64 protein-coding genes (2 of these 64 running past the window's edge) are annotated in these 57122 nt (G+C 36.7%); 51 read left to right on the forward strand and 13 right to left on the reverse strand.

From position 1 onward, the window contains the following. Together MHI57_RS20535 and MHI57_RS20540 are read left to right on the forward strand one after the other, a co-directional pair. Nucleotides 1-904, forward strand: partial view of an acyl-CoA thioesterase/bile acid-CoA:amino acid N-acyltransferase family protein gene (locus tag MHI57_RS20535; protein ID WP_340978104.1) — the 3' portion only. Its footprint begins 350 nt before the window's first position; 904 of the gene's 1254 nt are visible here — the last part of the coding sequence; the start codon falls outside the window, past its left edge; its stop codon occupies nucleotides 902-904. A gap of 150 nt (nucleotides 905-1054) precedes the next feature. Then, nucleotides 1055-1465 (forward strand): hypothetical protein, encoded by a 411-nt coding sequence (locus MHI57_RS20540; RefSeq protein ID WP_307317231.1) that lies wholly within the window; start codon nucleotides 1055-1057, stop codon nucleotides 1463-1465. Between the two features lie 102 nt (nucleotides 1466-1567). Here MHI57_RS20540 and MHI57_RS20545 read toward each other — a convergent pair whose 3' ends face one another. Beyond that, nucleotides 1568-2383 carry an STAS domain-containing protein gene (locus MHI57_RS20545; RefSeq protein WP_340978105.1) on the reverse strand — a complete coding sequence of 272 codons (816 nt, stop codon included), beginning with the start codon at nucleotides 2381-2383 and terminating at the stop codon, nucleotides 1568-1570. Nucleotides 2384-2553: 170 nt separating this feature from the next. Here MHI57_RS20545 and MHI57_RS20550 point away from each other — a divergent pair, with 170 nt between their 5' ends. Both MHI57_RS20550 and MHI57_RS20555 read left to right on the forward strand, forming a co-directional pair. After that, nucleotides 2554-2874 (forward strand): hypothetical protein, encoded by a 321-nt coding sequence (locus MHI57_RS20550; RefSeq protein ID WP_095370371.1) that lies wholly within the window; start codon nucleotides 2554-2556, stop codon nucleotides 2872-2874. Beyond that, nucleotides 2861-3499 carry an O-methyltransferase gene (locus MHI57_RS20555; protein ID WP_322909945.1) on the forward strand — a complete coding sequence of 213 codons (639 nt, stop codon included), beginning with the start codon at nucleotides 2861-2863 and terminating at the stop codon, nucleotides 3497-3499. Before MHI57_RS20550 ends, MHI57_RS20555 begins: the two co-directional genes overlap by 14 nt. A gap of 61 nt (nucleotides 3500-3560) precedes the next feature. Here the strand turns inward: MHI57_RS20555 and MHI57_RS20560 are convergent, their stop codons facing one another. After that, nucleotides 3561-3941, reverse strand: a complete 381-nt coding sequence (locus tag MHI57_RS20560) for a hypothetical protein (protein ID WP_095370369.1) — start codon at nucleotides 3939-3941, stop codon at nucleotides 3561-3563. A 251-nt stretch (nucleotides 3942-4192) separates the two neighbouring features. Here MHI57_RS20560 and MHI57_RS20565 point away from each other — a divergent pair, with 251 nt between their 5' ends. The 11 genes from MHI57_RS20565 (at nucleotide 4193) to MHI57_RS20615 (ending at nucleotide 11864) form a co-directional block, all read left to right on the forward strand. Continuing rightward, a complete protein-coding gene (locus tag MHI57_RS20565; protein ID WP_340978107.1) occupies nucleotides 4193-4756 on the forward strand; it encodes a DNA-3-methyladenine glycosylase I in 564 nt (187 codons plus the stop codon). A gap of 691 nt (nucleotides 4757-5447) precedes the next feature. Next, a complete protein-coding gene (locus MHI57_RS20570; RefSeq protein ID WP_340978108.1) occupies nucleotides 5448-6332 on the forward strand; it encodes an AraC family transcriptional regulator in 885 nt (294 codons plus the stop codon). Nucleotides 6333-6757: 425 nt separating this feature from the next. Next, nucleotides 6758-7381 carry a M15 family metallopeptidase gene (locus MHI57_RS20575; protein WP_322909947.1) on the forward strand — a complete coding sequence of 208 codons (624 nt, stop codon included), beginning with the start codon at nucleotides 6758-6760 and terminating at the stop codon, nucleotides 7379-7381. A 74-nt stretch (nucleotides 7382-7455) separates the two neighbouring features. Then, nucleotides 7456-7713 carry a metal-sensitive transcriptional regulator gene (locus MHI57_RS20580; RefSeq protein ID WP_095370364.1) on the forward strand — a complete coding sequence of 86 codons (258 nt, stop codon included), beginning with the start codon at nucleotides 7456-7458 and terminating at the stop codon, nucleotides 7711-7713. 78 nt (nucleotides 7714-7791) lie between these two features. Continuing rightward, entirely contained in the window at nucleotides 7792-8019 is a 228-nt protein-coding gene (locus MHI57_RS20585; protein ID WP_095370363.1) for a sulfurtransferase TusA family protein, read from the forward strand. Between the two features lie 13 nt (nucleotides 8020-8032). Then, complete coding sequence (locus MHI57_RS20590) at nucleotides 8033-8512, forward strand: DsrE/DsrF/DrsH-like family protein (protein ID WP_095370362.1); 480 nt, start codon at nucleotides 8033-8035, stop codon at nucleotides 8510-8512. A gap of 18 nt (nucleotides 8513-8530) precedes the next feature. Next, nucleotides 8531-8887, forward strand: coding sequence for a rhodanese-like domain-containing protein (locus MHI57_RS20595; protein ID WP_095370361.1), 357 nt, complete (start codon nucleotides 8531-8533; stop codon nucleotides 8885-8887). A 15-nt stretch (nucleotides 8888-8902) separates the two neighbouring features. Next, a complete protein-coding gene (locus MHI57_RS20600; RefSeq protein ID WP_328199645.1) occupies nucleotides 8903-9199 on the forward strand; it encodes a rhodanese-like domain-containing protein in 297 nt (98 codons plus the stop codon). 52 nt (nucleotides 9200-9251) lie between these two features. Beyond that, the gene (locus MHI57_RS20605) at nucleotides 9252-9821 is read left to right on the forward strand and encodes a sulfurtransferase TusA family protein (RefSeq protein WP_095370359.1); all 570 of its coding nucleotides are present in this window, start codon (nucleotides 9252-9254) and stop codon (nucleotides 9819-9821) included. Between the two features lie 70 nt (nucleotides 9822-9891). Further along, nucleotides 9892-11019, forward strand: coding sequence for an MBL fold metallo-hydrolase (locus MHI57_RS20610; protein WP_095370358.1), 1128 nt, complete (start codon nucleotides 9892-9894; stop codon nucleotides 11017-11019). A 68-nt stretch (nucleotides 11020-11087) separates the two neighbouring features. Beyond that, nucleotides 11088-11864 carry a sulfite exporter TauE/SafE family protein gene (locus tag MHI57_RS20615; protein ID WP_095370357.1) on the forward strand — a complete coding sequence of 259 codons (777 nt, stop codon included), beginning with the start codon at nucleotides 11088-11090 and terminating at the stop codon, nucleotides 11862-11864. Nucleotides 11865-12292: 428 nt separating this feature from the next. On the opposite strand, the gene MHI57_RS20620 is transcribed toward MHI57_RS20615, so the two are convergent. Further along, nucleotides 12293-13180 carry a carbohydrate kinase family protein gene (locus MHI57_RS20620; RefSeq protein WP_340978109.1) on the reverse strand — a complete coding sequence of 296 codons (888 nt, stop codon included), beginning with the start codon at nucleotides 13178-13180 and terminating at the stop codon, nucleotides 12293-12295. Between the two features lie 309 nt (nucleotides 13181-13489). Between MHI57_RS20620 and MHI57_RS20625 the strand changes: the two genes are divergently transcribed. The 5 genes from MHI57_RS20625 (at nucleotide 13490) to MHI57_RS20645 (ending at nucleotide 18522) form a co-directional block, all read left to right on the forward strand. Continuing rightward, complete coding sequence (locus MHI57_RS20625; protein ID WP_328199646.1) at nucleotides 13490-14584, forward strand: iron-containing alcohol dehydrogenase family protein; 1095 nt, start codon at nucleotides 13490-13492, stop codon at nucleotides 14582-14584. A gap of 29 nt (nucleotides 14585-14613) precedes the next feature. Then, nucleotides 14614-15603: an ABC transporter substrate-binding protein gene (locus tag MHI57_RS20630; RefSeq protein ID WP_095370354.1), complete on the forward strand. Its 990-nt coding sequence runs from the start codon at nucleotides 14614-14616 to the stop codon at nucleotides 15601-15603. Nucleotides 15604-15714: 111 nt separating this feature from the next. Further along, nucleotides 15715-16512 carry an ABC transporter permease gene (locus MHI57_RS20635; RefSeq protein ID WP_328199647.1) on the forward strand — a complete coding sequence of 266 codons (798 nt, stop codon included), beginning with the start codon at nucleotides 15715-15717 and terminating at the stop codon, nucleotides 16510-16512. A gap of 1 nt (nucleotide 16513) precedes the next feature. After that, nucleotides 16514-17290 (forward strand): ABC transporter ATP-binding protein, encoded by a 777-nt coding sequence (locus tag MHI57_RS20640; protein WP_095370352.1) that lies wholly within the window; start codon nucleotides 16514-16516, stop codon nucleotides 17288-17290. Between the two features lie 35 nt (nucleotides 17291-17325). Continuing rightward, nucleotides 17326-18522, forward strand: a complete 1197-nt coding sequence (locus MHI57_RS20645; RefSeq protein ID WP_095370351.1) for an aminotransferase-like domain-containing protein — start codon at nucleotides 17326-17328, stop codon at nucleotides 18520-18522. Nucleotides 18523-18584: 62 nt separating this feature from the next. Here MHI57_RS20645 and MHI57_RS20650 read toward each other — a convergent pair whose 3' ends face one another. Beyond that, nucleotides 18585-19604, reverse strand: a complete 1020-nt coding sequence (locus tag MHI57_RS20650) for a beta-carotene 15,15'-monooxygenase (RefSeq protein ID WP_340978110.1) — start codon at nucleotides 19602-19604, stop codon at nucleotides 18585-18587. 403 nt (nucleotides 19605-20007) lie between these two features. Here MHI57_RS20650 and MHI57_RS20655 point away from each other — a divergent pair, with 403 nt between their 5' ends. The 15 genes from MHI57_RS20655 to MHI57_RS20720 all read left to right on the forward strand — a co-directional run bounded on the left by MHI57_RS20655 (nucleotide 20008) and on the right by MHI57_RS20720 (nucleotide 34805). Then, nucleotides 20008-20886 (forward strand): helix-turn-helix domain-containing protein, encoded by an 879-nt coding sequence (locus MHI57_RS20655; protein ID WP_307317190.1) that lies wholly within the window; start codon nucleotides 20008-20010, stop codon nucleotides 20884-20886. 103 nt (nucleotides 20887-20989) lie between these two features. Further along, nucleotides 20990-21175, forward strand: a complete 186-nt coding sequence (locus MHI57_RS25095; RefSeq protein WP_218971972.1) for a cysteine-rich CWC family protein — start codon at nucleotides 20990-20992, stop codon at nucleotides 21173-21175. Between the two features lie 81 nt (nucleotides 21176-21256). Then, nucleotides 21257-21799: a signal peptidase I gene (lepB, locus tag MHI57_RS20660; RefSeq protein ID WP_095370347.1), complete on the forward strand. Its 543-nt coding sequence runs from the start codon at nucleotides 21257-21259 to the stop codon at nucleotides 21797-21799. Nucleotides 21800-21944: 145 nt separating this feature from the next. Continuing rightward, complete coding sequence (locus MHI57_RS20665; RefSeq protein WP_095370346.1) at nucleotides 21945-22928, forward strand: LacI family DNA-binding transcriptional regulator; 984 nt, start codon at nucleotides 21945-21947, stop codon at nucleotides 22926-22928. Between the two features lie 209 nt (nucleotides 22929-23137). Beyond that, nucleotides 23138-24421, forward strand: coding sequence for a histidinol dehydrogenase (gene hisD, locus MHI57_RS20670; RefSeq protein ID WP_307317310.1), 1284 nt, complete (start codon nucleotides 23138-23140; stop codon nucleotides 24419-24421). A 37-nt stretch (nucleotides 24422-24458) separates the two neighbouring features. After that, a complete protein-coding gene (locus MHI57_RS20675; protein ID WP_340978111.1) occupies nucleotides 24459-25778 on the forward strand; it encodes a GntP family permease in 1320 nt (439 codons plus the stop codon). A 39-nt stretch (nucleotides 25779-25817) separates the two neighbouring features. After that, nucleotides 25818-26078, forward strand: a complete 261-nt coding sequence (locus tag MHI57_RS20680) for a YciI family protein (RefSeq protein ID WP_095370344.1) — start codon at nucleotides 25818-25820, stop codon at nucleotides 26076-26078. A gap of 340 nt (nucleotides 26079-26418) precedes the next feature. Further along, nucleotides 26419-27504: an ABC transporter ATP-binding protein gene (locus MHI57_RS20685; RefSeq protein WP_095370343.1), complete on the forward strand. Its 1086-nt coding sequence runs from the start codon at nucleotides 26419-26421 to the stop codon at nucleotides 27502-27504. 19 nt (nucleotides 27505-27523) lie between these two features. Next, complete coding sequence (locus tag MHI57_RS20690) at nucleotides 27524-28435, forward strand: carbohydrate ABC transporter permease (RefSeq protein ID WP_328199651.1); 912 nt, start codon at nucleotides 27524-27526, stop codon at nucleotides 28433-28435. Continuing rightward, the gene (locus MHI57_RS20695) at nucleotides 28432-29244 is read left to right on the forward strand and encodes a carbohydrate ABC transporter permease (protein WP_340978112.1); all 813 of its coding nucleotides are present in this window, start codon (nucleotides 28432-28434) and stop codon (nucleotides 29242-29244) included. Before MHI57_RS20690 ends, MHI57_RS20695 begins: the two co-directional genes overlap by 4 nt. Nucleotides 29245-29266: 22 nt before the next feature. Next, nucleotides 29267-30592 carry an ABC transporter substrate-binding protein gene (locus MHI57_RS20700; protein ID WP_095373522.1) on the forward strand — a complete coding sequence of 442 codons (1326 nt, stop codon included), beginning with the start codon at nucleotides 29267-29269 and terminating at the stop codon, nucleotides 30590-30592. A 4-nt stretch (nucleotides 30593-30596) separates the two neighbouring features. Next, nucleotides 30597-31316 (forward strand): glycerophosphodiester phosphodiesterase, encoded by a 720-nt coding sequence (locus MHI57_RS20705; protein WP_340978113.1) that lies wholly within the window; start codon nucleotides 30597-30599, stop codon nucleotides 31314-31316. A gap of 219 nt (nucleotides 31317-31535) precedes the next feature. Then, nucleotides 31536-32453 (forward strand): phosphotransferase, encoded by a 918-nt coding sequence (locus MHI57_RS20710; protein WP_095370339.1) that lies wholly within the window; start codon nucleotides 31536-31538, stop codon nucleotides 32451-32453. A 142-nt stretch (nucleotides 32454-32595) separates the two neighbouring features. Continuing rightward, complete coding sequence (locus tag MHI57_RS20715) at nucleotides 32596-33861, forward strand: dicarboxylate/amino acid:cation symporter (protein WP_340978114.1); 1266 nt, start codon at nucleotides 32596-32598, stop codon at nucleotides 33859-33861. A 116-nt stretch (nucleotides 33862-33977) separates the two neighbouring features. Beyond that, nucleotides 33978-34805, forward strand: a complete 828-nt coding sequence (locus MHI57_RS20720; protein ID WP_095370337.1) for an STAS domain-containing protein — start codon at nucleotides 33978-33980, stop codon at nucleotides 34803-34805. 185 nt (nucleotides 34806-34990) lie between these two features. On the opposite strand, the gene MHI57_RS25100 is transcribed toward MHI57_RS20720, so the two are convergent. Then, nucleotides 34991-35158 carry a ZinT/AdcA family metal-binding protein gene (locus MHI57_RS25100; RefSeq protein WP_095370336.1) on the reverse strand — a complete coding sequence of 56 codons (168 nt, stop codon included), beginning with the start codon at nucleotides 35156-35158 and terminating at the stop codon, nucleotides 34991-34993. A 240-nt stretch (nucleotides 35159-35398) separates the two neighbouring features. Between MHI57_RS25100 and MHI57_RS20725 the strand changes: the two genes are divergently transcribed. From MHI57_RS20725 to MHI57_RS20745, 5 genes are all read left to right on the forward strand, one after another. Then, a complete protein-coding gene (locus tag MHI57_RS20725; protein ID WP_370873367.1) occupies nucleotides 35399-35935 on the forward strand; it encodes a class D sortase in 537 nt (178 codons plus the stop codon). A 140-nt stretch (nucleotides 35936-36075) separates the two neighbouring features. Next, nucleotides 36076-36999 carry a ketopantoate reductase family protein gene (locus MHI57_RS20730; protein WP_095370334.1) on the forward strand — a complete coding sequence of 308 codons (924 nt, stop codon included), beginning with the start codon at nucleotides 36076-36078 and terminating at the stop codon, nucleotides 36997-36999. A 61-nt stretch (nucleotides 37000-37060) separates the two neighbouring features. Further along, a complete protein-coding gene (locus MHI57_RS20735) occupies nucleotides 37061-38503 on the forward strand; it encodes a PAS domain S-box protein (RefSeq protein ID WP_340978115.1) in 1443 nt (480 codons plus the stop codon). 298 nt (nucleotides 38504-38801) lie between these two features. Further along, the gene (locus tag MHI57_RS20740; protein WP_095370332.1) at nucleotides 38802-39458 is read left to right on the forward strand and encodes a 5-bromo-4-chloroindolyl phosphate hydrolysis family protein; all 657 of its coding nucleotides are present in this window, start codon (nucleotides 38802-38804) and stop codon (nucleotides 39456-39458) included. Then, nucleotides 39455-40636: a toxic anion resistance protein gene (locus MHI57_RS20745; protein ID WP_095370331.1), complete on the forward strand. Its 1182-nt coding sequence runs from the start codon at nucleotides 39455-39457 to the stop codon at nucleotides 40634-40636. Before MHI57_RS20740 ends, MHI57_RS20745 begins: the two co-directional genes overlap by 4 nt. A gap of 162 nt (nucleotides 40637-40798) precedes the next feature. Here MHI57_RS20745 and MHI57_RS20750 read toward each other — a convergent pair whose 3' ends face one another. Then, complete coding sequence (locus tag MHI57_RS20750) at nucleotides 40799-42451, reverse strand: PAS domain S-box protein (RefSeq protein WP_307317169.1); 1653 nt, start codon at nucleotides 42449-42451, stop codon at nucleotides 40799-40801. Between the two features lie 174 nt (nucleotides 42452-42625). Between MHI57_RS20750 and MHI57_RS20755 the strand changes: the two genes are divergently transcribed. The 5 genes from MHI57_RS20755 to MHI57_RS20775 all read left to right on the forward strand — a co-directional run bounded on the left by MHI57_RS20755 (nucleotide 42626) and on the right by MHI57_RS20775 (nucleotide 46852). Continuing rightward, nucleotides 42626-42859: an excisionase family DNA-binding protein gene (locus MHI57_RS20755; RefSeq protein ID WP_095370329.1), complete on the forward strand. Its 234-nt coding sequence runs from the start codon at nucleotides 42626-42628 to the stop codon at nucleotides 42857-42859. Nucleotides 42860-42878: 19 nt separating this feature from the next. Then, nucleotides 42879-43325, forward strand: coding sequence for a GNAT family N-acetyltransferase (locus MHI57_RS20760; protein WP_307317167.1), 447 nt, complete (start codon nucleotides 42879-42881; stop codon nucleotides 43323-43325). Nucleotides 43326-43410: 85 nt separating this feature from the next. After that, entirely contained in the window at nucleotides 43411-43971 is a 561-nt protein-coding gene (locus tag MHI57_RS20765; protein ID WP_307317165.1) for an NAD(P)/FAD-dependent oxidoreductase, read from the forward strand. Nucleotides 43972-44375: 404 nt separating this feature from the next. Beyond that, nucleotides 44376-45773: a M20/M25/M40 family metallo-hydrolase gene (locus tag MHI57_RS20770; RefSeq protein WP_340978116.1), complete on the forward strand. Its 1398-nt coding sequence runs from the start codon at nucleotides 44376-44378 to the stop codon at nucleotides 45771-45773. Nucleotides 45774-45907: 134 nt separating this feature from the next. Then, nucleotides 45908-46852 carry a DMT family transporter gene (locus MHI57_RS20775; RefSeq protein ID WP_340978118.1) on the forward strand — a complete coding sequence of 315 codons (945 nt, stop codon included), beginning with the start codon at nucleotides 45908-45910 and terminating at the stop codon, nucleotides 46850-46852. Between the two features lie 94 nt (nucleotides 46853-46946). Here MHI57_RS20775 and MHI57_RS20780 read toward each other — a convergent pair whose 3' ends face one another. Next, on the reverse strand, nucleotides 46947-47906 hold the full coding sequence (locus MHI57_RS20780) for a D-2-hydroxyacid dehydrogenase (protein WP_340978119.1): 960 nt from the start codon (nucleotides 47904-47906) through the stop codon (nucleotides 46947-46949). A 93-nt stretch (nucleotides 47907-47999) separates the two neighbouring features. Beyond that, a complete protein-coding gene (locus MHI57_RS20785; RefSeq protein ID WP_224934858.1) occupies nucleotides 48000-48842 on the reverse strand; it encodes an MBL fold metallo-hydrolase in 843 nt (280 codons plus the stop codon). A 157-nt stretch (nucleotides 48843-48999) separates the two neighbouring features. Here MHI57_RS20785 and MHI57_RS20790 point away from each other — a divergent pair, with 157 nt between their 5' ends. Further along, nucleotides 49000-49719, forward strand: coding sequence for a glycerophosphodiester phosphodiesterase (locus MHI57_RS20790; RefSeq protein ID WP_095370323.1), 720 nt, complete (start codon nucleotides 49000-49002; stop codon nucleotides 49717-49719). A gap of 43 nt (nucleotides 49720-49762) precedes the next feature. Here the strand turns inward: MHI57_RS20790 and MHI57_RS20795 are convergent, their stop codons facing one another. After that, complete coding sequence (locus tag MHI57_RS20795) at nucleotides 49763-50008, reverse strand: DUF2164 family protein (RefSeq protein ID WP_095370322.1); 246 nt, start codon at nucleotides 50006-50008, stop codon at nucleotides 49763-49765. Between the two features lie 63 nt (nucleotides 50009-50071). Beyond that, on the reverse strand, nucleotides 50072-50725 hold the full coding sequence (locus MHI57_RS20800; protein WP_340978120.1) for an SIMPL domain-containing protein: 654 nt from the start codon (nucleotides 50723-50725) through the stop codon (nucleotides 50072-50074). 163 nt (nucleotides 50726-50888) lie between these two features. Between MHI57_RS20800 and MHI57_RS20805 the strand changes: the two genes are divergently transcribed. Then, on the forward strand, nucleotides 50889-51323 hold the full coding sequence (locus tag MHI57_RS20805; protein ID WP_340978121.1) for a MerR family transcriptional regulator: 435 nt from the start codon (nucleotides 50889-50891) through the stop codon (nucleotides 51321-51323). Then, nucleotides 51316-51666 carry a DUF4260 domain-containing protein gene (locus MHI57_RS20810; RefSeq protein ID WP_095370319.1) on the forward strand — a complete coding sequence of 117 codons (351 nt, stop codon included), beginning with the start codon at nucleotides 51316-51318 and terminating at the stop codon, nucleotides 51664-51666. Before MHI57_RS20805 ends, MHI57_RS20810 begins: the two co-directional genes overlap by 8 nt. 248 nt (nucleotides 51667-51914) lie before the next feature. Here MHI57_RS20810 and MHI57_RS20815 read toward each other — a convergent pair whose 3' ends face one another. Together MHI57_RS20815 and MHI57_RS20820 are read right to left on the reverse strand one after the other, a co-directional pair. Next, the gene (locus MHI57_RS20815; protein ID WP_340978122.1) at nucleotides 51915-52370 is read right to left on the reverse strand and encodes a hypothetical protein; all 456 of its coding nucleotides are present in this window, start codon (nucleotides 52368-52370) and stop codon (nucleotides 51915-51917) included. Nucleotides 52371-52611: 241 nt separating this feature from the next. Beyond that, the gene (locus MHI57_RS20820; RefSeq protein ID WP_307317141.1) at nucleotides 52612-54270 is read right to left on the reverse strand and encodes a glutamine--tRNA ligase/YqeY domain fusion protein; all 1659 of its coding nucleotides are present in this window, start codon (nucleotides 54268-54270) and stop codon (nucleotides 52612-52614) included. Between the two features lie 194 nt (nucleotides 54271-54464). On the opposite strand from MHI57_RS20820, the gene MHI57_RS20825 reads away from it, so the two are divergent. From MHI57_RS20825 to MHI57_RS20835, 3 genes are all read left to right on the forward strand, one after another. Further along, a complete protein-coding gene (locus MHI57_RS20825) occupies nucleotides 54465-54932 on the forward strand; it encodes a GNAT family N-acetyltransferase (RefSeq protein WP_340978124.1) in 468 nt (155 codons plus the stop codon). A gap of 1 nt (nucleotide 54933) precedes the next feature. Beyond that, nucleotides 54934-55287: a hypothetical protein gene (locus MHI57_RS20830; RefSeq protein ID WP_095370316.1), complete on the forward strand. Its 354-nt coding sequence runs from the start codon at nucleotides 54934-54936 to the stop codon at nucleotides 55285-55287. Nucleotides 55288-55400: 113 nt separating this feature from the next. After that, nucleotides 55401-56294, forward strand: coding sequence for a M23 family metallopeptidase (locus MHI57_RS20835; protein WP_095370315.1), 894 nt, complete (start codon nucleotides 55401-55403; stop codon nucleotides 56292-56294). Nucleotides 56295-56745: 451 nt separating this feature from the next. On the opposite strand, the gene MHI57_RS20840 is transcribed toward MHI57_RS20835, so the two are convergent. Next, on the reverse strand, nucleotides 56746-57122 hold the 3' end of the coding sequence (locus tag MHI57_RS20840) for a DUF1002 domain-containing protein (RefSeq protein WP_224934877.1). 541 nt of this gene lie beyond the right edge of the window; the window shows 377 of its 918 coding nt (coding positions 542-918); the start codon falls outside the window, past its right edge; its stop codon occupies nucleotides 56746-56748.

Here is a 57122-nt window from a genome sequence, read left to right on the forward strand (position 1 = left end):
TTGTTTAGATAAGAAAATAATAATGAAGAAATGGTATAAAGATGAAAAAGTGGATAGTATCCCAATCAATGGTGATGGCTTGATCGGGAGGTATTATTATCATCGGGATCATAAAGTAAGACCTTCCCTTATAGTCGTTTCAGGTTCTGAAGGGGGGACAAACGATTTTGCTGCAAGTGCATTAACTGCATATGGTTTTAACACATTGGCTTTAGCTTATTTTGGTGAAGAAGGGTTAAATGATAGATTGGTAGAGGTCCCTCTAGAACTCATTGAAAATGCAATTATTTGGTTGACAAATAGAAGGGATGCTCACCCGAACTGGATAGGAATCCATGGAACATCAAGAGGTGGTGAACTAGCTTTATGGTCGGCTGTCTTGTTTGATGAAATCACAGCAGCTGTCTCTCTTAATGGTTCAGCCGTTTCTTTTGCAGGCATTGTGCCATGGTCTGAAGAAAGAACGTTACCGCCTGCTTGGAATTTTCGCGGACAAGCCTTACCCTATGCCTCTAAAGAAAACCCTGTAGAGGTAGCATCTTACTGTAGGGCACGATGGATGAAAGGAGGGAATCCATTATCGTACTGGTACGATTGTTTGTATGAACTCAATAAAGCCATTATCCCTATTGAAGAAACCAAAAAGGAATTCTTATTGATATCTGGAAAAGAAGACGCTAATTTTCGTTCTTCTGTTTTTCATGATGTATGTACACATGAAAATATTCAAAAACATTTTTATGAAGCCGCAGGCCATGAAATTGGAATACCGTATTTACCGATTGTATCCAATGGCTTTACCGGTGGTACAAAAGCACAAACAGCAAAAGCGAGCGTGCATTCATGGGAAGAAACAATCGATTTTCTTAGGAGAAGTTTCGCGAAAAAACTGGGAGATGAATGATCAATATGTTTGTCGGTTTGAGTTGGATTAGCTAGTGCCTAATGGGTTGGAATCCTTATGTATTTATTGTATTAGCAATATTATTTATTGAAATTCGATAAATATATTGCTAATATACAGTTATATATTTACAGAAAAGGAGTGCAATTCTTGCAGAACTTTTTCCGCATAAATGTCATTAGCATCTGTTTAGCTCTTATATTTTATCTTCCAATAACACTTATGGCAAACGTTTATCGATTTGCACGGTTATCAGGTTTTGAAACTGGAACAGTGAATATCATTATTATAAGTGCTATTTTGATCGGCTTTATTGCTATCACAGTATGGCTTATTTTTCTTATTCTTCAATGGTTTGAAAAGAGAAAGATTCATTATTGGTCGCTACTCTTATGGCTTCCTTATCTAGTTGTTTTCTCTTATGTAAACAGCGTCTTGTTTCCTATTACCTATCCTGGAGACAGCCCTAATCCCTCTACAGGATTATTTATTCTTGCAGGCTTTTTTGTCTATCCAATATACATATTTTCTCTTAATTCTGTTGCTTGGATGAGGGACTAGAGTTAATCAATTGTTTTTGGGGAGTGAAATAATGTGTCAGAGATTTTTATACACATTTATAAAAGAAGGAGGTGGCCAAAGCTGGCCCCTTCTTTTTCTCATTTATTGGATTTCCTTTACAGCGAGGTGAAGACTAGAGTAGGTTTTTACTTTAAAACTAACGCCAAGTGAAACCATTGTCTGAGCGATTTCTGGGCGAATACCCGAGATTTTCGCTGAAATGCCGACTAATTGAAGTGCTTCAATTACATCGAATAATTGCTTGGCGACCATCGTGTCAATAATGGGTACGCCTGATAAATCAAAGATGATATGCTCTAATTCAAGATTAGAAGCAGACGTTATTGAGACATGCATCAGTTTTTGTGCACGATTTGTATCCATAATACCAATCAAAGGGATGACCCCGAGTTTTTCTGTAATTCTTACAATGGGAATTGAAAGTTCTTCGGCTGCAGTTTCTGCACTAAGGATTCGCTGATTAAACTGTTTCGAGTAAGACATACTCAGCCAATAAACAGCACGATCTACTACAGCATCAAATTTTGAAATGATATCGTAAAATACATCAATACTTAGAGCGAAATCATTGGCCGTTTTCTTGATGATTTCACCGATCAGTGATCGATAGTATCTTACTTCCTCAATTGCAGTTTCAAGATTCAAGTTAAGATTTGCCCATAAATTAACCGTTTCTTTTCCCCATTCTTGTAAGGTTTCAAACGTGTGCTCTTCGGATGTTGAGATAGATTGAGCATAAATATTTATTAACTTTTCTCGCCAAAGTTTGATATCCACTTGTGTTTTCTTTGTATAGGATTGATTAGCTGCTATATGTCGCTTTTCTGCTAATAAAGGTTTTTGAGTAATGATTCTTTCAGTTATTTGCTGTAAATGTTCTTCTATTTGTATTGTCAATAGTCACAGCCTCCAATTTATGTCACTTTTAATGGTAGCATGTGTGAGAGGGATGACTCAAGAAAAAGGCAAGTGAACATTCACTAGCTACTAACAGTCACCCATATAATCTAGATTGACTTAATTGTATACGTTTGTATACAATTGTAATGTACGAAGGAGGTGAGATAATGAAAGATAAACAAAGTGAATTCGAGGATCATCCTAGAGGTGAGCGAAGGGGCAAAAGAAACCGCCCGCATAAAGAGGGGGCTAAAACATTTCGTAGAGGACGAGCGCTCACTTTTTTAGAGAGCTTAAGGCTCAAGGAATCGATTTTGAAGAAACAATTAACATCACCAGAATTGCAGACCATTAACCCTATATTAGTGGGAGAGTTGAGAGCAATAGATATGATTATTGAAGAATACATCCATCATTTTCATTTGAACGAATTAGCGAGAGAGTCAGAACTGAATACGGATAAGGGGGATGAGCATGAAACAAATTAATCGATATATTGATAAGGTGTTTTATCAATACGATGAGCTCCTAGAGGAGGTACTTCAATCAATTAATGAAAATGGAATGAGAGCCATTTCTGTCTCTCCTTCTACCGGGAAGCTTTTAACATTGCTCGTATCAACATCAGGAGCAAAGAATGTTCTAGAAATTGGTGCGCTCGGTGGATACAGTGGCATTTGTTTAGCACGAGGATTTGGGAAGTCGGGAGAACTAACATCTTTAGAAATAAAAGAAAGCTATGCCGAACTAGCTTCAGGCAATTTAGCTAAAGCGGGGTTTAATGAGCAAGTATCTTATATCGTAGGTCCAGCTCTTACAAGTTTAGCAGTACTTGAAGAGGAACGGAGACAATTTGATTTCTTCTTTATTGATGCCGATAAAGAAAACTATGAAAATTATTTAATTGCTTGTATTAAGCTTGCAAAGGATGGTGCATTAATCGTCTGTGATAATGTACTTGCAAATGGAAGTGTAGCGGATGAAAGTAGTGAACCTAAACGTTATACAGAAAATATGAAGAGATTTAATCAAATAGTCGCTAGTCATCCTCAACTAGAGTCTACTTTAATTCCAATAGGAGATGGTTTAACCATTTCAAGGGTGAAAAGATAACCCATAGATAAAAGTGCTCACCAGCTTCTTACCTCGTAAGCCGGCGCGCACTTTTTGCTTATTAATCGTAAAAAATTAAATGAATATTACTACTGGTACGAGATTTAGCGAAAAATTCTGCTTCATTTCCTCCGTCAACAAATTTACCGATACTACGGAAAATCCCGCATTCTCCCCTTGCAATATTGCGATAGCCGACATAATCATTATAGCTTTCGGGATCGTACTCCCATAACTCTACTTTCACTTTTCCTTTTGGACCAACATAGTTATCACGGCAAATCATATAGTCGCCACCAGTAGAAGCATAAATTTCACTTTCTGCTCCGTTACTTGATAAACTCTGTTCACCTAAATAATCCCATCCACTACTAGCCGTAGCAGTAATAGGGATAAGACAAATAACTAATAATGCACATAGAGAAGCTTTTACTTTACTCATCGCCATTCCTCTTTTCTGTTCGAATTGTAAAATAATTTCCTGTTTATCCTATCAGTATTTTATGGTAAATATGCCGAATCGTATGTTATCATGCTTGCTTTATCGATTAGGATGAGCTCCCTAACCTTACGCCTCTTTTGATTGAGGGTATAAAGTTGGAATTATATTTTAGTAAAATAATCTTGTCTTTCTTATACATGCAATGACCATTAAACAATGTTATAGTCAAAGAAAAAAAGTGAGGCATATATATGTATAGATGTTCTTGGTCAAAAAGCAATCAATTAATGCAGACTTATCATGATAAGGAATGGGGTATTCCTAGTAAAGATGATCGCTATTTGTTTGAAATGCTTTCATTGGAAGGTGCTCAGGCAGGTCTATCTTGGCAGATTGTTCTATCTAAAAGAGCTAACTACCATGAGGCGTTCCATAATTTTGATATTGAATATTGTGCAAGTTTAACAGACGCCGACCTATTAGCCATTAAAGAGAACCACGGTGTGATTAAGCATTTAGCCAAACTACAATCAGTTAGAAATAATGCTCGCGTTTTATTGGAAGTTCAAAAAACATACGGCAGCTTTGCAGCGTACATTTGGAGCTATGTAGATCATATACCTTATCAGAATGAGTGGAAATCCGAAGATCAAGTCCCTGCTCAAACGGAATTATCTAGCCAGATAAGTAAAGATTTAAAAAAGAAGGGATTTAAATTTGTAGGTCCTGTAACCATATATAGTTTTATGCAGGCTGTGGGAATGGTTAATGATCATGTGACTAATTGTATATGCTACGAATCAGTAGGAAAATAAAGGGATGGCGACTGTCATTCCTTTTCTCATTTATAACAATAAAAGTAAAGCTATTTAAGTGGTAACCTTAACGAAAATTTAAACCAATCAGCTCATTCTATATTTATTATTGCTACTGAATTAATCAGGAATAGGAGTTCAAAATTAGGCATGTAATTAGAAAATCCATCTTCTTGATAGTAGCAAAGAATAATCGTAAACAAGTTTGCTTGAACCGAATAACAACAGATATATAAGAATATAAATTCCGTATTCATTCAAGCAACGAGGAAACTAAGATGTAATAAAACGTCTTTCATATGAAAAAAAGGTAGAGAAAGGACAAAACTACTTAAGAGTGAGTGTAAGATATTCTATTTTAATAGCTCTTCCAAGCACGTTCATATTTCTCGATTAAGGTTGGATGGATCAAGGTATTCACTTCCGGCTCAATAGGCATGCCTTTACTATCTATCATTTTCTCATCGATATCTTTTCCGAATACAGTGAGTCCTTCTAATATCTCATTCGTAAAAACTTTGTCTCAACAGAAATATCGACATCTTCAAGTGAGATGGGCTTCCGCTTAGCTAGGACAAATCCCCAATCGCCAAAACTTGGAGGATAACTTCTTCCCGATAATATTAGTGCAAGAATTGTCGGACTCTTACTTAGTATCTGTTGCTATTCTATATTTATGGGAGGTCAGATAATGAATCAAATGAAAGGGTTAAATGATGCTCTAGCTTACATCGAAAAAAATTTAACTGAACAAATGAATGAAAAAGAGATGGCTAGGGTAGCTGGGTGTTCACTTTATCATTTTAAAAGAACTTTTTCTTTCTTAGCGGGTATGCCCTTATCTGAGTATATAAGAAAAAGACGTTTAACATTAGCAGCAATAGATATACAAGATCATGTGAATCTGAAAGTAATAGATATCGCTGTAAAATATGGATATCGTTCCGCTGATGCCTTTTCTAGAGCATTTTATTCATTTCATGGAGTTACTCCAAGAATGGTAAGACATAATCATCATGTTTTAAAAGTTTTTCCTAAGATGACCTTCCAATTAATCATACAGGGAGGAGTAGAAATGGATTATCATATCGTAAAAAAAGAGGCTTTTTGGATTATCGGATTACAAAAAAGAGTACCAATTGTATTTAAGGGTGTAAATCCAGCAATTAAAGAAATGTGGCATCAACTAGATGAGAAAAAGATTCAACAGCTATTAACATTATCAAATGTTGAACCAAATGGCATCATCCAAGCCTCAACCAATTTTTCTGAAGGAAGAATGGAAGAAAAAGGAGAGCTCGATCATTATATTGGTGTTGCTTCTATCTCAAATAAAGTGGAAGGATATTCAGCACTTGAAGTGCCAGCTATGGAATGGGCAATTTTTGAAACAATCGGCCCATTTCCAAAGACATTGCAAGAAGCTTGGGGAAGAATATACGCAGAATGGTTTCCTTCAACTAACTACCAACAACTTGAAGGACCTGAAATTGTCTCTATCCAAACTAAAGACTTATCTGCTGATCAAGTGAAAACAGCTATTTGGATACCAGTGACACAGAACAGTTCTGTGTAATATATTCAAGAAAAACGATCACATAGTATCAGAAAGATGAAGCTGGCACATGTGAAAAATCTCTGGTTAATGTTTCAGTAAATGTTGGAGCCAATGAGGAAAGAAAATGAAATGACTAGAAAGGGTAATGGCGATAAGTAACGAATAAATAAATGATAAAACATCCAGACTGAAAATCAGCAGGATGAGATGGAAAATTTTGAAAAAGGAAACAGGAAAAACAAATACAACTGGGTGGAAAGTCAACCAGATCACACCCCAAAAATAAGTAGGGAATTGTCAAGCAAAGTGTGTATGTCCTAATTTACTTTTGGTAAATTAGGACATGAATCTTTGAGATGCTTAAAGATGACTTTTAAGAATAACAGAGACGAGAAGCTACTAAATTAAATATAGAAAATGACGTGAAAAGAGGTGAACAAAGAATGACCGAACGAATGGTGCCGCTCTCTCGTTTATCGGAAAGAATTAAAATTGAACCGTACTACTACAAAATGGGACTAAACGGTACTCATAACGAATGCTATGTGAGAAGTGAGGTTGCTACTCAACTTTTGAAAGTAGTTACTTTTCTACCGGAAGGAATCGGGGTTCACGTATGGGATGGATGGCGCTCTTTTGAAACACAGCTTGCCATTTATGAAGCAACAAAGAAGGAGTTAATGCTAAAGGGGTTTCAAGGTGTTTCTTTAGAAAGGGAACTAGCAAAATATGTGGCTAAGCCTACAAAAGATGTTGATCACCCTTCTCCGCATTTAAGTGGTGGAGCAGTTGACCTTACCTTATTTGATGGCAATGGGCTCTTACCAATGGGAAGTGAATTTGATGAATTTCATGAAAGGTCGCAGTTAGATTATTTTGAGGAAAAAAAACCATTGACCTCGCTCGAAAATATTTACCTAGCCAATAGAAAACTATTAAAAAGAACGATGTTGAATGCTGGTTTCATCTCGAATATAGATGAGTGGTGGCATTATGAATATGGAACAAAAAGCTGGGCAAATAAGGTTGGAGTAAAACAATATTTTAGAGGGATATTAGAAATTTAATATTTTCTTTTTACTTCCATTTGACATTATACCTATAGGGGTATATGATGGTTGTTGTAAGGAGGGAGGCATTAATGAAATATAATCGACAAATGATCAACCGTGTAAAACGAATGGAAGGACAATTACGCGGTATCGTAAAAATGATGGAAGATAATAAAGATTGTCGGGAAATTGTAACACAACTCTCAGCTGTTCGTTCTGCAGCAGATCGGACGATTGGTTTAATCGTCAGCAATAATTTAGTTGAATGCGTACTAAATGGGACTGAAGGATCAAGTAATGAAGAAATGGTAAAAGAGGCTGTATCGATGTTAGTAAAAAGTAGATAGAGTTCTCTTGACAATATATTTTTTTATCTTTTATTATACCTATAGGGGTATATGTATATCAAAAAGGAGGAAATAATAATGAATGCAAACAAAGTATTAGATGCCAAAGGGCTCGCGTGTCCAATGCCGATTGTGAAAACGAAAAAGGCAATGAATGACATGCAAAGTGGTGAGGTTTTAGAAATTCACGCAACAGATAAAGGAGCAAAAAGTGATCTAACAGCATGGGCTAAATCTGGTGGCCATGAATTAGTCGATCATACTGAAGAAAATAATGTTTTTAAATTCTGGATTAAAAAAGGGTAAGAAGGAGGCTATTATGGTAGAAAAGAAAAAAACAACTATTATCTTATTTAGTGGGGACTATGATAAAGCTATGGCGGCTTACATTATTGCTAATGGTGCAGCAGCTTACGATCATGAAGTAACAATTTTTCACACTTTTTGGGGACTAAATGCTTTAAGAAAAGAAGAGTTAGTACCAGTAAAAAAAGGTTTTATGGAAAAGATGTTTGCAAAAATGATGCCTAGAGGTGCCGATAACATGGGGCTATCTAATATGCACTTTGCAGGTATGGGCCCAAAATTAATTAAAAATGTGATGAAAAAACATAATGCAGTCCCTCTCCCTAATTTAATTGAAATGGCACAAGAACAAGATATCAAACTGGTTGCTTGTACAATGACAATGGATTTGTTGGGGTTACAACAGGAGGAACTATTAGACGGTATTGAGTATGCAGGTGTAGCTGCTTATTTAGCAGATGCTGAAGATGGGAATGTGAATTTATTTATCTAATCAATAGGGGGATATGAAATGGAAATGATCAATTATGTCCTTTTATTCTTTATTACTGCCTTTTTTCTTACACGTTTTATATCAGTGAAAGGAATAAAGCAGATTTCAACTGCCGATTTACGAATGGTGCTAAAAGATAAGGAAAAACAGTTTGTTGATGTTCGAACTCATTCAGAGTTTAAAGGTAGGTCTATTCCTTCTTTCCAAAACATTCCGTTGCAGCAATTGAAGGATCAAGCAGAGAATTTAAACAAAGACAAAGAAGTAGTAGTCATTTGTCAAAGTGGTTTGAGGAGTATGCAAGCAGCGAAACAATTGAAGAAACTAGGGTATACAAAAATCACAAATATAAAAGGCGGGATGAATGCCTGGTAAGAGAGGAGTTTTATTATGATTCAAGTATCACCAGAAAGTGTCAAAGACCTCTTGCAAAACAACTATGATGTGAGCATTGTGGATGTAAGAGAAGTGGAAGAAGTAGAACAAGGAAAAATTCCATCAGCCATTCATATACCATTACGATTATTAGAGTTCAGAATGCATGAATTAGATAAATCAAAAGATTATATAATGGTTTGTCGTTCAGGGGCAAGAAGTGGGCAAGCAACAGCTTTATTAGAACAACATGGTTATCGTGTGAAGAACATGTCAGGTGGAATGCTCGCATGGGATGGCAAGGTAGTATAATTTTTTTTACATTTAAATATACCCATATAGGTATATAAGGAGGGCCAAAGAGATGAATGAAGTGAAAGCAAATCAAACAGTCGACGCAAAAGGGTTAGCTTGTCCGATGCCAATTGTCCGGACAAAAAAGGCCATGAAGGAATTAGAGGCAGGGCAAGTAATGGAAATTCTAGCAACTGACAAAGGGTCTAAAGCTGACCTCAAAGCTTGGTCTGAAAGTACAGGACATCAATATCTAGGTACTGTAGAGGAAGGGGAAGTACTAAAGCATTATGTTCGTAAGGCTTCTGATTATGAGGAACAACCAGAACGGCACCATCCACATGTCATTAAGAATGATGAGCTGAAAGAGAAAATCGCTAACGGGGAGTCTATACAGATTCTAGATGTTCGAGAAGAAGCGGAGTATGCTTTTGGTCACATACCTGGTGCGTTATCTGTACCTTTTGGACGTTTGCAGCAAGAACTAAATAAACTTAATCAAGATGAGCCTATTTATGTTATTTGTCGTACCGGTAACCGAAGTGATATGGCAGCACAACTTTTAGAAAGTAAGGAATTTAAAGCAGTCAATGTTGTGCCAGGTATGAATAGTTGGAATGGGAAAGTGGAAGGAATTTAAAAATAATAAATGAAAATATGGTTGTAGCACAAAAAATTTTGAAATAATAAATACCATTGGGGGTATAATGATGTCTTTTAATAAAATGAAAGCAAGTGAATTAACAACGATGGTAGTAAATAAAGAGCCATTATTTATTCTAGATGTTCGTAATGAAGCTGATTTTCAAGATTGGAAGGTAGAAGGTCATGATTTTAACTATTTGAATATACCTTACTTTGACCTATTAGACGGTGTAGAAGGAATCATTGAGCAGCTGCCTAAAGATCAAGCTATCTTAGTTGTATGTGCGAAAGAAGGCTCTTCTATCATGGTGGCGGAGATGCTATCAGATGAAGGGTTGGAGGTCAGTTATTTAGAAGGTGGAATGAAAGCGTGGAGTGAGCATTTAGAGCCTGTTAAAGTAGGGGAATTGAGTACAGGAGGAGAAATGTATCAATTCGTCCGTATGGGTAAAGGCTGTCTATCTTATATGGTCATTTCAGATGGTGAAGCAGCAATTATCGATGCTACGAGAATGATAGATGTATATCTTGATTTTGCCAAAGAAAAAAAGGTGAAAATTACGCATGTTTTTGATACGCATTTACATGCAGACCATATTTCTGGCGGACGTGACATCGCAGCAAAGATGGACGCTGTTTATTGGTTACCACCTAAAGATGCAGGGGAAGTAACATTCAATTATGCCAAACTAGAAGATGGTAGTGAAGTAAAAATTGGGGAAACATCTATCAATATTCATGCCCTTTATTCACCGGGACATACCATTGGCTCGACTTCATTTGTCGTAGATGAACGGTATTTATTAACAGGCGATATATTGTTTATTGATTCTATCGGTAGACCCGATTTAGCTGGGCTTGCAGATGACTGGGTTGGAGATTTACGTGAGAGTTTATATAAGCGATATAAACAACTATCAAGTGAACTCATCGTTTTACCTGCCCATTTTATGATGATTGATGAATTGAATGATGATGGCAGTGTTGCCAAAAAATTAGGTGTTCTTTTTAAACAGAACCATGGGTTAAATATTGAGGACGAAAGTGAATTTAGAAAGATTGTCACTGAAAATCTCCCACCGCAACCCAATGCGTATCAAGAAATACGTCAAACAAATATGGGGAAAATCACTCCAGATAATGATAAACAAAGAGAGATGGAGATTGGACCCAATCGCTGTGCGGTGAGATAAAGAAATATTCATATAGAGGGACCGGAGATTGGTCCCTTTTTTAGGTCAGCTTTAAGGAGATGAGCATAATGGATTTAGCATTTATTGTGACGATATTTTTAATTGGTTTTATTGGCTCTTACTTATCAGGATTACTTGGTATCGGTGGTTCTATCATTAAATATCCGATGCTATTATATATTCCACCATTACTAGGTGTCGCGACTTTTACTGCGCATGAAGTGTCAGGTATTAGTGCTGTCCAGGTTTTCTTCGCTACGATTGGCGGGGTTTGGGCATATCGTAAAGGTGGATATTTGAATAAAACATTAATCATTTATATGGGGGCTAGTATTTTAATAGGTAGTTTTATAGGCGGTTATGGATCGAAGCTCATGTCAGAAGGTGGCATTAATCTCGTATACGGTATACTAGCTTTAATTGCTGCAGTCATGATGTTTATACCTAAAAAGGGATTAGATGATATCCCATTTGATCAAGTGACTTTTAATAAATGGTTAGCGGCAGCTCTTGCGCTTGTCGTCGGTGTGGCAGCAGGGATTGTTGGGGCTGCAGGTGCCTTTTTATTAGTCCCGATTATGTTAACCGTATTAAGAATCCCAACAAAAATGACGATTGCTTCTTCTCTTGCTATTACCTTAATATCATCCATTGGTGCAACTGTTGGAAAAGTCACTACTGGGCAAGTTGACTATTATCCGGCAATCATCATGGTTATTGCTAGTTTAATTGCTTCACCTTTAGGTGCAATGGCAGGTAAAAAAATGAATACGAAAGTGCTGCAAATGATTCTCGCATTATTAATACTAGCTACAGCTGTGAAAATATGGGTAGATATATTTTGAAAGGTAGTAATGAGCCGATGAATCACTGCTTTCAGAATGATACGAAATTGAGTAGGGAATCGCCGCATTTGAAGCAAAAGTAGAAGCTGAGCGCGGCGCAATTTGAGTAGATAACGAACTAATACTTCATCCATTATTAAACATGTCATTTCATACCATGGAAGCCTCCCATATATAATCATCCCTAAAGTTTCTAAAGGTAAAGGTTCATGAACCGTTTGAAAGGATACTTTTTCAGAGCTAGAACCTTCAACGGGAGCTAAAAGATTTTGGATTTATATAAAGGGAAGGTTGTTGCATTTGTAAATGTTGGGATGAAGTGAAAATAGTCGCTATCCTAAACCATCATCCCAAGTTCAATATAAATGAAGAGGCATTACCCACTCTGCCTCAGCTTATGATTGTCTTTGCTTTAAATGGTAGACTATTTAATAAGCACCGAAAATAGAAACAGCATGTGCTCCTTCTGTATTTGCTCGAAGGAGTACATGTTTCCATTCCAGCTCGTTTGATGGAATCCCGTGATAATAAATATCGTGCAAAATACTTGATAAGAAGGCATCTCCTGCTCCAGTTGTGTCAACAACATCTACGGTAGGTGCTTCAACGGTTATACTCTTCTCTTTATGAAGTAATGTTGCACCTAAACGACCCCTAGTAATCAGTATCCACTGATTAGACCATGAAGAAAGCTGTTGTAATGCTGTTCTATAATCTTTGGCTTTACAAAGAAATAGCAGCTCTTCCTCCGTCATTTTAATTAGATCTGCCTCTTTTAAAAAGGAATTGATTGTCTTTCTACAATCTGATTCATTCTTCCATCTCTTTAAACGGATATTTGCATCCATGACGATGAAATGCTGATATTTCTTTGCTAATTCAAGTGCTTTCAAGCTTGTCTTCTTTGCGATGTCATGAAAAAGCGTCCCGGAACCGAAATAGGAGATATGCGTTTTTTGATAGATGCTTTCATTCAACTCGTCTGCTTCTAACCATATATGAGGGGTGTCATTTTCGTAAGATTGAAATTCACGCTCTCCATCCTCTTGCACAATTGATACTATACATAACTTTTTATTAACTGAAGTAATGGTACCAGACAGATTGATACCTTCATCTTCTAATTGCTGTTTGGCATATTGACTATGCTCATCAGTACCTATTTTTGTCATATAAAAGGTAGGAACACTTTTCCTAGCTAGACGGATGGCTACATTAGCGGTTGCTCCTCCTACTTTCATGAATGATTGGCTATTAGGTGAAATAATGCGATCCATGATTACTTCACCGAAAGAAATCACACCTTTACTTTTCACAAACAGGTCTCCCATCGTTTTTGATAAGGCTGATTATACTATAACTTTGTATTTATCTCTGCCTTCCAAGCTGCTAAATGTCCTCCACTTTTTCCACAAACCATTCGTTTTTATTTTCAAAAAGTTATCTTTATAAGAACTTAGAAAAATCACTTTATTTATATTAATTAAAAACTGACTGGTACAACAAATTTTATCAGGGTAAAATCACAATTTTTCATTGACAGCTTAGGTGGAAAGTCGTATATTGATTAAATAAAATTAATAAATATTCATATCTATGCAATTGGATAGAAAGGGTTCTTTCTAATGAAAATAACAGTAGGTACACCGGAGTATATAAGAGAGCCAAACGCACTTATGAAAATTGGCAGTAATGTAAAGAAATTTGGAGAAAAAGTCGTCCTTATTGGTGGGATAAAGAGTCGTGAAATAGTGGAAAGTCATATAAGAGACAGTTTCAATAATGAGGGAATGACACTGGATGCTTCCATTTGGTACGGTGGAGAATCTTCTAGAGAAAATGTTGAGAGATTAATAGAAGAACTCAGTACAATCGATTATGATGTCATCCTTGTATGTGGTGGAGGGAAAGCGATTGATACTGTTAAGGCAGTAGCCGCACACGTAAATAAACCTCTTGTTGCAATCCCGACGATTGCAGCGACATGCGCAGCAACGACTCCTATTTGGATTACATATAGTGAACAAGGTGAATTTCTTGCCATCAGTCGAGATGCGAAGGTGCCAGAAATGGTTGTTGTTGACTCAACAGTTATTTTGCACTCGCCTGTTCGATATCTGATTGCTGGAATTGGTGATACGTTAGCTAAGTGGTTCGAGACGAAGACTTCAGTTAAAAAAGCAACACCAAATGCAAGGAATCAAACAGCGATTGCTATTGCTAATCAGTTATACAAAACGATGTTAGCAATCGGTGAGCAATCAGTTGCATCTATGAAAAATAAGGAATTGTCAACTGAGCTTGAAGATATGATTGATGCGATTCTGTTAATTAGTGGAAGTGTAAGTGGGTACGGCGGTGATGATTGTCGAACTGCAGGTGCGCATGCCATTTACTCTGGGTTGACGATATTCCCAGAAATACATGAAACGTATCATGGTGAAATTGTTGCTTTTGGTATTTTATCGATGCTAGCAATGGAAAATGAAGAAGAAAGCGAAATCAAAGAGTTAATTGCTTACTATCAAAAAGTGAATCTACCATATACACTACAGCAAATGAATGTGCCTGAATTGTCTGAATCACAGTGGCAGGAACTTGGAGACGTTTCAGTGACTATTGAAGATATGGAGAATATGCCATTTGCGGTGACACCAGATATGGTTATCACAGCTGTCAAGCAAGCAGATGAATACGGAAAAGACATGTTAAAAAAATAAATAGAATGGTTAATGGAGGAAAATAAGTCATGAAAAAATGGTTTTTAGCAATCACAATGATGGTCCTTGCTGTAACATTAGCTGCTTGCGGCGGATCTGGTGAATCTGAAGAGGGTTCTGGCGAAAACAAAGAACCATTAAAAGTTACTTTACCAACATGGACAGGTTATGGACCGCTATTTTTAGCAAAAGAAAAAGGCTATTTTGAAGAGAATGGAATAGATGTTGAACTTTCAATTGTTGAAGGTCTTGGAGAAAGAAAACAAGCCCTAGCAAGCGGACAAATCGATGGAATGGCAACTGCACTTGATGTGCAAGTATCATTAGCTGCATCAGATATTCCTTTAAATGTGGTATGGTTATTGGATGATTCTTACGGTGGAGACGGTATTTTAGTCAAAGATGATATTAAAGAAATCAGTGACTTAAAAGGCAAGCAAGTTGCTTTTGAAGTCGGGTCTACAAGTCATATGTTAGCTTTAACAGCACTAAAAGATGGAGGCTTAACTGAAAAAGATGTTGAAGTTGTACCAATGTCTGCTGGGGATGCAGGAGCAGCATTTGCAGCTGGTAAAGTAGACGCAGCAGTTACATGGGAGCCTTGGTTATCTAACGGTTCTGAAGCGAACGGTAAAGTATTACTAACAACGAAAGATCTTCCTGGTATTATTGTTGATACAGTTAGTTTCACGGAAAAAGTCATTGAAGAGCGTCCTGAAGATGTACAAGCATTTGTAACAGCCATGGGTCAAGCAATGGACTACTGGAAAGAAAACGAAGATGAAGCGAATGAAATCATGGCAAAAGGCTTAAAAATTGATGTAGAAGAATTTGTTGCAACGGCAGAAGGATTAAAGTTCTTGGATAATGAGGCGAATAAGGAATTATTTGGTACAGAAGACGCTAAAGGCGGCATTTACCAATCGACTGAAAACGCGGCAAAGTTCTATAAAGAACAAGAGATTATTACAGCTGAACCAGCAGCAGAAGATATTATTAACCCCACTTTTATCAAGTAATGATATGAATCATTTGGAGCCTAACCGCAAGCAGTCAGCGGTTAGGCTCAGGTTATTTTTATCTCTGGTAATTGGTTGAAGAAGGAAAAATTAGAAAATGGGTGAGAAAAAATGTTAGGAAAATTATTAACCCCGAATAAAGAAATTCCAAAGTCCCTTTATTCATCAGTGGGCATTATCACTTTTCTTATTGTATTAGGAATATGGGCAGGGATTACTTATACTGGGCTCGTTAACCCGTTGTTTTTACCAACACCTACGGCGGTATTAACTACAGGCATAGATTTATTTACCAATGGAAATCTTCTTTCAGATATAGGCATTAGTTTTTCAAGAGTATTAGTCGGTTTCTTAGTGGCAGCCTTAATTGGTGTACCACTTGGGATATTAATGGGTTCTCTAAAAATTATGCAAGGCGCATTTGAGCCACTCATTGGTTTTATTCGTTATATGCCAGCTTCAGCGTTTATTCCATTATTAATTTTATGGATTGGTCTTGGAGAAACGCAAAAAATGAGTGTTATCTTTCTCGGAACTTTCTTTCAATTAACGCTAATGATCATGGATGTAACAAAGAATGTGCATAATGATTTAATTGATGTTTCTTATACATTAGGTGCTTCTAAGTTACAAGTATTTACGAGAGTAATACTCCCGGCAACCATGCCTGGGATTGTTGATACATTAAGAATTACATTTGGATGGGCGTGGACTTATTTAGTTGTGGCAGAGATTGTTGGTGCTTCCAGTGGAATCGGCTATATGATTATGCAGGCATCAAGATTCCTACAACCTGATAAAATTATTGTTGGTATTTTGATTATTGGTTTATTAGGATTATTGACTGACCTCATCTTTAAATGGATTTACCGTAAATCTTTTTCATGGATGAGAAAGGAAGGATTGTAATATGACTACACCGAAGCTTGAAATTAAAGATGTGGATAAAATATTTAGAACAAAAAGCGGCGACACAACCGCACTACAAAAAACATCCTTTACCATTGATGATGGTGAATTTGTCACGATTCTTGGTCCCTCCGGTTGTGGTAAATCAACGGTATTAAGAATTGTTGCTGGTTTAGAAGAAGCGACAACTGGTGAGGTATTATTAGATGGCCAACCTATCGATGGGCCTGGCCCAGATAGGGGCATGGTATTCCAATCGTATACTCTATATCCTTGGTTGACGGTGAAAGAAAATATTTCTTTTGGCTTAAAATTAAAGGGAGCAAAACAAAAGGAAAGAGATGATCTCGCTCGCCATTATCTTCAATTAATTGGATTAGAGGGATTTGAGAATCATTATCCTGTTCAACTTTCTGGAGGGATGAAACAGCGTGTGGCCATCGCTCGTGCGTTAGCAAATGACCCGAAGGTATTATTGATGGATGAACCGTTTGGTGCACTTGATGCGCAAACAAGAAATATTATGCAAGAGGTTTTATTAAAGGCATGGGAAAAGTCGAAGAAAACGATTCTCTTTATTACGCATGATGTCGATGAATCAATTTTTCTAGCTGATTCGGTTTATGTAATGACAGCTAGACCAGGAAGGCTGAAGAAAAAGGTGCCGATTGATATTGCTAGACCAAGAGACTTTAGTGTGAAAGCGACAAATCAATTCGCACAATACAAAGAAGAACTGTTATCATTAATACGAGAAGAAAGCTTAAAATCTATTTAATTTTATAAATGAAAACAGAAAGGTGCTTGGTACAATTGAAGAGAGAAGCCTATTTCCCTGAGGTCGTTAAGCAGGCCCTCAGCAATATACCTCCAGGGTCATGGATGTCGGCAGTACCGGAAGGATGTATTCGCCTGAACTCAGGTTATCCGGCTGCTAACCTTGTTCCGTCAACTGAATTAAAGGAAGCTACAGACCGATTATTGACAGAAGAACAAGATTTGCCGCTTCACTATATTGGTAGTCCAAGAATTGATCAATTAAAAACACAATTGATTGAGCGTATGAACGAACGAAAGATGGAAGTGCAAGAGGATGAAGTACTTGTGACTTCAGGTGCTTGTCAGGCCATCGATCTTATTGCTCGTATTTTATTAGATGAAAATGCCTTCATTATCGTCGAGTCACCGACTTATATGGAGGCATTGGAAATCTTCCAAAATTACACGAAAAACATCATCACAATCCCTATTGATGCAGATGGTTTGGACACGAAACAATTGGAAGGTATATTAATCGAACGGACGAAGAAGGAAGAACCTCTTCCAAAGCTTCTCTATACAATTCCAACCTTCCAGAATCCAACAGGCACGACGTTATCTTTCGCTAGGCGGGAGAAATTAATCAAACTAGCAAAAGAGTATGATTTTCTCATTCTTGAAGATGATGCTTACGGGGAGCTTGCGTTTGGAGAGAGTCCAACAACATTAAAATCATTAGATGAAGAGGATCGTGTGTTTTATGTCGGCTCGCTATCGAAAATAGTCGCTCCAGGCATGCGTATTGGCTGGATCGCTGCACATAGTGAGTGGATAGAAGCGCTTTTCTGGTTCAAGAAGGATTTAGAGCATCCCTTTGCCCAGTCGGTAATGTCTGCTTATCTAGAAAAAGTGAATTTAGCCCATCGTTCTGTTTTACTAACAGAAAAATATGAAGAAAAAGCAGTCATTTTATACGAAGCATTGATTCATTTTATGCCTGAGGGTGTGAAATGGTACCGCCCAGAAGGTGGCTACTTTATGTGGATTGAAGTGCCTGGGGTCGATACAACGGCTATGCTTGCGAAAGCGAAAAAAGCAGGCGTAGCATACGTACCTGGCCAATACTTCTTCTTACACCAAGATGAAGGCAAAAGCTTCTTACGTTTATCATTTAGCTATGCGAGTAAAGAGGAAATTAAAAAGGGAATCGAAATTTTAAGTCATGTAGTGGCAGAAGAGATCAATAAATAAGCTAGGAGCGTGCACAATCCTGAGGTGCACGCTCTTTTTAGGTTTGAAGGTGGGAAGGTGATTTATAAAGTGAGCCACTCTTTCAACTGTAAAGGAGAATCAGAGCGAATCGCTACTTTTTTATAGGCTTTCTTAAATCCCATAAAATAAGTTACATGAACAGGTTCCTTTAGTTCTAGAATGATATCTGGGTACACTTTTTCTAAATCTCTAGTCATAAATTCAACGGTATCCTTTGATAATTTCCCTTGAAGTACTGATTTTTCCTCCATCAGTGTTTTAATATTTTCAATTGGAATAACCACTCGTTTCACTAATCCGAGTGATAGGTATAGAGTACCGTTTTGATAATAAATAGGGTTTAATTTCATTGCTTGTATGTCACCAATGAAAAAAATAACAGCATACACATTGCTGATAAATAGGATCATTGATAAAACGATAGAATATTGATGGATTAACCAATGAATCGCGATAGTTTCAATGAGGATGGCATGGATAAGCATTATCTGAAAAGCAATATAACTGGAGTTTTTATAAAGTGTTATTCCCTCTCGCGGTGTTTTTTTCCAACTAGCAAAAGCATAATAGAACATCAAACATTCCGAACAAACAATACGAATAATCTGATACTTCTTTGTGTAGTGATCAACAGCATTTGAATATGAGAACACAGTAGGTAATGAGCTTTGTTTTACTTCCTTAATAATTTTTGGCATATACTTTATAAAGGTTACAATAAGTAAAAGTTCTAAAGAAATAAATATACCCTCGATTAAAATAACGCCCCATACAAAAGAGGAATATGGCGCCAGCAATTCCGCTGGTATAATCAATCTTGCCAAAAGGCAGCCACTCGCACAAAGTAACAATGCAGATTTTAAAGAAAACTTCCCTTTATATAACATGGAAAATAATGGCAACATGATCATGAAGTCAATCAATGAACCTAAAACAACGTCTTGCGCATTTGCCGGTAGAATCAATGCACCAACTGAGGTCTGATATAGAAGGGTATTGAAAAAGAGAACCGCCATTAATAAGAAAAGCCATAGATACTTCCCTTTGCTTATGGTTTTCATGTCTTATCACTCCCATTTAGTTAAATTATACCATATGAACAGAGAGGGCTTCCAAATAAAAAATGAAGTAAACTGATAGTAATAGCCCTCATGAGCAGGATAATTGAAGTACTGATTTGAAGGGAAAGTACAAAAGAAAACAGAGCCGTAAAATAAAGGACTAATCCTTTTGTCATTTAAAGTGTTTAATCAGAAGTCTTTGAGTTTCGCGTTTTCGGACGGGGAAGAACTTCTATAAAAGAAGTTCATATTGATTCTACTTTTTAAACATTTATTTACAATATATGAGCAACAAGTAACCATCGAATAAATTCCCCCTGTAGGATAATAATTAATTATTTTAGCAATCCCCATCAAAAAAACCTCAATCAACTATCGTAAAATAAAGGTGAGGTGAGTGAGAGTGCAGTATAGTGAAACGACGCAAAAAACAATTTGCTTTATAGAAACGCATCTACTAGATAAGATTCAACTTGATGATTTAACAAGGAATGTAGGATATTCCAAGTTTCATCTAATAAGGGTATTCAAACAAGAAACAGGTCGGACAATTGGTGAATATATTCGTTTTCGTAGGCTTGCTTTAGCAGTGTCGTTATTAATAGAAAGTGATGAATCTATTCTTTCGATTGCTTTTTTGCTTCATTTTCAATCTCAAGAGGCTTTTACGAGAGCTTTTAAAGAGATTTATTCTCTACCACCGGGCAAGTACCGTAAGTTATTTAGTCTTATCCATTTAAAGGAGGAGAACAATAAGATGACGAAAGAAACAATTATTCATGGCTGGATATTAAGTGGAAGCGCCCCAGAACATTATCAAATGACATTGGATCAACAAACTTTCCATACTGGGCATCAATCTGCTCTACTTAAAAATATTAGTGATGTGAATAGCCAGCAATTCGCTACTATTATGCAACAGTTCCAAGCTGAGAAATATAGAGGGAAAAGACTGAAACTAACATGTTATATAAAGACGGAAGATGTAGAGAAATGTGGGGCTTGGATGAGAGTAGATGACAATAATGGTGATGTACTACAGTTCGATAATATGGATAATCGCCCCATTACGGGTACAAATGAGTGGAATCATTATACCATTGTATTAGATGTGCCTGAAGAGAGTATGTCCATTCATTTCGGGGTATTACTCATTGGAAAAGGGAAGGTCTGGATGGATGGGTTTCAATTAGTAGAAGTCAGTGAACATGTGCCAACAACGAACCTTTCTTTTCAAGAGAGTCTACCAAAAGAACCGCAAAATCTTGATTTTAGTGAATAGATGCTAAAGGAAAGGCTACATGCTTTTCCTATTTTTTCTGTGAACTTCATCTCCTGTTTATGCCATAATAAAAGCTGAGTAGTATTGGGTGAGAGGTGAAATGATGAATAAACAACAATGTCCAGTTTGCGGTGAGCAAAACAACTGTGGGCTTGAAGAGAGCAAGCTCAAGAATTGTTGGTGCTTCCATATTGGTGGTATCCCACAAACGCTCTTAGAATTAATTCCTCAGGAGAATAGGGGAAAAAGTTGTGTTTGTGAGAGATGTATAAGAAAATATAACAAGTGAGATGTATATATTTTACATTCAGGAGGAGTTTGCTCGCCTGATAGCGAATAGAAAATGGAGAAATATTAGGAGGTATTGTGTGTGCAAAAAGTCCGAACTGAAATGTTTGAGTGGATCAAAGCATTGATAATTGCACTAATTATTTCTTTTCTTATCCGTATTTTCATCTTTTCTCCTGTCGTTGTAGATGGGGCTTCAATGGAACCGACATTACATGACCAAAGCCGAGTTGTTATGAGTAAATTAGGTGAACCTGATCGCTTTGATATTGTAGTGTTTGATAGTGATGGAGAGCGTAATTTTATTAAAAGAGTAATTGGCCTGCCAGGAGATGAAATTACCTATGAAAATGATCATTTATACATAAATGGTAAGGAATACGATGAACCTTATTTAGATGAGTTAAAAGAAGCACTAGAAAGAGGCATGCTTACAGATGATTTTGAGCTCAAAGATACGAAAGTAAGTCAAACCGTTGTTCCTGAGGGGCATTATTTTGTATTAGGAGATAATCGAAAACGAAGTCTTGATAGTAGGGTCATAGGTGTCATCTCTGAAGAAAGAATCCTTGGGAAAGCCAAAGCGGTTATTTGGCCGATGGATCATATGGAGGTCGTTAAATAAGGGAGAAGGAAAAACCTAGTTTATTGATCCGCTAGGTTTTTTTCGTGAATAGAACTTTATTGATAACGTCATGTTAGGGTTCTAACATTCACTCGAAAAAATGTTAAACTATAACATATCAAAAGGATTAGGGGTCGAAAAAACAGTGAAAAGGATAGTATCGGCGATAGAAGTGGCGAGGTTGGCAAATGTTTCGCAGTCAACTGTATCAAGAGTATTTACTCCAGGTGCAAGTGTGTCCGAGAAGACAAGACAGCGAGTGCTTGAGGTGGCTGAGCAGTTAAACTATCAGCCGAATGCTCTTGCACGAAGTCTTATAACGAAACGAACAAATATGATTGGATTAGCAATGAAGGATATTCAAAACCCATTTTACCATGAAGTATTAGGGATTTTTACGAACAAGCTAAAAGCGAAGGGATATTCAGTTTTATTTGTCTATACAGAAAATGAAGAGATACAGCAAGAAGAAATCAATCACTTTCTTGAATATAATGTCGAGGGGATTATAATTACAGATGCAATGCTCTCATCTAACATCGTGACTAAACTAAAAAATAATCATATTCCCGTGACATTGTTTAATCGCTATGATAAGAATCTTGAGTGTAATTCTGTCAGTTGTGATAATATCAATGCAGCAAATGAAATAGCAAAATATGTCGATCACCTGTACTGTGAAAAAATCGTCTTTATTACAGGTAAAATAAATACATCAACTAGTCAGGAAAGACAAGAAGGTTTTGTTAATTACTTCAAAAACAAAGGAATCCCCGTCGAGATTCTTGAAGGTGACTATACATACGAGAGAGCCTTTTTCTTAACAAAAGAATTGATTGAAAAAGATTATGTACCAGATGTGATATTTGGGGCTAATGATATTACGGCATTAGGTGCTCTTGATGCATTGAAAAGCAAGGAAATAAAGGTGCCAGAACAGACAATGGTGATTGGTTTTGATGATATCAAAATGTCCTCTTGGCCTAATTATAATCTTTCTACATGGGTTCAACCTATTGAAGAGATGGTGGATGAAACCATTCGCCTTCTTGAACGAAATCAGCGGGAAACCGGACATAAGACAGTAAAGGTTCAAGGTAAGTTTATCCATCGTCAAACGACAAAATAAAAGAAGGAAAGTCCTTGCAGCCCAAGGATTTTTCTTTATGTAAAAATTTCTGAATATAGGAAAATAACAAAATATATATTTGACAAATGAAAACGCTTCATTTATCATCTATTTCATAACCTTTGCATACGTATGCAAAATGGAATGATATATTTTTTTGAATGCTTTTGCATACGTATGCAAAAATCCAGAAAGTGAGGAAATTAATGATGGTCATTTACCTAAAACGAGGAAAAGTAGAAGAGGATATTCAACAAGAAGATTTAAAAGTTTCTGAGATTGTAAGAAACACAATTAATAAAATTGAAAGAGAAGGGGATCAGGCTTTAAAAGAACTATCGGAAAAATTTGATAAATGGACTCCAGAAACTTTTCGTTTAAGTAAGCAACAAATAGAGGAGATTTGCGCTTCGATTCCTGAACAAACTATTTTAGATATTGAGTTTGCTCAAAATAACATTAGAAATTTTGCCGAAGAGCAAAGAAAATCAATGAAAGACATTGAAGTTGAAACAATGCCAGGTGTTATTTTAGGTCATAAGAATATTCCAGTTAATAGTGTAGGTTGTTATATTCCAGGTGGACGTTATCCAATGGTGGCTTCAGCACATATGAGTGTTTTAACTGCGAAAGTTGCTGGGGTAAAAAGGGTCATCGCTTGCACTCCTCCCATCAATGGTGAAATCCCTGCAGCAACTGTGTACGCTATGCATAAAGCAGGAGCAGATGAAATTTATATTTTAGGTGGCATCCAGGCAATGGCTGGTATGGCAATTGGCACGGAAACAATGGAAGCGGTTGATATGATTGTTGGTCCAGGAAATGCTTTTGTTGCAGAAGCCAAACGTCAATTATATGGTCGCGTGGGTATCGATTTATTCGCTGGACCTACGGAAACACTAGTCGTGGCTGATGAAACCAGCGATCCTGAAATGATTGCTACTGACTTATTAGGTCAAGGAGAGCATGGACCGACATCTCCAGGTGCATTAATAACTACCTCTAAAAAAATTGCAGAGGAAACAGTGAAAGAAATTGAACGCCAATTAAAGATATTACCGACTGCTGATGTAGCACGTGTTTCTTGGAATGATTATGGACAAATCCTTTTAGTTGAGGACGAACAGGAAGCTTTAAAAGAAGCAGATAGACTTGCATTTGAACATGTAGAGATATTAACGAAAAACCCAGACTTCTTTTTAGAGAATATGACGAATTATGGCTGCTTGTTCTTAGGACCAGAAACGAATGTAGCGTACGGTGATAAGGTGATTGGTACCAACCATACACTACCAACAAAAGGGGCAGCGAAGTATACTGGTGGCTTGTGGGTAGGAAAGTTTCTTAAAACAGTGACCTATCAAAAGGTAACATCAAAAGAACAAAGTGCCTATATTGGTGAATATGCTGCACGTTTATGTCAATTAGAGAATTTCGCAGGTCATGCAGAACAAGCTTTACTACGTGTGAGAAGATACGGAAATCAACAGTAAATGAGCTTTTAACTTGATAAAAAGTAGGTGATATTCAATGTTAAGTATGATCGGTTTAATTGGAGGGTTAGTCTTACTTACTGTCCTTGTGATGCGTGGGATGAACCTTTTAATTGTGGCGCCACTTTCAGCACTGTTTGTTGCAGTGCTGAACGGTGTTCCGTTATTTCCACAGTTTGCAGGTAAGGATGAAGTAGATTTCATTACGGGTTATATGGATGGTTTTGCCGGTTTTATTACTTCTTGGTACTTGATGTTTTTAGCCGGGGCAATATTTGGGAAGGTAATGGAAGATAGCGGTGCTGCTGAAAGCGTTTCCCATTGGATTGTAACTAAAATCGGGATGAAGCATGCTGTGCTTGCAGTAGTCCTTTCTTGTGCAGTATTAACCTATGGTGGTGTTAGTTTATTCGTAGTTGCCTTTGCTGTTTACCCGATGGCAGTAAGTTTGTTTAAAGAAGCCGATTTGCCTCGGCGATTTATTCCGGCTGCACTTGCTTTTGGGTCAACGACTTTTACGATGACATCTGCAGGTTCACCAGAAATACAAAACTGGATTCCAATTCCTTATTTAGGGACAAACCCTTATGCCGGATGGGAAGTTAGTTTAATAACAGCGATATTTATGCTTATATTTGGCTATTGGTTATTGATGAAAGTGATACGGAGGGCGGTAAGGAAGGGGGAGAAATTTGTTGGAAGAGATACGGATAACAATGAAATAAGAAGTGAATTACCTCATCCTTTATTAAGCCTTATTCCTTTATTAGTTGTTCTTATTGTTGCATTTGTTTTCCACGATTCTTTAGCGCAATCTGCATTAATTCTTGCCTTAACAGGTGGTGTTATCGCTACATGGTTACTTAATCGTAAATATGTCAGAAATTTCTGGGAAGCTGTTGGCGAAGGAACAATGGGAGCTCTTATAGCAATTGGAAATACGGCTGCTGTTGTTGGTTTTGGCGGTGTAGCAAAAATCACTCCTGCGTTTTCTTCTGCTGTAGATTTTATGACCAGTATTCCCGGTTCACCATTAATTGGAGGGGCATTGTCTGTTATGGTTATCGCTGGATTAACCGGTTCCTCATCTGGCGGGCAAACAATTGCTTTACCAATCTTAGCACCTCATTATTTAGATATGGGTGTGAATGCAGAAGCGCTTCATAGAACGGTATCCTTATCTTCAGGTACGCTTGATTCATTACCACATGGAGGATATGCGGTGACAACCATTCGTTCTATTGCTGGGGAAACGCATAAAGATGCTTATCCTGCATTCGGTTTAATGACTGTAGTGGTTCCAATTGTTGCTGTTGTACTAGCGGTTATTCTTTTTTCTCTTGGTGTTGGTGTATAATCTAGAAAAAAGTAAATAGATTCATAGGAGGTTATCGTCATAGCTTATTTTGCGGCAATACTGCATATGGTAGATATTGAAAAAAGTAAGGAGATTCGTCCAGATCACCTAGCGTATTTAAACAAACTGGAGAAAGAACAGAAAATCTTCGCTAAAGGTCCCTTTGCTGATGGAACTGGCGGGCTAGTCGTATACAATGCTGATAGTTATGATGAGGCTATGACATTAGCAGAAAATGACCCATATATTGTCCATCATGCTCGTCGATTAGAGCTAAAGGAATGGTCTATCATCGAGTAATCATATATTGGAATAAGAACATGCATATCTCTATGTATGTTCTTTTTTTTATTTGATGAGTAAATAGGAAGTAGGTAGCTGGATGGGGTAACGGCGATGTGAACAACCGATTATATTATCTGTTCTCACCACTTTTTTACCGTACATCCATAAAGTTAAAGCGTATTTAACATTATTATACGAGAATCTAATATTTCCTTCATATTCCAAAAGTATCATGAATATATAACAAGTGGAAAGACTTGCCTTCTTTCAAAAAGCCGTATATTCGACGAGTAAAGGGTTTTTACTTCATCGGTATATGGCTTTCTTTAGGGGGCGGTAAAAGGGGTGAGAGAATATGCGTGCTTTGGAATTAAAACAGATGAGAAAGTCTTACCAAGCGGATATAGAAGTGTTAAAAGGGATTGATATTGTGATTGAGCCTGGGGAATTTTTTGTGTTAGTCGGGCCATCTGGTTGTGGAAAAAGTACGTTGTTAAGGATGATTGCTGGATTAGAGGAAATAAGTAGTGGTGAGCTTTATATTGGCGGGGCTTATGCAAATAAGTTAAAGCCAAGTAAGAGAGAATTATCTATGGTGTTCCAAAATTATGCTCTGTTTCCTCATATGACAGTTGAACAAAACATTGCCTTTGGTCTACATGTGAAAAAACTGACGAAAGTTGAACAATCACAGAGGTGTCAGGAAGCGGCAGAAACGCTTGGACTCACACCATATTTGAAAAGGAAACCAAGAGAATTATCGGGTGGTCAAAGACAGCGTGTAGCACTCGCTAGAGCAATCGTTACACAAGATCCTATATGTCTAATGGATGAACCACTCTCAAATCTTGATGCAAAATTGAGAACAAAAATGCGTTCAGAGATAAGGCAGTTACAAAGAAAATTGGGTATTACGATGATTTATGTCACACATGATCAAACAGAGGCGATGACGATGGCCGATCGCATGATGATTTTAAATCAAGGTGAAGTGCAACAAGTTGGGAAGCCGCTTGATATTTATAATCACCCGGCGAATACTTTTGTGGCATCGTTTATTGGCGCACCGCCAATGAATATGGTTAATGGATATATTCAAAATGGAAATGTCCATCTCCCATGCGAGACAAGGCTCCCACAAATTCATCAGAATTTAGCTGGTGAATTCACGATTGGAATTAGACCTGAGCATCTAGTAAGAGCAACGAATACGGATGAAGCCACATTGCAAGCTACCGTTACGAATGTAGAAATGCTTGGTACAGAAACACTAATTAATTTTCAGTTAACGGATAAATTGCAGTGGACAGCAAGGTGGCAAGGTCAGCATGCGATTCCTTTAGGAGAGAAGGTTTCTTTTGCTATCAAAATAGAGGACTTAGTTTTTTTTGATGATCAAACGAAACAGAATACTTTTCTTGAAGGTGTGGAGGTGATTTAGTTTTATGCCATCACTTAATATGAACGTTGACCCAAAGCGGCCATCTCTAAGAAAAAATCGATTTTCCCTTGCATCTTTAGAGGGCTGGTTATATGTACTACCATCTTTTATTTTATTTATTATTTTTCTATTTTATCCGATGGTTAGGACGGTATATTTGAGCTTTTTCTATACTGATACACAAGGAAAACCGTTGTCTTTTGCGGGTTGGGAAAACTTTACCACATTGCTTTCTTCAACTAGTTTTTTAACAAGTGCTAAGGCCACTTTCTTATTTGTTTTATACACGGTACCAGTTGGCGTGATTCTCGCTCTTGCTTTGGCGTTACTAGCTAATCAGAAATTGAAAGGCATTGGTTTCTTTAGAACCATCTTTTCCTCAACGATGGGCATGAGTGTAGCTGCCTCATCAGTCATATGGATGTTTATTTATAACCCATCGATTGGTATAGCAAACAAAATACTAAACTTTTTTGGTTTTGCTGATATGCATTTCTTATTAGATCCGAATACTGCTTTGCTCTCAGTCGCAATCGCGACGATTTGGATGAATACAGGGTTTACGTTCCTCATTTTGCTAGGGGGGTTACAAAATATCGATTCCCAATTATATGAAAGCGCAAGAATTGCTGGGGTAAGTTCTTCTTATTCCTTTAGAAAAATCACACTCCCAATGCTATCACCAACACTTTTCTTTGTTCTTACAGTGACGATGATTAATTCATTTCAGTCATTTGGGCAAATCGATATTTTGACAAAGGGAGGACCAATCGATTCGACCAATGTGATTGTGTATTCCATTTATAAAGATGCCTTCATTAACTATAATATTGGCTCTGCCAGCGCACAGGCGGTTCTTCTCTTTCTATGTGTCTTCATCTTGACAGTGATCCAGTTCAAGCTCGGTGAGAGGAAGGTGCATTATCAATGACAATCGGGAAGAAGATCTTATTATATTTAGTCCTTATTCTCTCAGGTTTTATCATGTTTTTCCCCATTGTTTACGCTTTTATGATTAGTTTTATGCAAGGGGGAGAAGTTCTGCAAGGAAAGCTCATACCAGAAAACTTCACACTAACCAATTACCTTCATGCTTTCGAAAAGGTTCCATTACTGCGGTATTTGATTAACAGCTTGGTCGTATCCACAGTCATTATGTTGGGACAATTACTACTCTGCAGTTTAGCGGCCTTCGCTTTTGTTTTTACAAAATTTAAAGGGAAAAACCTTTTGTTTATGCTTTTTATTTCTACGATGATGATTCCTTGGGAAGCGACGATGGTACCAAACTTTCAAACGATACAGTCATTAGGATGGTTAAATAGTTTTCCAGGATTAACGATTCCTTTCTTCGCTATGGCCTTTGGGACTTTTCTGCTTAGACAACAGTTTAAGACGATTCCTATTGAATTATATGAAGCTTCCCAGGTTTCGGGGGTGAGTCGCTTTAAGTTCTTCTTAACGGTTGTCTTGCCGATTTCGAAAACAAGTTTAATTACGCTTGGAATCTATTGCTTCTTGACGGCTTGGAATATGTACTTATGGCCATTGCTTGTCACGAATGATGAAAAGGTAAGGACCGTCCAAATTGGCTTAAAGCAGATGCAGACACAAGAAATTGCGTCTGAATGGGGGGTGGTAATGGCAGGGGTGATTCTCGTCATTTTGCCAACTTTACTATTAATCTTTGTTGGTCAAAAACGTTTACAGGAAGGGTTAACTAGAGGAGCAATAAAGTAGAAGTGGGGAGAGGATGAAAAGAATGAAGAAGCTTTGGGTGGTCAGTATCTTATGTATGCTCATATTCATGACGGCATGTTCAAATGATTCAGCAACTACAGAGGAAGCTAGTGGAGATGGAAAAACAGAAGTGATATTTTGGCATTCGATGAGTGGCGAGCTTGAGCGTGTTGTGCAAGAAGTAGCTGATGGTTTCAATGCGGAACAAGATGAGATTACAGTGACACCAGTTTTTCAAGGGACATATGAAGAAGCGATTACGAAGTTTAATACGGTAGCTGGAACAGAAGATGCACCAGCAATCATGCAAACTTTTGAAGTCGGGACGAAATATATGATTGATTCAGGGAAAATACAACCAGTGCAGAAATTTATTGATGATGAAGGATACGATATGAATCAATGGGAGAAGAATATCACTAATTATTATGCTGTAGATGACACGCAATATTCCATGCCATTTAACTCATCCACTCCGGTACTTATTTATAATAAAGATGCTTTTAAAGAAGCTGGATTAGATCCAGAGAAAGCGCCTGAGACGTATAGTGAATTAAAAGAGGCGGCTAAGAAATTAACGAACGATGACCAGGTGGGCTTTTCAATTTTAAATTACGGCTGGTTTATTGAGGAATTAATCGCGGTCCAAGGTGGATTATTTGTTGATAATGATAACGGACGCACTGGTAATGCGGAAAAGGCAGTATTTAACGGTGAAGAAGGACTAAAAGTCTTTGAATTAATTAGTGAGATGCATAAAGAAGGTACCTTCTATAATACTGGACAAAATTGGGATGATATCCGGGCTGCTTTCCAATCTGGCAAAATTGCTATGTATCTAGATTCATCAGCAGGTATTAGAGCTACAGTTGATAATGCACCGTTTGAGGTTGGCGCAGGATATTTACCTGTACCGGATGGAGTAGACAGACAAGGGGTAATTATTGGCGGCGCTTCTTTATGGATGGCGAAAGATATTGATGAGGAAAAACAGCGTGCTGCATGGGAGTTCATGAAGTATGTGACTACACCTGAAGTACAGGCACAATGGCATTTAAAGTCAGGTTATTTTTCTATTAACCCAGCAGCCTACGACTTACCGCTTGTACAAGAAGAGTGGGAGAAGTATCCACAGCTAAAAGTAACAGTTGATCAGTTGAAAAATACAATTCCATCTGAGGCGACTCAAGGGGCATTAATTTCTGTCTTCCCAGAAGCGCGTCAAAAAGTTGTGAGCGCAATGGAAAGCCTATATCAAGGTGTTGAACCGAAAGAAGCATTGGAGCGTGCGGCAGCAGAAATAGATCAGTCATTAGAGGCAGCGAACAGAAAAAATGGGAGTCAGTGAGAGGGTGGAGGAAGTTTCTATTTATGCTCATCGTGGAATGAGTGGTACCTTTCCTGAAAATACAATGACTGCATTCCAAGCAGCCTTAGATGCTGGAGTTGAGGGAATCGAATTAGATGTGCAAATGAGTAAGGACGGCCACCTGGTCATTATTCACGATGAACAAATTAATCGTACTACGAATGGCAAGGGTTATGTTAAAGATTTAACTTTAGACGAACTCCTTGGCTTAGATGCAGGAGGATGGTTTTCTTCTAATTTTATCGGCGAGGGTTTACCATCACTTCAACTAGTATTAGAGTGGCTTTTAGAGGAGGGCAATGACCTTACATTAAATATAGAATTAAAGAACGATATCATTGCTTATGAGGGGATGGAAAGAAAAGTTTTAGATTTGATTGATCGGTACCAATTACAAGGCCGAGTAATTATTTCTTCATTTAATGCACCTAGTTTAAAGAAAGTAAAAGCGATAAATCCGAATATCTCGGTTGGTTATTTAATTGCTGGTGTGAAACAGGATGCTATTAAAGTAGCAAGGGATATAGGTGCCGATGCCATTCATTGTCAACCAAGTTTCGCTCTTTCTACTTATGGAAGAGATGCGATAGAAAAAGGATTTCCTCTTCGTGTCTATACGGTAAACGAAAGAGCAGTAAAGGAACAATTAGTTGAAACAGGTGTCGAGGTCATTATGACAGACGTACCGGAACAACTTAAATAAAAAGTAAAGCAGGTGTAGTGTGATTGTATGCTCCCCTTTAGTAGTCAAATTTTTCAAGAAATCTGACTGTTAAAGGGGAATTTTTCGTGTCTAAAAGAACTATTACTCAGGAGTTTAAAATTGAAGTTTTACAAGCATAAATAAGGAAGCTTTAGTTAGTGTGATAATATAGGATTTAGGTGTAAATAGCAAACTGTTATTAAAGAGGAGGGCTGAAATTTGTCTGCGATATGGGATAGCGATGTTGAAGTTACTATAGACGAAGCACAACAAATAATTAGGGAACAGTTTCCGATACTTGAACCTGTCTCTATTAAAGAGAGCGGTGAAGGATGGGATAATAAAGTCTTCGTTGTAAATGAATCGGTCATTTTTAGATTCCCACGAAGAAAAATTGCTGTACCCTTAATAGAAAGAGAAAATAGATGGTTACCACAATTAAAGCAACACTTACACAGTAATATTCAAATTTCTACACCTATATATATTGGTCAACCAAGTAGTAAGTTTCCATACCCATTCACAGGTTATCCGTTGATTAAGGGTGTTTCTACCAATGAACGAGAGATAAGCGTGAAAGATCGTGGCGCTATCGTTGAGGACATTGCCTTATTTTTAAAAGCCCTTCATCAAATACCAAGTAGTCATTTTCTTGGAATCATAGGGGATGAAATTGGCAGGCTAGACGTTCATGCAAAAAAACTAGAAGTTATTCAACGATTAGAATGGATGGAGGCAAATGAAGTTATTGACTCCCGAAAACCTTTTTTAGCCATTATTCAACTAGCAATAAATACGAGTGTAACGGCAAGGAATACATTGGTTCATGGGGATTTTTATTTCCGCAACTTTCTGATTTGTAATAATTTAAGACTTGCAGGTGTAATTGATTTTGGGGATATGCATCTTGGCCATCGAGCGGTTGATTTAGCTGTTGCTTATACGTTCGTTCCATCATATATGAGGGAAAGCTTTTTTTCTATTTATGGTGAAATTGATAAAGAAACGGAATCGTTAGCTATGTTCAGAGGGCTGCATGTGATGTGCTATTTACTTTTTTATGGGATGGATAAACAGGATGAAGGCATTATAAGAGAAGCGAAAGTAGGGTTAGCGAATCTCATTTCCAATCATTAATAGCTAGCTTAAAGGTTGAAAATACGCTAAAATACAAGGGTTATCAATTTAGTTAGAACATTTGAATGCTACCATTAGTAACTCGCCAATGGGTGAGTTTTCTTTTTGTGTCATGAAATAAGAGAGGAAGGAGTTTTTTATAATGAAGAAGTTATTTTCGACCTATCGTACGACTATTTTGTTATTAGCTGCTATTCTTATTGGCGGTATAGCAGGGGTAGTGTTTGGGCCTGCGACATCAGTTGTGAAACCTTTTGGAGATTTATTTTTAAATTTAATGTTTATGATTATTGTTCCACTCGTCTTTTTTAGTATAGCATCGGCTATTGCGAATATTAGTGGGATGAAACGTTTAGGTAAAATTATGGGAAGTACATTCCTCGTTTTCTTTTTAACAGCAGTCGTTTCTGCTGTATTAGGATTCGCAGGTACCTCTCTATTCGATCCATTAAAAGATACGGATACTTCAAGTATTATTGCTATGATGGATGAGGCGGAAGTGGCAGAAGAGGAATCTGAGAATATTTCGTTACTTGCAAAACTAGTTGAGACGGTGACTGTTAATGATTTTCATCTTTTATTCTCTAAGAGCAATATGTTACAGCTTATTGTTTTCGCAATCTTATTTGGCTTGGCTACCGCACTAGTAGGTGAGAAAGGCAGACCAATGGCTACCTTCTTACAATCAGGCACAGATATTATGATGAAAATTGTAAAGATTGTTATGTATTATGCGCCGATTGGTCTAGGGTGTTATTTTGCAACAATCATTGGTGAATTAGGACCGCAGATTTTAGGTGGGTATGTTCGTGCTTTTGTTTTATATCTAGGTATAACACTTGTCTATTATTTTGGCTTTTTCACATTGTATGCCTTTATTGCTGGTGGGAAAGAGGGAATCAGTGTATTTTGGAAAAATGCGATTTCACCCTCAGTGACAGCAATTGCAACATGTTCTAGTGCGGCAAGTATTCCAGTTAATCTTGACGCGACGAAGAAAATGGGCGTACCTAAAGATATAGCTGAAACAGTTATCCCATTAGGAGCAAACACCCATAAAGATGGCTCAGTTTTTGGTGGCGTGATTAAGATTGTTTTTATATTTAGCTTGTTTGGGCAAAGTATGACAGATCTGCCAACAATATTAAGTATCATTGCAGTCGCCTTTTTAGTAGGTGCGGTTATGGGAGCGATACCTAGTGGGGGATTAATTGGTGAAATGCTCATCTTGAGTGTATTTGGATTTCCGCCTGAAGTACTGCCGATTATAGCTGTGATCAGTACAATTATTGATGCGCCAGCCACACTTCTGAACTCAACAGGTAATACGGTGTGCGCGATGATGGTTAGTAGATTAGTAGAGGGAAAAGATTGGTTGAAAAAGGCGTTCCATGTAAAAACAGTTTAATTTAAAAAAATTTATAAAAATAGGTTTATAGTTTTAGGTGAATGGGTATAAGAATTCTGGTATCATATTTTGGGGAAAGTGATACTGACAATGTTGATGATTAGGAGAAAATGCGGATGAAATCATTTTACGAGTACTTTAAGGAGAAAACTTGGGATTTAACAGAGAATTGGTATGCGGAATTAGATAAGAGTAAAGATGGTGTCTATAGCACAACAGACGATTCTCAAATTACTATATTAAAGAAACAAAATCATGCATTCCATGAAATCTTTGCAGAGTTATTTAACACAGAATCTGAGGCACCAACAGAAGCATTTGATGAATGGGTTACTTCTATTGCAAAGGACCCTGCCCATTTAAGCACGCCCTTAGATGAAATCATTAGTGAATTTCTTAGTGTGCAAGAACAATATTTCGATGTAGTTCAAAATTATATTGAAGAATCAACGACGGTGTTATCACATAAAGAGGTTAACACGCTTAATCGATTGATTTCGCAATCATTTAGAAAAATTATGAGTGAATTTAGTAGAAGAAATATCGAAGAATCTAATCGTATGTTAAAAGCACAGCAAGAGATGATTATTGAACTTAGTACACCAGTAATAAAAATTAAACAGGATGTAGCTATTCTCCCTCTAGTTGGAGATATTGATACTCATCGTGCTCAAGTCATTTTTGATAAGACACTCGAACAATGTAACGATATGCAAATTGAAGAGCTTGTAATTGATTTATCTGGCGTAGCAATCATAGATACAATGGTGGCTGCTCAAATTTTTCAGGTTATAGATGGCTTGAAATTAATTGGTACCGTCGCCAGTCTTTCAGGTATTCGACCAGAAATTGCGCAAACAGCTGTTCAATTAGGTATTAATTTCCGTAATATTAAAATCTATTCTTCATTGGCACAAGCCATTCATCATACAAAGACATTATAAATAGTTAAACTAAAATAGAACACGAAAAATTTTTCGTGTTCTATTTTAGTTTCATAGTGAGTAAACCTGTTTTCTTTTCTCTTACAAACCTAGCTTTTATATATCATTTAGGTCTTAATGTACGATCGTGAACAATTTCTTCTCCACCCAAATCTGATGGATCATAAGTTGGCCCATTTGTTCTTCTAGGAGAGTTTTCTGATGTCATTACCTAGATACATATGAAAATGAGCGCTTGGTGTTGGATAAATACGATGGTCACTAAATTGCACAAACTTTGGTGCGGCTTGATCTCCATCCACTCGTTTGAACGAATACCGAACCACCTGATTACCAGCTTCATAAGTAAGGATATTTAATCCATCCTATTCAATGTTCCAGAAAGTGTAGTGTCTTTTTGTGCACTTGTTGACTATATTTTGGTATGCAGTTTTTTAAATATAAATCGTAATTATTATTATTTACAGCGGGTGGAAAAAATAAAATATTGCTACCAGATTACTAGCGATTTACTATATACTGGAATTAAGATTTAGTAGATTAATTCGTTTTTGAATGGAGTGTAGACGAGCTTGAAAAAAGTCGGTCTTAGTATGATGTTTATTGGTTTATTATTTATCGGATTTAGTGTTTGGACAATTGTTGCTGGTAATGTGAAGGAATCCCAGTCATTACAAGTGGCCAAGGCAAAGGTAGCTGAAGGGGCGAAAAAGGCAGAAGCTTATTTGCCGAAAAAAGGAGAAGCAGCAGGGATACTTTTGATACCGAAGCTTGATGCAGAATTACCCATTATTGAGGGAGTTGATGCAGATGATCTGGCTAAAGGAGTTGGCCATTATTTAGGGAGTTTATATCCCGATGAAGGAGGTCAAATTGTACTTTCAGGTCATAGGGACACTGTCTTTAGAGGGATGGGCAAGTTAAAATTAAATGATATTTTCACTATAAAAGTACCATATGGCGAATTTGATTATAAAATTACTAAAACAAAAATTGTCGATAAAGAAGATACAAGTGTCATTACATTGCAACAAACAGAAGAAGAATTAATTGTTACTACTTGTTACCCTTTTAGTTTTGTGGGAGATGCACCTGAGAGATATATTATTTATGCCGAGCGAGTTAAATAGTCTTAAGACGAAAATATAGAGCAATAAATAGGTAAGAAATCCTTATTCATATAAAATTATTAAACTAACTTTCTCTAGCCCCTTATTTTTTTAGAATTTTGTGATAAAATTTTCAATAAAAGTATGAAAGGGTTAGATGAATGGGGATTCAATCAGTTTCTTTTATTGGATTGGGTGCGTTGGGCGTTCTTTTCGGTAGCCAAATGAACCTTTCATTACCAAAAGGTGCACTTACATTTGTTGCTGATGAGGCAAGAGTGAAAAAATATAAAGAGAAAGGAGTTTATGCAAACCAACAGTTTTGCGATTTTGATTATAGAACACCAGAAAGTATAAAAAAACCAGTTGATTTACTCATCTTTTCAGTTAAAGCAGATGGGTTGGATGCTGCCATTGAATTAGCTAAGCCAATTGTCAATGAGCATACAATCATTCTTTCTTTATTAAACGGGATTTCAAGTGAACGCATATTAGGTAGTGTATTTGGAGAAGACAAAGTTTTATATAGCGTAGCCCAAGGGATGGATGCTGTTAAAGTAAACAATATACTAAGCTATCATCATATGGGGATGATTTGTTTTGGCGATCAGGAGGCTGGTGAGACATCAAAAATGACAAAGGAAGTAGCTGAATTTTTCGATCGCACAGGTATTCCGTATGAAGTAGATACTAATATGATAAAGAGACAGTGGGGCAAATTCATGTTGAATGTGGGTGTGAATCAGACAGTTGCAGTCTATCGGGGGAATTATGGAACAATTCAAGTAGAGGGAGAGCCGAGAGAAACGATGATTGCAGCAATGCGAGAAGTGATCCGTATAGCACAGTATGAAGGGGTCACTTTAACAGAAGATGACTTATCGTATTGGCTAAATGTTCTCAATCAATTAAATGCAGAGGGTAAGCCGTCTATGGCACAAGATGTCGAGGCTGGAAGGAAAAGTGAAGTGGAGCTTTTTGCGGGAACGGTAATAGCATTGTATAAAAAGCACAAGCTAGCACAACCAACCACAAATCAAATGTTATATGAAAACATTCAACATATTGATAGTCATTCAGTTTAAGACCACTGAAAAGAAATAAAATTGTAGAATAAACTGGGTTAGAGGAAGTTTGGAGGTTTCTATGTCAAAGAATGATGCGCTTTTTCAAAATCATAGTAGCCTAAAGGTGGTTTACCCAATTGAGGTTACTCACTTATTAATGAACCATACATCTGCAGCTATCGTTTTGACAAGCATAAATCATCGGATAAATAAAATTAATCCATCGTATACGGACTTATTGGGCTACCGTGAACAAGATGCACTTGGTACGAATTTATATACTCATTTGCGGTTGAAGAAGGACAATATATTAAAGCCCTTTCAAGATAAAGCGGAAGCAAAGGGTATTCATAAAGATGGCCATCTTATTAATTTGGAATTATCGCATTATCCCATTTATGATTCGTTAGAGCAAATTGCTGGTGGGATTACATTTATTAAAGAATTGGCGGATTCTGAATGTATAGAGGATATTGTCTCAAATAATTTAGGGGTCAGTCGATTAATTACAGAGCACACGTCAGATTTAATTTTACTGTACGGACTAGATAAGAAGGTAATTTATGTATCCCCGTCCTTTGAGGAATTATTAGGGGTGGAAAAAGGCACCTATCTGGGGAAAGGTGTAATGGATCATATGAATAAAGAAGAAAGAGAGTACAGTGAGTTATTGTATAAAAAAATTAATGATACCGGAGAATCCCAAATTCTTCAATCACGCATGAAAACGAGTAGTGGGAATATCATATATATTGAGTCTAATATTTCTCCGATTTTTAATGAATTTAATGAAATTCAATTGTATGTTTGTGTCGGTAGGGACGTCACTGATCGTGTGAAAAATGATGATGCTCTAAGAAATTTAGATCGCCTATCCATTATTGGTCAACTAGCAGCCAGTGTGGCACATGAGATCAGAAATCCACTGACATCGTTAAAGGGTTTCTCAAAACTATTACATTATATGGAGGAGAAAGATAAACAGAAAGAGTATTTATCAATTATTTCTCATGAACTAGAGCGTATTGACGGAATTGTCAACGAATTTATGTCTTTAGCTAAGCCGCAAGTAGTTGATTATGATTATTTTGACCTTTATGAGATTTTAGAAGCTACATTCAAATTTCTTCACCCACAAGCCATGATGTGTAATGTTCAAATTCGATTCTTAAAGCCAGATCAACAAATTGAATTACTTTGTAATCAAAATCAATTAAAGCAAGTATTTATTAATTTCTTAAAAAACTCTATAGAGTCAATGCCAAATGGTGGAGAAGTAATTATAGCTATAGAAGTATTAAGAAATAAAAGAGTAAGAATAAATTTTAAAGACGAGGGTATAGGTATAAGCTCAGATCGTTTGCATTATTTAGGTACCCCTTTTTATACTACTAAGGATAAAGGAATCGGTTTAGGACTAACTGTTAGCAATAAAATTATCCAAGAGCATAATGGAACGATGAAGATTGATAGTAAACCAGGTGGCGGTACAATAGTAACCGTTGAACTAGGCTATTCATAAAAGGATTCATCGTTTTAAGAATGATACATAAATGAATGCATTAATATTTTGAAAATGCATTTTTTTATATTTGATCATTATTTCAGCCTTTCTCGCTATTTAAGCGAGTTTTTTTGTAAATATTTGCTTTAAGACTTAAGGCTTAGTTGGAATTACAATCTTAGTCCATGGAAAAAACTCCTTCAAATGTTGTATTCTTATACTGTAAGGGTAAGTAAAAATAAGTTCACTTATTTTGAAACTTAAATAAGACGAATTACGTAAATAGTATAAGCGGTAAAGTCAGGAGTCGATAATTTTGAACCCGTTCTATGTGTTTTTTCTACGGATACTTATCACTGTACCTGTGTCTGTGTTGACATGGTTAATTAGCTACTTTTTTATGAATTACGGTTTTTGGATGAGTGGACTAATTGGTGCTGGTGTGGGTGTATTTACGTATTGGTTGAGTGGAATAATTATTGTCCATCGTTGGATGAAAAGTAAGGGACTCAAGCGGAAAGAGTTTCGTTTTATCCAAGATAATTTAGATGATGCCCGAATCAAGATGAGTCGTTTACATCGTGCTTTAATGGCAATTCGCCATTGGCCATCTGGTCGTCAACGTAAAGATTTTATTAAAGTGACAAAAAGGATTTACCAGCTTGTGCAAAAGGAGCCGAGACGCTTTTATCAAGCTGAATCATTCTTCTATTCGCATTTGGATTCAGCGGTAGAACTCGCTGAAAAATATGTTTTTCTTTCCTCACAACCGAAGAAAGATTGGGAACTTGAGCAATCATTAACAGAGACCAGAAAAACTTTGCAAGAGCTAATGGTTCATGTAGATAAGGATTTACGTTCAGTGCTAGCGAATGATATTGATGATCTTCATTATGAAATAGATGTAGCCAAACATAACATTAAGAAATTAAAAGATGAGAAAACGAATGATGAAAGTAGGCGATTAAAATGACAAAAGAAAAAAATACGTCAAATCAACCTACCCTTGGTGCAGATATATTGGATGATCTTTTAGCGGACCCTTTTGGTAATGACGACGAGACAGTCACAAAGGTTAAAAGTGAGGACTCATCTAGTCGTGTAAAATTGATTGATGTCATTCCAGAGGAAAACCGGCAAAAAGCTTACCAATTAGCTGAACAAATCGACCCAAGTAATCATCAAGCTATGATTTCATATGGTACGCCTGCTCAATCAAAGTTACTCAATTTTTCACATGCGATGCTTGACCATGTGCAAAGAAAAGATGTCGGCGAAGTAGGCTCAATTTTGGGCGAACTTATGCAAAAATTTAATGAAGTGAACCCGGATGATTTAAAGCATGAAAAACAAGGCTTTTTCTCAAAAATATTTGGCAAGCTTTCAGGTTCTGTCCATGAAGTATTGTCGCAATATCAAAAGGTAGGCGCACAAATTGATCGCATCAGTGTGAAGTTAGAGCGAAGTAAAAACCTGCTTCTCTCAGACATTGTTATGCTAGATAAGCTGTATGAAAGCAATAAAGAATATTTCCATGCCTTAAATATTTATATCGCTGCAGGGGAACTAAAGCTCGAGGAAATGAGAGAACAATCGATTCCGGATCTAAAAAAGAAAGCTGAATCATCACAGGATCAAATGAAAGTACAGGAAGTGAATGACTTAGTCCAATTTGCTGAAAGATTGGATAAACGTTTATACGATTTAAAGTTAAGTCGAGAAATCACCATCCAAAGTGCGCCACAAATTAGACTGATCCAAAATACAAATCAAGCGCTAGTAGAAAAGATACAATCATCCATTATGACTGCTATTCCATTATGGAAGAATCAAGTCTCTATTGCTTTAACTTTGATTCGCCAACGCCATGCAGTAGAAGCGCAAAAGCATGTCTCAAAGGCAACGAATGACTTACTATTGAAGAATGCAGAAATGCTAAAAATGAACACTATAGAAACAGCGAGAGAGAACGAACGCGGTTTAGTAGATATAGAAACATTAAAGAAAACCCAGCAAAACCTAGTCGAAACGATTGAAGAAACATTGCGCATCCAAGAAGAAGGTCGACATAAAAGAAAACAAGCGGAAAGTGATCTAGCCCATATGGAAAACGACTTGAGGCTAAAACTATTAGAAGTAAAAGATAAATAATGTCATTAGGCACGAACAAATGCTAATTTAGTATTTGTTAGTGCCTTTTTGAGTGGAAGAATAATTGAACTGAAAGGGCATATCTAGAAAGGATCAATACTTATGTTAAAGACTAAAGAATAGCCAAGCAAAATACCAATGTTCCGGCTTTTGGCTTTTTCATTATCCAACTGGGACACGCGAAGCGATTTGTATCGGTAGCTTGACAGTTACTGTTGTTCCCTCATGTAAAATACTTGAGAAATGAATGGAACCATTGTGGCTTTGAACTATCTTATTGCTGACAGTTAAACCAAGACCAGTACCTTTTTCTTTGGATGAATAAAAAGGTTCTCCGAGTTTTGTTAATAATTCTGGAGACATGCCATCGCCATTATCAGATATTTTTATGATAGCAGTATCCTCTTCCTTTTCTAATGAAATCATGATTTGACCGTCTCCGTCAGTTGAGGCTTCAATAGCATTTTTAATTAAATTGATAAATAATTGTTTAAGTTGATTAGGTTCACACAGTATAGAAATTTGCGTACGTAAATATGACTTTAATTGAATTTGAATATTATGGAGTGATGCTTCCGTTTTTAATAGTGAAATGACATTATGGAGTAATTCAAAGATGTCTGCTTGAATGAATTTAATCTCTTGTGGCTTGGCTAGTAGTAATAGTTCGCTAACAATATGATTGATGCGATCCAATTCTTCTTCCATAATGCGATAATAGAATTCATGTTTACTGTCTTCTGTCGTTAATACTTGTACAAATCCTTTTAACGAAGTGAGTGGGTTTCTTATTTCATGAGCCACACTCGCTGATAGTTCACCAACTACAGATAATTTTTCCGTTTTTCTTAATTGTTCTTCAGCTAATCGTAGCTTTGTGACGTCTTTCCCATAACAAATAATACCAGCTTGTTTATTGTTGATAATCATAGGCACAGCTGTACATTCTAAGATGATTTGCGGCCCATTTTTATGGTTCATCGCCATCTCACATTGTATATGTTGATTCGTTTGTCGTATGTGTTCAAGACTTTTAAATACTTCATCATGTAAGTCTTTAGGAAATAGGTGGGTGATAGGTTGTTGGAGTACTTCTTCTGGCTGATAACCGGTTATCTCCTTAAATTGGGGGTTTGCTTGAGTAATCCGTCCGGATAAATCCATCATGACGATCATATCTTGGCTGTACAAAAACAGCGATTTATATTGCTGTTGACTTTCTTGTAATAATTCATCCAATCTCTTTTTTTCGGAAATATCTCTACCGATAATTACAAGCCCTTTTCTACTTCGGTCTTCATGAAAAAGAGGAACTTTAATTGTGTCGAATATCTTCTTTGTTCCATCGGGTTGTAATATATTTTCCTCGATTCTCGCAATTTTTCCACTATCCCATGTTTCCTCATCTGAAATCATACAATGAGCGAAGGAGTTTTTGTAAAAACTTCTTGCTTGATCGCCGAGTTCAATATCTGTTTTTCCTCGATATTGGTCTTCTTCAAGATTAAATAGTTCAAGGGCGACTTTATTTGCTTCGATCCATCTCCCTTTTTCGTCTTTAAAATTTACGAAATCGACCATTGCATTAATAAGTGTGGATAATCTCTCTTTATCTTCTTTGGATGTATTTAGTTCTTCAATTCTTTTTATAAAATAGTAGAAGAGACAAGTTGTAAAGGAGATATATAAAATTTCTTTTATATGTATCATGGAGATTAAGTTGGATGATGTATGAAATTCCCTAATGAGTAGGTTTGTTGAAATGACCCAAATGATACTTCCTAAAAAAAAGAAGATTAAGAATTTTGTTTTCATATCTATGCTCCTGTTCTGTAAAACAAATAATCACTATACTTTATAGTAATCGATTATGAAAAATTTTGCCATTAAAGATTGAGTATTTTAATAATTAAGTATGATAGTAGGAGAAATAAGCGTTAAAGAAATAAGTTATAATAGTAGAAACTAGTTGGAGGAGATGAAGTAATCATGTATTTAACAATAGAAGAGACAGCTCAATATTTATCGGTATCAGTCAGTTATGTAGAAGAGTTGATTCTCCAAGGTAAAATTCGTGTCATTCATGATAGCGAGGGAGCAGTACTCATTTATAAAGATCAATTTAAAACCCATTTTCAACAATTAGAAAAATATAAGAAATTGGTGGAAGAGTTATCGAAGGAACCAATTCCAGAAGATCGGGATATAAAGGATGAAGATTAATACGTAAGGATGTGACATGATGAAGTTAAAGCTCGTTAATGAAGATAAGAAAAGATATATAGATCTGCTACTGCTTGCAGATGAACAAGAGAATATGATTGATCAGTATTTAGAGCGGGGAGACCTTTATATTTTCGAGGAAAAACAAAAGTTAATCGGCGTTTGTGTTGTAACAAAGGAGAATGAAGATATATATGAAATAAAGAATCTGGCTGTTGCCCCACATTTAAAACGAAAAGGATATGGCAAAAAGATGATTCAGCTTGTGGAAGATTTCTATAAAGGGAGAGCCCGCAAGCTTCAAGTAGGAACGGGAGATAGTCCCCTTACGATCCCTTTTTACCAGGCGTGTGGATTTCATATTTCTCATCAGATTGATGATTTCTTTGTGAAACATTATGACCGCCCTATTTATGAGGGTGGTAAACAACTCATTCATATGGTGATTTTACAAAAGCAGCTTTGAACTCTAAAAGGATAGAATGTTTTACATTTCTAATTATTTTGTCTATTCTAGAAAAGAGAGAGTATTTCTTGAGGAGGAATGGAACATGTATGATATTCTAATCGTTGGAGCAGGGCCTTCTGGTGCGAGTGCAGCTTTATTTGCTGCTAAAGCGGGGAAGAAAGTGATTGTTATTGATAATGACAAAGGTGTAACAAAAAGGGCTTGGGTTGAAAACCATTATGGTGTATTAGAGGTATCAGGTCCGGATTTGGTTAGCACAGGGAAAAAACAGGCAGAGAAATTTGGGGCAGAATTAGTAGATGCAACAGTAGAATCTATTGAGAAAAAAGAAGAAGGTTTCGTTGTTACTACTTCTGAAGGTAGTTATGAAGCGAAACATGTCATTTTAGCAACAGGGTTCTTGTCTGATTTAGCCGAAAAAGCAGGTGTACAAACGAAACCGGGAACAGAGCCAAGAGTAAAAACCATTATTGATGTAGATGCATCAGGTCAAACCAATATTCCTGGCATCTGGGCTGCAGGTACGACAGCAGGTGTAAGTGTACATACAATTATTACTGCTGGTGATGGTGCGAAGGTAGCTATTAATGTAATTAGTGAGATAAATGGTGAGCGTTATGTTGACCATGATGTATTGAAATAAATAGTAGTTGTTTAAGAAGGCTGACTGTAATAGTCAGCTTTTTTGATTTGAAATTGATTGTTGGAGAACATGCCTATTTACTTAGAATTAAAGGCTGATTTTGCATTCTTAATGTATTAGAAAACTATTTATTTTGGAATTTTATGGAATGGGAGGATCTATGAAATTGTTTAAATATAAGCTCTCTATTAAATTACCTTCTCATTATCACTCCTTTTTATTTATATTTACCTGATAGTAACCCTCCTCTTCTATCCATCATTTGTCATCTATCATTTGTAGTTAAAAGGTTCGTATTTGAGAAACTAGCATTTTTTCCCTATTGAAAGATAGTGAATACTACACTTATTAACTCGGAATTAATAGTCTAAACTTTTAGAAAATCGATTAATAGGAGGAAAAAAATGAAGAAATCTATCTTAAAATTTAGTTTGGCTACTACTCTCGTATTTGGTGCATTAGGGGTTCATGGCTATGTTGTTAAACCTGTTGAAGCTGCTGATACACAGAGTCATTCACATCACTTCTATGACTATTTAATTACAAAGTTAGTAAATGAGCACAAAATCTATCGCAATATTGCTCATCTTGCAAAAGAGCCGAGAGTTGCGGGAACAGTTGAGGAAGATGAGGCTGTCGAATTTATCAAAAGAGAGTTTAGGAATTACGGTTATCGTGCAGATATTCAACCGTTTACCTATGTTGGGTATACACCCCCACATACGATTGAACTACAAGTCGATGGATATAATGAACAACTAAACCCTGACTACTTTACGTATTCTATTAGTGGGAATGTGAATGGGGACATCGTCTATGGCGGTCTAGGTAAACCAGAGGAATTAGGCGATGTTACAGGAAAAATTGTTTTAATCAAACGCGGAGAGTTAAGCTTCAGTGAGAAAGTGTTGAATGCAGGAGAGGCAGGGGCAGCGGGTGTAATTATTTATAATAATAGTGAGGGCTCTTTAAATGGAACTTTGGGAGCACATAATGATCAATTTGTTCCTGCGATTTCTTTGTCAAAAGCAGAGGGAGATGCGTTGCTTGCTAGTATAGAAGCCGGAGAGGTTACAGAAGCGACTATCAATATAGAAGGGGCAAATACAGGAGAAAAAACATCTCATAATGTCATAGCGACGAAAAAACCAACCTCAAAATTAAGAGATACGAATGATATTATTGTGATCGGTGCTCACCATGATTCTGTAGCTGGTGCACCAGGGGCCAATGATGATGCTTCAGGAACAGCGATGACTCTTGAATTGGCAAGGGTACTTAAGTTATTCCCAACTGATACAGAAATTCGTTTTATTACATTTGGTGCTGAAGAAGTAGGATTACTTGGTTCTACACATTATGTAAATAGTTTACCTGAAGATGAGCGAAATAGAATTGTGGCGAATTTTAACTTAGACATGGTCGGGAGTAGAGATGCAGGTAATTTAGTTTTGGCCACAATCGATGGGGAGCCAAACCTTGTTACCGAGTTAGCTCAAGAGACTAGCTCGAGGTTAAATGGAGAAGCGACACCGATTAGAAGTGGCGGCAGCAGTGATCATGTGCCATTTGCCGAAGTAGGTATTCCAGCAGCTTTATTTATTCACAGCCCTTCAGAACCTTGGTACCATACACCAGATGATACGATTGATAAAATTAGTAAGGAAAAACTAAAGGATGTAGCTAGTATTGTTGGAACGGCGGTATATCAACAAGCGCAAATTGATCGGATGATCAAACCTAGAAAGCAACAAGAGAAAAAGGTAGAGCCACAAATGTTTCTTGAAGAGGATTTAAAATAGGTAAGGTTCAGTTCTGTAAAGGTGGGGGCGGATGCTTCCACCTTTTCTTGCTCATCAATTGCTTACTTTCTATCCATATGAAGAAAATATATGTTAAAATTTACTTCATTACAGAGACGGAAAGAAGGATGGGAATGAACAAGCTCGGTCTATTTTTATTTATGACAATATTAATGATGATATGGGGATTTAATGTTTCCGCTATTAAAATCCTTGTCTCATCTTTCCCACCGATTACGATTACTGCTATCAGGATTCTAGTTGCGGGATTTTTTGTTTTTCTTATGCTCGGAGTTATAGGGAAAGTTAGAAGACCAAATCGGAAGGAATTTCAATATATTATATATGGTGGTCTCTTTAATATTACGGCTCATCATTTTTTCCTAGCACATGGGTTAATGGAAACAACTGGTGCTAACGGAGGATTAATTTTAGGTTCGGGGCCAGTCTTGACGGCTATTCTCTCCGCCATTATCATTAAAACCATGCCTTCACGTATGCAGATTATAGGTTTTATCTTTGGCATTATTGGTGTTTCTTTTATCGTTGTAATCGGTAATGGAGGGTTATCTGGTTTTTCTTTTGGAGATATTTATATTTTCTTATCGATTTTATCCCAAGCGTTCAGCTTTATTCTTATCAGTAAGGCAGCGAAAACTATTGATAGTAGACTACTCACTGGATATATGCTGGTTTTTGGGGGCATAATTCTCGCCATCATAGGTTTGATTTCAGAGCCTTTTGCATTTACAAATTTATTAGATGCTCCAAGTTCTTTATGGATTTTATTCTTAGCATCTGCCATTTTAGCAACGGCTATTGGACAAATGGGCTACAATTATGCGATTAGTAAAATTGGTCCTGCTGAAGCCGCCATCTTTTTAAACTTAAATACATTCTTTGCTCTTGTCGGGTCGGCATTATTTTTAGGGGAGCAAATCACGGTTTATCATTGGGTTGGTCTTGTCTTTATCATTCCTGGTGTACTCCTTGGATCAGGTGCGATTGAATCATTATTAAGAAAAAGAAGAACAGAGAAGATGAAGCCAATAAAAGAAAAAAACGTGGCAAACAAATAGGGTTGTAAATGAATTTCCTCTTAAAAGGGGAGAAAAATCCGAACGATTATTCGAAGCTTTAGCAGCGTTTAAATAATCGTTCGGACTTTGTTTTTTAATATCCTTTTTTGTAATCCACTACATTCGTATCAAGAGCATCGCCATTCAAATATTTTTTTAGGTTAGGAATGAAGATGTTTTTAATGACTCTTTCGTTGTAATGTTCGGTTGAGCCAGATGTATGTGGGGTGATGATTAAGTTATTTAATCCCCATAATGGACTATCTTCAGGGAGCGGCTCTTTTTCAAAAACATCAATACCAGCACCTTTAATTTCTCCTTCTGAAAGAGCATGATAAAGTGCGTTTTCATCAACAATTTCACCGCGTCCAATATTAATAAAAAAAGCTGTTTGTTTCATGCGTTTGAACTGTTCTTTACTGAACATATGGTATGTATCCTTCGTTAAAGGCAGGGTGACGACAATATAATCACATTTAGGTAGGATGTCGTCAAGTTCCAGTGAAGTATACATTTCATCTACGTAATCGACAGGTTTGCCTGAATGTCTAACACCAATGACATGCATATTAAACGCTTTGGCAATTCGAGCAGTTTCTTGTCCAATCATTCCAACACCAATTATACCGATGGTCTTTCCATGCATTTCGAGTTTGTTACCAGTTCCATTCCATACTTTTTCTTGTTGTTGTTTAACATAACGGTCGATACTTCTTGTTAAACCTAACATCAATGCAAAAATCGTCTCCGAAATTGGATAAGCATGTACCCCGTTTGCACTTGTTAGAAGGATGTTTTTCTTGTCAAAGTCTTCGAGTGGCAAATAATTCACACCAGCACTCCATGTTTGAATCCAACGAAGGTTAGCATTATTCGCATAGGTATCATGCATACGATGTTTCCAAGCAACAATCACTTCTGCATCCTTCATATGACTCTCCCAAACCTCGTTATCCTTCCCTATGATGTGTTCCCAATCAGGAGTGATTTCTGTAATGGCTGTTTTAAGTTCCTCGCTTAAGTTTTGTGTGATAATCATTTTTCTTTTAGACATAAGGTATCCTCCATCGGTAGAAATTTTTCAAGTCTACCCTTAATAATAGCAAAATCTTCAGGATACCGAAATAAAAGATATTGAATATTACTATTATTCGTCGTCTTTTATATATCTACCAGTTTCAGGCATTGCGATGTCATCAAACTCCCTTACAAGAGTAATAAGGCTTTGTTGGAGAGTTTGTTCAGCCATAGGAATACCATGTCCTGTGATGGCGATATGAGGATTAAGGTCAGAGAGTTTTCTGACAGATTCTCTTGCTAGTTGCCAATCAGTGGTTAAATACCTTGGGGGACCACTAATTTCTTGCTCCTGTGTCATCACTTTAAAAAGGGACTCTTGTTTAACGGTACAAAAGGCATCTCCAGCAATTAAGACACCATCGCTTTTGCGGTAAAGCGAGATATGACCTTCTGTATGTCCAGGAGTATGAATCCACTGCCAACCGGGCATTTCGTCAATATGACCGTCTCTTGGTAACGGTTTTATATGTTGTGAAATATTAATACCTTCATTAGGGAATAAATTCGAAAACTTAGCTAATAATCCACCATCAACTGTATTATCAGGTTCTGGATAATCTTTCCGACCAGTTAAATAAGGTAATTCCATCGAATGAGCATAAACAGGGACATTCCATACTTCTAATAGCTCATGAATCGCACCTACGTGATCAAAATGTCCATGTGTTAATATGATCGCAACAGGTTTCGCACCCTTTCCATATAATTCTTCTGCAGCTTCAATAATTTTTTGGGCTGATTTTGGCATACCAGCATCAACAAGGACCCATGCATCCTCTGCTGTTTTAACAAAACAAACATTAACGATTTGAATGTTTATATAATCAACACCTTCTGCAGAATTAACAATCATACCGCTCGTTGTTGAGGTGATAGGCATATAATGTTGCTCAGAATCATACTCTCTCATAAGATTTTATCTCCTTTACATGTCTTTATATGAGAGTATACCCTGCTTACATTCGATTAATCTTTAACATCAATAAAAAGGAATTTTTTACAAACGATTCATACTGTGTTTAAATAATTTTTATACAATTGTAGAAAATGGAGAGGATGGTTGAGCAATGATATTTGCCCACCGTGGATTAAGTGGTCGCTTTCCGGAGAATACAATGCTTGCTTTTGAAGCTGCAAGAAAAGCTGGTGTTCACGGAATCGAATTAGATGTCCAATTATCTAAAGATGGTGAACTTGTCATCATTCATGATGAGAAAATCAATCGGACAACAGATGGTACAGGGTTTATCAGGGATTTTAAATATAAAGATATTGTGCAATTTGATGCAGGGAGCTGGTTTAACACCGAATTTAACCATGCGAGAATCCCACGATTAGAAGAGGTTTTTCAATGGGCGAAAGAGGAGAATAATGAATTGGTTATAAATGTAGAATTGAAAAATGATGTCTTTCGTTACGATGGTATGGAGGAGAAGGTGTTAACTTTAATTGAGCAATATGGTTTAAGAGATCGAATCATTCTTTCATCTTTTAACCCTGAGAGTGTGAAGAGAATACGAACATTAGATAATGAAATAAATACAGGGTATTTAATTCTAGGTATACATGCTAATGCAATTAAGGTAGCTCAGAATATTGGAGCCGATGCTATTCATTGTCAAAAAGAATTTGTGCAATCCATACATGGTATACAGGCAATAGAAAACAAAATCCCATTACGTACTTATACAATTAATCGATGGTCCGATGCTCAATCACTACTCAACCAAGGCGTTGAGGTGGTTATGACCGATTTCTGTGATGAATTTGTATCCAACTATCAATAAATGGAATAGACAAAAAAGTGGCTGAATTGGCCACTTTTTTTTATTAACGTCGAATGGGGCGTTCTAAGGTTAATACCTCATCTTCAATACTAGCAAACTGTTCTTTTAGCATGGATTGAGTCTCTTGGATAGCTGCATTGTAAAAGTGAGGGGCGAGTGATTCTTTAAAAAAATCTAACACACGTTCAGCAGCGAATTCGGAAAGATCCTCGTCTTTTTCCTGAAGAAAAAACTGTTGGATTTCTTCAATCATTTGTTGTTGCTGTTCTTTTGTCAGTCGATAAAACATGTTATGGCCTCCATTTCTATACGACCATCATACACCATGAATGATTAAGATGCATGTTACATGTTATGAATAACGAAAAACGGCAGTTATTATGGCTTCCACGATGATTTCACCAGGTTCAATGGGCGGAGAAGCAATAGATTGAAGAGCAATTTTCTGTGTGAAGGGCTGTATTTGTCTGCTGTCTTCGGTAATCTTTATCGGGGTAAGATCTACTGTTACATTTAAAACATTAGCTATAGATTGGGCTTTACTTATCGCATCCACTAATGCCTCATTTAATGCCTTATAATACCACTTCTGTTTCTCCGTTAATCCAAATTCAAGACTATTTATTTGATTGGCTCCGTGTTCCATTGCTAAAGCAATAATTGTACCTATTTGATTAAGTTGACTGACGGTAACGCGGACTTCATTTGTCACTTGATAGCCTGAAATCTGCGAAGAATCATCTTGTTGATGGTAGATGGGCTGTACATTAAAGTGAGTCGTTTGTATTTGCTTTTCATTGATACCGGCTTGTTTTAAAGCAGAAAGGAAAGATTCTGTGGCTTGTGTATTTTCCTTTTCAGCTATCTGTATTTCTTCATTTTCCGATATGACACCGATATGAATAGTGGCTATATCAGGTTGGACGGAAAGTCTTCCTAAACCATTCACATGTAATCTTCGTTCTTTGTTTCGCACTTCATTATATGAATAAGGGTACATGGTCATCACCTTTCAACTCTTTATCTTATTAAGTGTATGTCGTATCACATTTTTTAGAAATGATTGTATCGCTGTGATGCAAGATAAAGATTGGAAAAATTCAAAAATATATTGACCTTGTAGTAAGCTCCAATGTTATCTTCAAAATAAGAAGAAAAGGAGGAAGGAAATGTATATTAAACAAATCGCTTCTCAATATGATATTTCTAGTGAGACAATCCGTTACTATGAAAAAATCGGTTTAATTACTCCAGAAAGATCTGAAAATGGCTATCGATTATATACAGACAAAAATGAAAGAGAACTCAAATATATCATTGTGTTAAAACAATTAGGATTCTCTTTACAAGAAATCAGTGAACTGTTTATATTAGATCGGACTCAGCCGTCAGAGGATTGTAAAATAAAATCGGAGCAGTTAATAGGTGTAAAGGTTGATAATGTTGAAGAGAAACTTCACTTTTTGACAGTTGCTTTGGAAGCTTTAAAAGAGATTCGTTTCATGATAAAGGAAGGAAACTTTAAAGAGAACCAAAGAAACTTAGATCAAGTCATTCACCATGTATATGAACAGATGAAAATAGGTGGTGTGGAAAATGAGTAATCGCATTATTGTTAAATGGGAATATATTCTTTTACTATTATTAACAGTAGTAGCTTATATTACTTGGGAATTCTCAATACTTGCCTTTGTTATTTTTTTGTTTTTACCAGACGTCTTTATGTTTGGCTATCTCCTCAACAAAAAAGTAGGGGCGATTCTCTATAATATAGGCCATACATTTATTTTCCCCCTATTGATTTTAGGAATTTATTTTGTAATAAAGGAACCTATATTATTGATGGTATCTTTGATCTGGTCTGCTCACATTAGTATGGATAGAGCCTTAGGATACGGTCTTAAATATGAAGAAGGGTTTAAAGTAACACATATACAAAAAATATAGAAAACAAAGTACCGTAATTTAGGTAAGGTAGCGAACCATTTTTTTTATAAGGAAAAAGTGTTGGCAAGCAAAATGCTTCATAAATATCATTGGAATTATCAGAAATGTTGGCCAATCTGAAAGACGAAAAAAACCGGCTTGCCAGGTAAGTTAATAGGGCGATGAAGTAGAATGATGATTAAGGGTTTCCGCGATTAATAAGTGAAGGAATAGAGAAATCGAAGTAGGGTAAAAGGGAGAAATCGCGACTAATAGGTGAAGGAATAAAAAATGAGTAGGGCAAATGGTGAAATCGCGACTAATAGTTGGGAGAATAAAGAGATGAGTAGGGCAAAAGGAGAAATCGCGACTAATAGTTGGAGAAATAAAGAAATGAGTAGGGCAAAAGGAAGAATCGCGACTAATAAGTGAAGGAATAAAGAGATGAGTAGGGCAAAAGGAGAAATCGCGACTAATAGATGAAGGAATAAAGAGATGAGTAGGGCAAAAGGAGAAATCGCGACTAATAGATGGAGAACCAAAGAAATGAGTAGGGCAAAAGGAAGAATCGCAACTAATAAGTGAAGGAATAAAGAAATGAGTAGGGCAAATGGTGAGATCGCGACTAATAAGTGGAGGAATAGAGAAATGAGTAGGGCAAATGAAGGAATCACGACTAATAGTTGGAGGAATAGAGAAATGAGTAGGGCAAAAGGAGAAATCACGACTAATAGTTGGAGGAATAGAGAAATGAGTAGGGCAATAAGGGCTTACAAATGTGAGAAAGAATTAACGCTCTCGCATATTGATGCAAGCTAATTTCAACATTCTTTTTGTCTTTTTATAAGTTCCTTAGCATTCCCTTAGTGAAGGGACAAGTAAATAATCTATAAAGTGAACGGTGTAAAGATCAGATCACGAAAAACACGAATGATTCATTAAGTAGAATCATTCGCGTAAGATATCTTACTTATTTAGCTTAAAAGAGCTTTTTAACGATACAATTCGGTTGAAGACTGGTTTTTCAGGTGTACTATATTTAGAATCGACATTGAAGTAACCGTGACGGAAAAACTGGAATTTATCTTGTGGTTGAACATCTTTCAAGTTTGGTTCAATAAATCCTTGCACCACTTCAAGTGAATTTGGATTAATATAGTCTAAGAAATCTTTGTCTTCTGATGCTTCTTCTTTCATTTGCTCGTCTAATACTAAAGGTTCATATAGACGGAATTCAGCAGGGATGGCACTTTTTGCATCAACCCAGTGTAATGTACCTTTGACTTTACGACCTGTAAAACCTGTACCACTTTTCGTTTCAACATCATAAGTGCAGTGTAATTCAACAACATTACCATCTTCATCTTTAATCACATCATTACATTTGATGAAATAAGCATGCTTTAAGCGCACTTCATTTCCAGGGAAAAGACGGAAATATTTTTTTGGAGGATTTTCCATAAAGTCCTCTTGTTCTATATATATTTCACGAGAGAATGGAATTTGTCTTGTACCCATTTCCTCGTTTTCAGGATTGTTTTCCGCTTCTAACCACTCGGATTCACCTTCAGGGTAATTGGTAATTACAACTTTTAAAGGTTTCAAGATTCCCATTGTTCGTGGGGCACTGAGTTTTAAATCTTCGCGCACATAGTGCTCAAGCATCATTTCATCCACTGCACCACTACCTTTAGAGACACCAGTTTCTTGAACAAATTCACGAATGGCACTAGCAGTATACCCTTTGCGACGCAGACCCGATATCGTTGGCATTCTTGGGTCATCCCAGCCATCAACAATTCCTTCATCTACTAATTGCTTTAGTTTTCGCTTACTCATTACTGTATTTGTAATATTTAAGCGTCCGAATTCAATCTGTTGTGGTTGGTTTTCCATTTCACATTCCGCTACAACCCAATTATAAAGAGGACGTTGATCTTCGAATTCTGTCGTGCATAATGAGTGCGTTACACCTTCGATTGCATCTTCAAGCGGATGGGCAAAAGCGTACATAGGATAAATACACCATGTATCACCCGTATTGTGATGAGTCGCATGAGAGATACGGTAAATGACAGGGTCGCGTAAATTTAAGTTTGGTGATGACATATCTATCTTTGCACGCAAAACTTTTTGACCGTTTTCATATTCCCCGTTTTTCATTTTTTCGAATAGGTCTAGGTTTTCTTCAATTGAACGGTTACGATAAGGACTTTCTTTACCAGGCTCAGTTAAAGTCCCACGGTACTCACGAATTTCATCTTGGTTTAAATCATCGACATATGCTTTGCCTTTTTTAATTAAAAGCACTGCACGGTTATACATTTCATCAAAGTAATTAGATGCATAATGTAGCTCTTCCCAATCATACCCGAGCCATTTTACATCTTCTTTAATGGCATCGACATATTCTTGGTCTTCTTTTAGTGGGTTTGTATCGTCAAAGCGTAAGTTTGTTTGCCCGTTAAAATCGTCTGCTAAACCAAAGTTAATAATGATGGATTTGGCATGTCCAATATGAAGATAGCCATTTGGTTCAGGTGGGAAACGGGTTACAACAGTGTCGCGCTTTCCATTTTCTAAATCTTCTTTAATAATTGTACGAATAAAGTTTGATTGTTCCAATCCGATATCAGCCTTTCTACCTTGTTCTTTACCTTATTTTAATCTGAATAAGCCTATAAATAAAGTGCCTGTTGATTCTATCTATTATATACAAAAAAAGCGCGCTTAAAAAGTTTTTCTCCATATAAATAAGGAGGGGATCGTCTTTTTGTCATGAATATATATAAGGGTTGGACAATGAAGGGGAGAGTTATATGGCGAAAGACTGGCAAATCATTGCTTATGAAAAGAAGTATGCCCTCTCGACAGTTAGCTTTTGGAGGGAGAGTAAAGAAACTGCTATTGGTCAAAAGGAAATACATAGTATGACAGAGCATATCTATTTTCTCAATCATATGTTAACAAAACAATTTCAAGTAGATTTAGCGGTGCTAAATGAAACGCCAATTGGCATGATTGCTTATAATGAAGGCGAGATTAATCAACTATATGTACATTTAGCTCATCAAGGATTGGGGATTGGTGGGGCATTATTAGAGCATGCGAAAGCTCGTTCATGCGGGCGTTTAAAATTATATACTTTCGATGTAAACAAAAAAGCACAGCAGTTTTACGAAGGCAAAGGATTTAAAAAGATAGCCTATAGTAGTGATAACGAAGAAGGGCTACCTGCTATTGAATATGAGTGGATCCGATGTTTAAGTAGAGGGAGTGAGGGGTGAAATGCGCGTCATTTTAAGTGTGAGCATGATTGTAGTTGGAAGCTTTTTGTTATCTTTAACAGTTGATCAATTAGGTAGAAACGGAAATGGAATTATGCATATTATTGCTTTAGGGATGTGTTTCTTGGCTATTATTGTAGTAAGAAAAAGGAGAGTTTCTTTAAAAACGACTATTTTGAAAGATAAGAAAGTCTTACTTAGTATCGTTTTTTCCTTACTAATGTTTTTCGTTGGAGCAGTTCTACTCTTCCATAATACAAGATATTGGCACTTTTGGGGCATAGGATCAATGCTTGTTTTATTTATTAGTTTGGACAGAGTGGAGAGGTTATTACAAAATATATCTGAGCAATGAAGGTACTTTATTCAGTCGCTCTACAGGGTAAAAGTCATTTTCATAAAAAAAAGGGAACATTTAATAGTCGTCAGACGTATCTTAGATAACTTTACGAGAAAAGGAGACATTCGATGACCTTTGATATCCTCTTTTTATTGTTTATTCAGTTTGTTTTACCTGTTGTTTTTTCTTTTTCATTATGGAAAGGAAAGGTTCATAGTAAGCTAGACTGGCTTTTACAGGCTACGATGACAGGTTTACTCATCCTTTGGCTGTTCTTTTCCTCTCCGTGGGATTTGTTTAGTTACTACTTACGATTTCTTATTTTGGTCTTTTTCATTGCTGCTGTATTTTTATCTTGGAAGAAAGTGAACAAACTACCGTTTAAGACAGAATTCAATTTATCGCAAAAAATATCAATGGTCATTTACGGGCTTCTTATTCTTGTTTTTGGTTATTATAATGTATCGACATTTAGTGGTTTCTCAACGAATATGAAGGCAGTACAGTTAGATTTCCCGCTGCATGATGGGGTTTATTATGTTGGGCAAGGTGGCAGTCATGTCCAAATCAATTATCATCATGCTCATGAGAGTCAAGCCTATGCGGTAGATATCGTGAAATTAAATGCGCTAGGTAGTCGAGCAACTGGAATTTATCCCAATGAGTTGGATAAATACGAAATATTCGGTGATGAGCTAACAAGTCCGTGTACTGGAGAGGTTGTCCAAGCGGAGAATGATTTAGCAGATTTAGTCCCTCCCAATGCAGACCCTAAAAATGCAGCAGGTAATTCAGTTGTTATATCCTGTGAAGGTGTAGAGGTTTTACTAGCACATATGCAAGAAGGTAGTGTACGTGTTCAATCAGGTGACAGGGTAGAAGTAGGCGAGCCAATCGGTTTAGTTGGCAATTCAGGTAATACGTCAGAACCACATCTACATATTCATGCTGAAAAAGACGGAAAAGGCGTTCCGATTGAATTTGATGGCAGATTTTTAGTTAGAAATAGCATTGTTTGGTGATTGTCAATGAAGAAAGGCTATATGTCAATCGTTTGGTCCCCTTGGGTGATTAACAAAGTTATGGAGGTTTGCTGCCAGAAATTCAAGTGATAGCCAAACACATGAGTTTTGCCCAGCTAAGTAAGCTGAAAACTCTAAAGAAACCCAAGCAATCTCGGTTTGCCCAGCTAAGTAAGCTGAAAACTCCCAAGAAGGCCGAGCAATTTCGATTTGTGCTCAGCTAACTATGCTGAATACCCAAAGAAGCCCGTGCACCCTCGATTTCCCCAGCTATCTATTGTGATTACCCGCATGGTGTCTCTTCACTTATATATTGATAGTTAGCTATCATGCATTTACTACTTTAGAAATAAAAAAGTAAGTGAGTTTCACAAAATTGGTCTTGTTTGTCCTACCGAAATCTTTCAAAAAGAGAAGAACCAACTCCGTAATTGGAGTTGGTTCAAATTTATTAGGAGAAAATTCCTTTTATAGAATCGATTAAATTCTTAAAGAAGTCAGATACAGCTTGAAGAAAACCTTTATCACCAACTGCTTCTGAAATTTTTTCCTGTACACTATTGGCCAAATCCTCTAATTGGGATTTGACATTATCAAAGTTAATATTAAGTTCTCGCATTTTTTCAAAAAGGTCATAGAGGAGCTTGCGGTCTTCTTCGCTAAGCTGTATTTCTAGCTTTTGCATTTGTTCATCAACAATTTGTTGGATATCTTCCTTTGTTGCAGGGTTTTGCTCAGCTATTTCTTTTTTGATTTCAGTGAGCAGTTCGGTTACCTTCTCTTGGTCCATACCTTCTTTTTTTGCTAAATTTGTCGCAATACTTAGTT

Origin of the sequence: Cytobacillus sp. FSL K6-0129, assembly GCF_038007625.1 — a bacterium.
GTDB classification, from domain to species: Bacteria; Bacillota; Bacilli; order Bacillales; family Cytobacillaceae; genus Cytobacillus; species Cytobacillus kochii.

Excerpts from the sequence above, each read along its gene's own strand:
- MHI57_RS20770 (WP_340978116.1), top strand. The coding sequence starts at position 44,376 with ATGAAGAAATCTATCTTAAAATTTAGTTTGGCTACTACTCTCGTATTT.
- MHI57_RS20745 (WP_095370331.1), top strand. The coding sequence starts at position 39,455 with ATGACAAAAGAAAAAAATACGTCAAATCAACCTACCCTTGGTGCAGAT.
- MHI57_RS20800 (WP_340978120.1), bottom strand. The coding sequence starts at position 50,725 with ATGACCATGTACCCTTATTCATATAATGAAGTGCGAAACAAAGAACGA.
- MHI57_RS20565 (WP_340978107.1), top strand. The coding sequence starts at position 4,193 with ATGTATAGATGTTCTTGGTCAAAAAGCAATCAATTAATGCAGACTTAT.
- MHI57_RS20650 (WP_340978110.1), bottom strand. The coding sequence starts at position 19,604 with ATGAAAACCATAAGCAAAGGGAAGTATCTATGGCTTTTCTTATTAATG.
- MHI57_RS20730 (WP_095370334.1), top strand. The coding sequence starts at position 36,076 with ATGGGGATTCAATCAGTTTCTTTTATTGGATTGGGTGCGTTGGGCGTT.
- MHI57_RS20715 (WP_340978114.1), top strand. The coding sequence starts at position 32,596 with ATGAAGAAGTTATTTTCGACCTATCGTACGACTATTTTGTTATTAGCT.
- MHI57_RS20595 (WP_095370361.1), top strand. The coding sequence starts at position 8,531 with ATGGAAATGATCAATTATGTCCTTTTATTCTTTATTACTGCCTTTTTT.
- MHI57_RS20725 (WP_370873367.1), top strand. The coding sequence starts at position 35,399 with ATGATGTTTATTGGTTTATTATTTATCGGATTTAGTGTTTGGACAATT.
- MHI57_RS20695 (WP_340978112.1), top strand. The coding sequence starts at position 28,432 with ATGACAATCGGGAAGAAGATCTTATTATATTTAGTCCTTATTCTCTCA.
- MHI57_RS20600 (WP_328199645.1), top strand. The coding sequence starts at position 8,903 with ATGATTCAAGTATCACCAGAAAGTGTCAAAGACCTCTTGCAAAACAAC.
- MHI57_RS20780 (WP_340978119.1), bottom strand. The coding sequence starts at position 47,906 with ATGTCTAAAAGAAAAATGATTATCACACAAAACTTAAGCGAGGAACTT.
- MHI57_RS20555 (WP_322909945.1), top strand. The coding sequence starts at position 2,861 with ATGAAACAAATTAATCGATATATTGATAAGGTGTTTTATCAATACGAT.
- MHI57_RS20550 (WP_095370371.1), top strand. The coding sequence starts at position 2,554 with ATGAAAGATAAACAAAGTGAATTCGAGGATCATCCTAGAGGTGAGCGA.
- MHI57_RS20635 (WP_328199647.1), top strand. The coding sequence starts at position 15,715 with ATGTTAGGAAAATTATTAACCCCGAATAAAGAAATTCCAAAGTCCCTT.
- MHI57_RS20615 (WP_095370357.1), top strand. The coding sequence starts at position 11,088 with ATGGATTTAGCATTTATTGTGACGATATTTTTAATTGGTTTTATTGGC.
- hisD (WP_307317310.1), top strand. The coding sequence starts at position 23,138 with ATGGTCATTTACCTAAAACGAGGAAAAGTAGAAGAGGATATTCAACAA.
- MHI57_RS20835 (WP_095370315.1), top strand. The coding sequence starts at position 55,401 with ATGACCTTTGATATCCTCTTTTTATTGTTTATTCAGTTTGTTTTACCT.
- MHI57_RS20760 (WP_307317167.1), top strand. The coding sequence starts at position 42,879 with ATGAAGTTAAAGCTCGTTAATGAAGATAAGAAAAGATATATAGATCTG.
- MHI57_RS20795 (WP_095370322.1), bottom strand. The coding sequence starts at position 50,008 with ATGTTTTATCGACTGACAAAAGAACAGCAACAACAAATGATTGAAGAA.
- MHI57_RS20720 (WP_095370337.1), top strand. The coding sequence starts at position 33,978 with ATGAAATCATTTTACGAGTACTTTAAGGAGAAAACTTGGGATTTAACA.
- MHI57_RS20640 (WP_095370352.1), top strand. The coding sequence starts at position 16,514 with ATGACTACACCGAAGCTTGAAATTAAAGATGTGGATAAAATATTTAGA.
- MHI57_RS20785 (WP_224934858.1), bottom strand. The coding sequence starts at position 48,842 with ATGAGAGAGTATGATTCTGAGCAACATTATATGCCTATCACCTCAACA.
- MHI57_RS20605 (WP_095370359.1), top strand. The coding sequence starts at position 9,252 with ATGAATGAAGTGAAAGCAAATCAAACAGTCGACGCAAAAGGGTTAGCT.
- MHI57_RS20625 (WP_328199646.1), top strand. The coding sequence starts at position 13,490 with ATGAAAATAACAGTAGGTACACCGGAGTATATAAGAGAGCCAAACGCA.
- MHI57_RS20805 (WP_340978121.1), top strand. The coding sequence starts at position 50,889 with ATGTATATTAAACAAATCGCTTCTCAATATGATATTTCTAGTGAGACA.
- MHI57_RS20690 (WP_328199651.1), top strand. The coding sequence starts at position 27,524 with ATGAACGTTGACCCAAAGCGGCCATCTCTAAGAAAAAATCGATTTTCC.
- MHI57_RS20630 (WP_095370354.1), top strand. The coding sequence starts at position 14,614 with ATGAAAAAATGGTTTTTAGCAATCACAATGATGGTCCTTGCTGTAACA.
- MHI57_RS20580 (WP_095370364.1), top strand. The coding sequence starts at position 7,456 with ATGAAATATAATCGACAAATGATCAACCGTGTAAAACGAATGGAAGGA.
- MHI57_RS20755 (WP_095370329.1), top strand. The coding sequence starts at position 42,626 with ATGTATTTAACAATAGAAGAGACAGCTCAATATTTATCGGTATCAGTC.
- MHI57_RS20775 (WP_340978118.1), top strand. The coding sequence starts at position 45,908 with ATGAACAAGCTCGGTCTATTTTTATTTATGACAATATTAATGATGATA.
- MHI57_RS20585 (WP_095370363.1), top strand. The coding sequence starts at position 7,792 with ATGAATGCAAACAAAGTATTAGATGCCAAAGGGCTCGCGTGTCCAATG.
- MHI57_RS20590 (WP_095370362.1), top strand. The coding sequence starts at position 8,033 with ATGGTAGAAAAGAAAAAAACAACTATTATCTTATTTAGTGGGGACTAT.
- MHI57_RS20825 (WP_340978124.1), top strand. The coding sequence starts at position 54,465 with ATGGCGAAAGACTGGCAAATCATTGCTTATGAAAAGAAGTATGCCCTC.
- MHI57_RS20570 (WP_340978108.1), top strand. The coding sequence starts at position 5,448 with ATGAATCAAATGAAAGGGTTAAATGATGCTCTAGCTTACATCGAAAAA.
- MHI57_RS20790 (WP_095370323.1), top strand. The coding sequence starts at position 49,000 with ATGATATTTGCCCACCGTGGATTAAGTGGTCGCTTTCCGGAGAATACA.
- MHI57_RS20560 (WP_095370369.1), bottom strand. The coding sequence starts at position 3,941 with ATGAGTAAAGTAAAAGCTTCTCTATGTGCATTATTAGTTATTTGTCTT.
- MHI57_RS20765 (WP_307317165.1), top strand. The coding sequence starts at position 43,411 with ATGTATGATATTCTAATCGTTGGAGCAGGGCCTTCTGGTGCGAGTGCA.
- MHI57_RS25095 (WP_218971972.1), top strand. The coding sequence starts at position 20,990 with ATGAATAAACAACAATGTCCAGTTTGCGGTGAGCAAAACAACTGTGGG.
- MHI57_RS20575 (WP_322909947.1), top strand. The coding sequence starts at position 6,758 with ATGACCGAACGAATGGTGCCGCTCTCTCGTTTATCGGAAAGAATTAAA.
- MHI57_RS20750 (WP_307317169.1), bottom strand. The coding sequence starts at position 42,451 with ATGAAAACAAAATTCTTAATCTTCTTTTTTTTAGGAAGTATCATTTGG.
- MHI57_RS20830 (WP_095370316.1), top strand. The coding sequence starts at position 54,934 with ATGCGCGTCATTTTAAGTGTGAGCATGATTGTAGTTGGAAGCTTTTTG.
- MHI57_RS20610 (WP_095370358.1), top strand. The coding sequence starts at position 9,892 with ATGTCTTTTAATAAAATGAAAGCAAGTGAATTAACAACGATGGTAGTA.
- MHI57_RS20735 (WP_340978115.1), top strand. The coding sequence starts at position 37,061 with ATGTCAAAGAATGATGCGCTTTTTCAAAATCATAGTAGCCTAAAGGTG.
- MHI57_RS20685 (WP_095370343.1), top strand. The coding sequence starts at position 26,419 with ATGCGTGCTTTGGAATTAAAACAGATGAGAAAGTCTTACCAAGCGGAT.
- MHI57_RS20700 (WP_095373522.1), top strand. The coding sequence starts at position 29,267 with ATGAAGAAGCTTTGGGTGGTCAGTATCTTATGTATGCTCATATTCATG.
- MHI57_RS20810 (WP_095370319.1), top strand. The coding sequence starts at position 51,316 with ATGAGTAATCGCATTATTGTTAAATGGGAATATATTCTTTTACTATTA.
- MHI57_RS20675 (WP_340978111.1), top strand. The coding sequence starts at position 24,459 with ATGTTAAGTATGATCGGTTTAATTGGAGGGTTAGTCTTACTTACTGTC.